This window comes from Echinicola soli, from assembly GCF_006575665.1.
Lineage (GTDB): Bacteria > Bacteroidota > Bacteroidia > Cytophagales > Cyclobacteriaceae > Echinicola > Echinicola soli.
In genome coordinates, this window is sequence record NZ_CP041253.1 from 2,086,002 (window position 1) to 2,140,000 (window position 53,999).

Here is a 53,999-nt window from a genome sequence, read left to right on the forward strand (position 1 = left end):
AAGAAGGGAGAAGCAAGTGATATTCCCCTGAAGGCTGGTATTTTCTTTAATTTTTCCACATTTTTGTTAGTAAATAGTGCGCTGACTACCTTTGGGTTAAATAATTCATTGATAAACATTTGGAGGCTTTTATAAAAAAGGATAACTTTGTGCCTCCATTTGAAAAAGCGACATTTAATATAAATAGGGATTACCATGAAAAAAGACATTCATCCAAACTACAGAGAGGTTGTTTTCTATGACACTTCCAGTGAATATAAGTTCCTTACCAAATCTACGATCGAAACTGACGAGACGATCACCTGGGAAGATGGAAACGAATATCCTCTTTATAAAGTGGAAGTGAGCTCTAACTCTCACCCTTTCTACACCGGTAAGAAAATGCTTCTTGATACCGCCGGTCGTGTGGAGAAATTCAACAGAAGATACAAAAAGAAATAATTCATTTCTTTGTAGTGAAAGCAACTTTAAAAAGTCTCTTGGAAATTGTATTCCAAGAGACTTTTCTATTTTTGTAGCATGGAGCAAGTTACACTATTTGATGACCCTGCTTATAGAGGGTCGTTGTTACCGTTTACTTTTACACGTCCAGTAGCTGAGATCAGGGTGGGCATCTTGAAGATCCGTGAGAAATGGGAGAAATATCTGGATGCTACAGCCGGTTTTATGACACTGGATTACCTACAGGAAAAATTTCCTCCATTAGCGAATAGTAGGTGGTTCATCAATGGAGGGCTCTGTCCTGACCATGGAGTGGTCACAGCCATCAAAACCTTGGAAAAGGGGCAGTGTCTCTATAAAGACAGCGTTCTACTGGCGGCCTTTCCAGAAGATCCTTCTTCCTTCAGTATTGATACTGCCAAAGAAAAGGGGGCGGTTAAGTCTTATGAGGGTGAAATCACCCTGGTCCACCGTAATTGGCACATATTTCAATTTAATGCCCTGGAGCTGCGGAAGGATTTTGTCCTGCTCACCACTAATCGCACTTCAGTGGGGATCAATGATCCCCATACGATCGCTTACCATCCAGAGATGATTTTTGTGGAGGAAGGGGCGAATATCAAGGCAGCAGTGCTCAATGCTGAAGATGGTCCAATTTATATAGGCAAAAATGCCGAGGTGCAAGAGGGGGCGTTGATCAGAGGGCCTTTTGCATTGTGTGAGGGGTCGACCGTGAACATGGGCGCAAAAATGCGCGGGGACAGCACCATTGGTCCATTCTCCAAAGTAGGAGGTGAAGTGTCCAATTCCGTGATTTTTGGTTATAGCAACAAAGGGCATGACGGCTTTATCGGCAATACGGTGATAGGGGAATGGTGCAATTTCGGCGCTGATACCAATATTTCCAACCTGAAAAACAATTACGCTCCTGTCAAGGTATGGGATTATACCAAAGGCAATTTTGTCAATACTGGATTGCAGTTTTGTGGCCTAATGATGGGGGATCATTCGAAGACCGGTATCAATACCATGTTTAACACCGGTACAGTGGTGGGCGTAGGTGCCAATGTGTTTGGTGCTGGTTTTCCAAGGACGTTTATCCCGTCCTTTTCATGGGGAGGAGAGGACAGAAGTACTTTTCAGATGGATAAATTTGAGGAGACTGCAAGGAAAGTGATGGAGAGAAGGGGGGTGGCATTTGACCAAAAAGAAAAATCCGTTTTGGATAAAGTGTTTGATTTGACCAAAGCATATCGCATTTGGGATAAAGAAGTATAAGCAAAATCGCTAGCAATGTTATTTTCGTCCATACCAGGCTTACAGGAGACCAAGGAGCGCCTCATTCAGGCCATTAACAATAATCACCTCGCCCATGCGCTGTTGTTCCATGGTCCAGAGGGAGCTGCCAATCTTAAGATGGCGTTGGCCCTGGCGACTTATGTAAACTGTGAAGATAAAGGTGCAGAAGATGCCTGTGGAGTTTGTAGCTCGTGCCAAAAAATGGCAAAACTCGTCCATCCGGACCTAAGTTTTACTTTTCCGGTTCCGGGAAGCCTGATCAAGGAAGACGATGATAAAAACAGGAAGGTGGACATTTTGGCACCATGGAGGGAGTTTGTGCTCACAAGGCCTTACAGCAGCCTTCAAGATTGGATTTATCATAATGGTTTTGAAAAGAAGCAGTTGAACATATCTAAGGCCGCGGCCAAGCAAATCATCCAGACGGTATCATTAAAGTCCTTCGAAGGGGGCTACAAGACTATTTTGGTGTGGATGCCAGAGCTTATGCATACTTCGGCCGCCAATGCGCTGCTGAAAGTATTGGAAGAGCCGCCAGAGAAGACCCTTTTTCTCATGGTAGCCCACCAGCCCGAGCAGCTGCTGACCACTATTCTTTCCCGTACCCAAAAGGTTCTTGTCAGGGCTTTTTCCGATGAAGAAGTCAAGGAGCATTTGATCAACGAGGGCCTTTGTTCCCGTGAGGGAGCCCTACAGGTGGCGCCACTTGCCAATGGCAATATGAGGGAGGCCTATCGGTTGGTAGACCAAGTAATCGATGAAAATACGGCAAAATTTAGGGATTGGATGAGAATTTGCTTTACATTGGATATCAATAGTATTATGTCACTGGCGGAAGGTTTTCAAGGGGCTGACAAGGAAGGGCAAAAAGCGTTGTTCCTTACCGGCCTCAATATCCTCAGAGAGAGTCTGCTAAAGAGAAGCCAGCTGGAAGAGCTGATGAGGACAGCACCTGCTGACAGGGAGTTTGTGGAAAATTTCAGCCTTAAAGCTCTGACAGAGGAAAAAATCCTCAACATCTACCGATTATTAAATACCGCGCATTACCATTTAGAAAGAAACGCCAACGCCAAAATATTGTTTGCAGACCTTTCTTTTGACATGGCCAAAGTACTTCGCAAAAAAGAAACCGCATGAAAAAGCATGTTATCGGTCGAAGAGAAAAGATCAGCCTGCCTGATTGGGGGCTGGTTATGATTTCTGCAAAAGTGGATACAGGTGCCTATACCAACTCGATCCACTGTGAGTGGGTGGAGGAAAAAGAGGTGGAAGGAGCACGTGTCCTGGAGTTTAAGGTTTTGTCACCCAAACATCGGCTTTATACTGGAAAGGTAATCCGCACCAAGAGGTACACACAGAAGAAGGTGAAAAATTCCTTTGGGAATGCGGAACTCAGGTACAAGGTCACCACCAAGGTGCTGATGTTTGATGAGGTTTCTGACGTGGAATTTACGCTATCAGACCGATCAAAAATGAGAAATGCCCTACTGCTCGGCAGGAAGATGCTCCGTGGCAGATTTATAGTAGATGTAGACCAAACAAACTTATCCAAAAAATATAAAGTAGCTAAGTAATGAGAATAGCCGTACTTTCCCGAAATCCAAACCTATACTCTACACGCAGATTACGTGAAGCGATCGTCGCCGCAGGTCACGAAGCGCTTATCATTGACCATTCTCTTTGTGATCTGGTGATTGAGCAGGAAGGGCCTTCCATCTTTTACAGGGGTGAAAAATTGTCCAATATCGATGCGATCATTCCGAGAATTGGCGCGTCTGTGACATTTTATGGAACGGCGGTGGTCCGCCAGTTTGAGCTGATGGGCGTCATATCTGCCGTGGAGTCACAGGCCATTGTCCGGAGCAGGGATAAGTTACGTAGCTTACAAATTCTCTCCCGCGAAGGATTGGGGATGCCCAAAACGGCTTTTACGAATTTTTCCAAGGGAGGAGAAAAACAACTCATCGATCAAGTAGGCGGAGCCCCATTGATCATAAAGCTGCTGGAAGGCACGCAGGGATTGGGGGTGGTACTTGCCGAAACACGCAAAGCGGGCCAGTCTGTAATCGAAGCCTTCCACGGGCTCAAGGCGCGGATCATCGTACAGGAATTTATCAAAGAAGCCAAGGGAGCCGATATCAGGGCCTTTATAGTGAACGGCAAAGTAGTGGGAGCCATGAAGCGCCAAGGGGAAGAAGGAGAATTCCGCTCTAACCTGCACCGCGGAGGCAAGGCCACTGTTATAAAGCTGTCGGCTTTAGAACGGAAAGCTGCATTGGGCGCTGCCAAGGCCCTTGGGCTAGCCGTGGCCGGAGTGGATATGCTACAGTCTTCGCGAGGCCCTTTGATCCTGGAGGTGAACAGTTCTCCGGGATTGGAAGGTATCGAGAAGGCTACAGGAGTAAATATTGCAGGCAAAATCATTCAATACATTGAAGAAACTGCCAATAAAAAATTATCGAAAAGAAAAATCAAAGATTAATGCAGCCTATACGAATAGGAACACGGGGCAGTAAGCTAGCCCTTTTTCAGGCACATCATATTGCCGACCTTTTACAGGCCCAGGGCCTAGAAACAGAAATCGTTACCATCACTACCAAAGGGGACAAGATACTGGATGTGGCGATCTCCAAAATCGGCAGCAAAGGGGTGTTTACCGAAGAACTAGAGGAGCAGCTTGCCAGTGGAGATGTGGACATTGCCGTTCATAGTGCCAAGGATATGCCTTCCTCATTGCCGGATGGTTTTGAACTCATTTCCTTTACCAAGCGGGAAAAAGTAAATGACATTATTTTGAGCCATCGCGAAGATATTGACTACAAAAATCCAGAAAAACCCTTGCTTTTGGGGACCTCTTCTACCCGAAGGGTGGCTACGCTCAAACACTATTATCCTCACATCAAAACCGTGGAGGTGCGGGGAAATCTACAGACACGCATTCAAAAGATGGAATCAGGAGCCTGTGATGCCTTACTCCTGGCCTATGCCGGTGCGCACAGGATGGGGTATGATGACCTGATCCGCCATGAGCTTTCATTGGATGAATTCACCCCTGCTGTGGGGCAGGGGAGCATTGCTGTGGAAGCCTGCGATAGATTGGATATTGAGCTTAGAAAGCAGATCGTGGCTGCGACCCATCACACGGAAACTGGGTATCGCCTGCGTGCAGAAAGAAGCTTTTTGAAGATCTTGGAAGGGGGATGTAGTATTCCTGTGTTTTGTCTTGCTACCTATAGATCAGGACAGGTAGAAATGACAGGTGGAGTGGTTAGTCTGGATGGCAAAGAACGCATCCAGCATCAGGTTTCCGGTCCTGCCGAGGAGGCTGAAATGGTAGGGAGAAACTTGGCGGAAAAGGTGATCCAGTCAGGGGGAGATCGCATTTTGAAAGAGATTAAACAGCAACTTAACACGTAATATGAAAGTACATTTCTTCGGACTGGCCTTATTGCTGTCCTTGCTGATTTCCTGTTCATCCCAAAAGGATTCACTCATTAAAATCCATACCAGGCACGGAGATATCTATGCGATTCTTTATGATGAAACGCCAAAGCATAAGGAAAACTTTATCAAACTTGCTGAATCCGGGCGGTTTGACAGCACGGAATTTCACCGTGTCATCGATAACTTCATGATCCAAGGTGGCGATGTCTTTACGAAGGAAGGACTGCCAGAGTCAGCGTGGTATACGATCCCTGCGGAACTTGATAAAGGCTATCTCCATGAGAAAGGAGCTATTGCTGCTGCTCGTCAATCCGATAATGTCAATCCGGAAAAGCGATCCAGTGGATGTCAGTTTTATATTGTGGAAGGAAGAACATACACCGAGGAAGAGCTGACCACGGATGTCAAGAAACTCCAAAGACAGTTTATGAAATTTATTTCCCTTGAAAGTCAGCGCACACTTGCTGAACAGTATGCTAAGCTGTATGAGGAAGGGAAGTATGAAGAGATGACCAAGCTGATGCTGTCTAAGAAAGAGGAAATGGAGGACTTTTTGCACGTCAATTTGTCAAAAAAAATGGATGATGCGTCCAAAGAGACTTTTACAACTGTCGGCGGGACACCGCACTTGGATGAAGGAGGATATACGGTTTTTGGGAAGGTGATCAGGGGAATGGATGTGGTGGAGAAAATCGCTACAGAAAAGACAGCAGCTATGGACAGACCTGTAGATCCCGTGTATATTACCGTGGAAGTGGAAGAAGTACCTAAGAAGAAAATAACAAAAGAATATGGCTTTGAATACCCAGAAGATAAATAAACCGAGCCTGTTGATTACCGGCGCAAACGGCTTGTTGGGTCAAAAGCTGGTGAAGCGTTTGCTCGAAAAAGGAACTTTCAATGTGATCGCTACAGGCAGAGGAACCTGTAGATTACCCAGTGAATGGGAAGGGTTTACCTATGCTTCCATGGATATCACCAATAAGGAAAATGTCCTGGATGTTTTTCAGAAGTATACACCTGAAGTGGTGATCCATGGTGCCGCCATGACCAATGTCGATGAATGCGAGACTTCCCAAGAAGCTTGTTATCAGCAGAATGTTGCGGCGGTTGGGAATATCATTGTAGCGTCAGAGAAATGCAGTAGCTTCCTGGTTCATGTGTCCACCGATTTTATCTTTGATGGTGAGGAGGGACCATATTCTGAAGATGCAGTTCCTCGTCCTGTCAACTATTATGGAGAGACCAAGCTGCAAGCAGAGGCGTTGATTCAGCAATCATCCTTAAATTGGGGGATTGCCCGGACAGTGCTGGTTTATGGAATTTCCCATGATATGAGTCGATCCAATATTGTGCTTTGGGTCAAAAAGTCCCTTGAGGACGGAAAAGAACTTCAGCTGGTAGATGATCAGCTGCGGACGCCTACGCTGGCGGAGGACTTGGCGGAGGGCTGTATTCTAATGGCCGAGCAAAGAGCAAAGGGTGTTTTTAACATTTCTGGAGACGAACTGCTGACGCCGTATGATATGGCTGTTCAGACAGCCGAATTCTTTAAATTGGACAAAACCAAGATCAATAAAACGGACTCAAGTGCTTTTCGCCAGACCGCAAAAAGACCCATGAAAACGGGGTTTATCGTTCAAAAAGCTAAAGATCAGTTGAATTTTAAACCAAAAAGTTTTACAGAAGGAATTGAAATTCTAGCAAAACAGCTTAATTTAGCCAATTGAAAAAAAGAACATTCATCAGAATAAATCCAATTTTGCCTCTTTACCTTATGGCTTATATCCCCAATATCAATTGTTTCCTTTGTAATAAAGGCTGCGTTCCCAACGAGGGAAGGTGGAGTTCAGCGTTATAACGCGCGCTCCCAATAGAAGGATGTAGGAGTATACAAGTCAGGTAACCAGTGGTGTTGGGAGATTAAGGTGAGGTTCGTGTGTTAAAGGGCTTTAGTATACCAATCAAATATAAACGTATCATGTATAGAAAACTTCTATCCTTCTTAATTTTTCTTTTCCCTATGTCGCTTCTTGCACAAGAGGCCGCTCCAACTGAAGAATTGAGTTTTGGACAAAGAATAGACCGGTCTTTCCAGCCTTTTGCAGATGCTTGGGAGGGCTTAGTACTATATCCAATTCCTATAGCTGGATATGACATTCCGATTGTGTTGATCTTGCTTGTTTCCGGAGCTACATTTTTTACAGTTTACTTTGGTGTACCGGGTATCACCAAAATGCGGCTTTCCATCAATACAGTACGGGGAAAATACGATGACTTAGAAAGAAACTATAGAGATCCGGAAAATCCCGATGTGATCCCAGATGAGGCCAAAGGCGGTGAAGTGAGTCACTTTCAAGCTTTGGCTACGGCTGTTTCCGGAACAGTAGGCTTGGGGAATATCGCCGGGGTGGCCGTTGCCATTGCCTTGGGTGGTCCAGGTGCTACTTTTTGGATGATCATTTGCGGTTTGTTGGGGATGAGTACAAAATTCGTGGAATGTACCCTTGGGGTAAAGTACCGCGATATAGAAGATGACGGTACCGTGCACGGTGGGCCGATGTACTACTTGTCACGTGGCTTGGGCCATGACTTAAAGAAAGGCCGTCTTGGCCAGTTTTTGGGAGGGCTTTTTGCCGTGCTGTGTGTGGGGGCTTCGTTTGGAGGAGGGAATGCTTTCCAGTCTAATCAAGCGTCCTCTCAGCTCGCTAACCTGTTAGACATTAATTTCCAAACCAATGGTTTCTGGATAGGGGTAGTCTTAGCGATTTTAGTGGCTGTGGTAATTATCGGAGGAATAAAGAGAATTGCGACCATTACAGAGAAGGTGGTGCCGTTCATGGCAGCCATTTATGTGCTGGCATCATTGGTCATCCTGGGCGCGCACTATGATTATGTGGACGATGCCATTGGGCTGATCATCGATGGTGCATTTACGCCGATGGCAGGTTTAGGCGGTATGCTAGGCGTGCTGATCGTAGGATTCCAAAGGGCGGCATTTTCCAATGAAGCGGGCGCGGGTTCTGCAGCGATTGCCCACGCAGCGGTGAAGACCAAATTCCCTGCAAGCGAAGGAGTGGTGGCCTTATTGGAGCCATTGATCGATACGGTGGTCGTATGTACCATGACTGCTTTGGTGATTATTTTCTTTAATATTGACGGAGGATTGAATAATGTAGAAAGTATTTTTAACTACGGAGGAGATGGAAGTGGCAATGTGGTCCTCAAAGAATCCGGGGCTTCTCTAGGAGGTGTCGAATTGACCACCATGGCTTATGATTCTGTTATTCCCCATTTCTCTTATGTGCTGACTGTGGCCATCATTTTGTTTGCATTCTCCACAATGATATCTTGGTCTTACTACGGCCTCCAGTCCTGGAAGTATCTGTTTGGAAGAAGTAAAGCGGCTGATTTGACCTATAAATTGCTTTTTATTGCGTTTATTATCATTGGCGCTTCCACGACCCTAAATGCAGTGGTGAAATTCTCTGATGCCATGATCCTTGCTTTGGTCTTTCCTAATATGATTGGGCTGTTCTTCTTGTTTCCTAAAGTAAAACTTGAGCTTAAAAGATATTTGACTGCCATAAAAACACAAAAATAAGAGCTTTGTCCACCATTAAAAGGAAGTCTTTCCTGTTGGCAAGGTATTTGAATTTATAATTCACATTAAGTAAGTGTTTATTTAAATCGTAACTGAGTAATGAAAAAAATTTGGATATTGGTCATCGTCCTGGTAGGCTTGGGGACAGCTGCCAAAGCGCAGGAATTTAGTATAGGGCCTAAGTTGGGGATTTCCCAAGGGAATATTAAAGTAGATGGAGACGGGTATGAAAGTGGTAGCGAGAAATTGGGCTATCATGTAGGTGCTTTTGTGAGAATGGGCGGGAATTCGCTTTACCTTCAGCCAGAGGTGTTATACGTAAACACGGGAGGGGAAATCAAGGAAACCCAGGGATCAGAGGATAAGACTTATGAAGCATCTTTTAACCGCTTTGATGTGCCTATTATGGTAGGATTTAAAATTGGAGAGGTGTTCAGAGTCCAAGGTGGGCCAGTGGCCAGTTTCTTACTCAATTCAAAATTCAAAGATAATATCGCTCCGGATCCTGAACCAGAGTATAAAAATGCTACTGTGGGCTACCAGGCAGGGATAGGATTTGATATTGCCAATATGATCATTGACTTAAAATATGAGGGGTCGCTGAGTAATCAGGCAGAAAGTATTGCCGGGTTTGATACAGATCAGCGGCAAAATCAGCTTATCGTCTCCTTGGGGCTTCGGCTATTTTAACCCGATGCTAAAAATCACCACAAGGCGGCTCTATCGGAGCCGCCTATTTTTTTGTCGGTTTTTAAGGGATTGGGGGACAAACGGCAAGCAGAATCCAATTTATCGGAACGCAGATAACGCTGATTGGATAGGTTTTTGCTGGTTCTATTTTTTAAATTGGAAAAGCCAAGGAAAGAAAAAAATGCTGGTTTTAACCGACGTCACCTTTCCAGGTTCTATGACTTCACGCTAAAACCCGGTCCATGCAGATTAGAGGATTGTTCCAATAATTAACAGGGACATGGATTCTTAAAAAAAAGCATAACGAAAGTTATGCACCCGCCCTCCTTAGAAATATTGCTTGATCCGGGATCGGCTACTTGAGTTGGTCTAAGCCGGAACGGGGTTTTTCCTTGAGCTTTTTGTAGGCTGAAGGGGTCATGCCCGTGATTTTTTTGAACTGACCGGATAAATGTTGGACACTGCTGTACCCTAGTTTCCAGGCAATTTCGCTGAGCTGCAATTCTTGATTGAAAAGCAATTCTTTCGCTTTTTCTAGCTTGAGTTTGATAAAGTACTTTTCTATGGTGGAGCCTTCCTTACTGCTGAAAAGGTGACTCATTTTACTATAATCTTCACCAATTTCGTCTCCAAGGTATTTGGCTAGGCTTAAGGAAGCGGGGATTTCTTCCAGTAGCATCAGTTCGTGCAGTTTGTTTTTGATCCGCTCAATGAGGCGGCTGTCAATGTCTTGGATAAGTCCAAAGCCAAGTTTTTCCAAGTGGGTCTTCAGTTCGTTCAGCTTGGACGGTTCAAGGGGCTTTTCAAAAGTAACCTTCCCTAGAGCCACCTGCTCAAAAGGAATGTTTTTTTCCTTCAATATACTTTCCACCGCCATGATACAGCGTGGACAGACCATGTTTTTCACCAATAACTCAGACATACTCCTTTAAACTGAATTTGTTGGGTATAGGTTTGCCTTTTTGATAGTAAAAGTCCTGCATGGGGTTTTGGTTCCGAGAACGCCTGTGATGGGTTTGGGGAAATCATAAAACTTAGTGGCTGTGATGACATATTTTTAGACCATTGTTGAAGAATTGGGTGGACTGGAGTAGCTTTGTTATAACCACGCTGAAAGATTATGGCCAAAAAAATGGTTTTTGACAGAAAGGGACTGAGCGATAGTGATCTGTTACTATTTTATGAGAAGCTGCTTATGCCTCGAAAGATTGAAGAAAAAATGCTTCTCTTACTTCGGCAGGGCAAGATCTCCAAATGGTTTAGTGGATGGGGACAAGAAGCCATTTCCACCGCCGCTGTCATGGCCATGAAGGAGGATGAGTTTTTGCTGCCGATGCACCGGAATCTTGGTATTTTTACTGGCAGGGATGTTCCGTTAGACCGGTTGTTTGCACAGTTTCAGGGTAAGTATTCGGGTTATACCAAGGGACGTGACCGTTCTTTCCATTTTGGATCGATAGATCATCATATCGTAGGAATGATCTCCCATTTGGGTCCGCAGCTAGCGGTGGCCGATGGGATCGCACTGGCCAGTAAACTGGGAGCAGAAGATAAAGCAACGTTAGTGTTTACCGGTGATGGCGCTACTTCTGAGGGCGACTTTCACGAGGCACTAAACGTGGCGTCGGTTTGGCAGCTTCCAGTGATTTTTGTCGTCGAACATAATGGTTACGGACTTTCTACTCCCAATGAGGAACAATTTCGTTTCAAACAGTTTATCGAAAAAGGTGCGGGTTACGGTATGGACGCAGTAAAAGTGGATGGGAATAATGTGCTGGAGCTGTATCATGAGTTGTCTCGAATCGTCGAGGACATCCGGGCACATCCAAGACCATTTTTGGTGGAGGCCATGACTTATCGAATGCGAGGGCATGAGGAATCTTCAGGAACCAAGTATGTGCCAAAGGCTTATTTTGAAGCGGGAAGTAAATGTGATCCTGTGAGCAATTATGAAGGCTATTTGCTGGAGATTGGAGCGCTTAGCAAGGATACCAAAAAGGCCATTGAGAAAAGGATTGCTGAGCAGATAGAGACTGGGCTGGCAGCAGCTTTTTCATCAGCATTTCCTGTGGCGGGAAAGGGGGAGGAGCTGGATGTGTATTGTCCTTTTGAGGTAACTCCCCGAGCACCAGGTGCTTCCGGTACAGCCAGGAAACGATTAGTGGATGCCATTAGTGACGCTTTACAGATGAGTATGCGGAAGTTCCCGAACTTGGTGCTGATGGGGCAGGATATTGGAGCTTATGGTGGGGCATTTAAAGTAACAGAGGGATTTTTGGATGAGTTTGGTGCAGATCGGGTGCGCAATACGCCGCTTTGTGAAAGTGCAATTGTCGGCGTGGCTTTGGGACTTTCCTTAAAAGGCTATAAGGCAATGGTGGAAATGCAGTTTGCGGATTTTGTGAGTTGTGGCTTTAACCAGATCGTGAATAATCTCGCCAAAATCCATTATCGATGGGGACAGCATGCAGACGTGGTCATCAGGATGCCTACCGGAGCTGGTGTAGGTGCAGGGCCCTTTCATTCACAGTCAAACGAGGCATGGTTTTTCCATACACCAGGGCTGAAGGTGATTTATCCATCTTCCCCTCATGATGCCAAGGGGTTGCTTGCAGCAGCCATCGAAGACCCCAATCCTTGTTTGTTTTTTGAGCATAAGGCACTTTATCGATCCATTACAGAACAGGTGCCGGATGATTATTACACCCTGGAAATAGGTAAGGCCAATTTGGTGAAAGAAGGGTCTCAATTGACTGTGGTGACCTATGGAATGGGAGTGCACTGGGCGAAGAAGGTGATCGAAGAAAATGAAATCAGCGCAGATTTATTGGATTTGCGCACGCTGCTGCCCTGGGATAAGGAATGTGTGGCGCATTCCGTGAAGAAGACCAATAAGGTGATCGTCCTTCATGAAGATTGCCTGACCGGTGGCATTGGGGCGGAAATTGCCGCCTGGATCAGTGAGCACTGCTTTGAGTGGTTGGATGCGCCTGTTATGCGTGAGGGAAGCCAGGATACTCCAGTGCCTTTTGCGGCTAGCTTGGAAGCGAATTTTCTGCCTGAACAGCGCTTTAGGGAGAAGCTATTGGCATTGCTGAGGTATTGATGGGGTCATTGGATGACGTTGACCTGATCCCCTACGTTAATCACTCCTTTTTCCAATGTGATCAGATTTTGACCGAAAAGCACTTTTTTTTCGCTCAGCCGATATTTGGAAAGTGTTTTTAAGGGTTCTTTGCCTTTTATGCCTGTCTGTTGGTCCACCGTGGTCATGACACAACGTGCGCAGGGCTTAGTCCGTTTAAATTTACACTTTCCGATTTGGAGTAGCTCCCATCCATCTTCTTCAAATGCCTCGCATCCACTGATGACGATGTTGGGGCGAAAACGCTCCATGGGGACAGGCTCTTCCAGGCGCTCGTTAAGATCGTCGAGGGAAGCCTGGCTGATCAGGAGATAAGGCATGGCGTCTGCAAAGCTGACGGTTTCGTCGTTGACTGCGTATTTTTTTTTGATCGATCGGGAAGTGTTTTCTGGCATAAAGACCAAGTGGCAGGAAGTGGCCAGTATATCTGAGAACCATTGGTCCACTTGGGGGTTTACTATTTGTCCTGATACCACATCATCCCAGACTTTTACTTCCATAAAACGATCCGTTTCAGGAGCGAAGGGGATGCTGATCTTTTGGTGTGGATGGAGTTTGTGCTGGACCTCTAGGCCTTTATCGGTAAGGTTTACCTGAAGAAGGGCCATGGTATGCAGAGCGCGCTGGGTCATAAAGGTACCGGAATCATCTACTAACATCCATCTTCTGTCCCACTTCAAGCCTTTTATAAATACTTGAGATGTTTCCAAACGGGTTCCGCCAAGGGATTTGATGGGGTAAATGTAAATGTCCTGTACTTTCATATCGAGGTTTTAATTCCCAATTTAAGATTTTGTCCCGAAAAATCATGGAAAGAATGTGTTCTGTTGGCGTGGTGGATTCTTTTGGTTTGGCATGTGTAATGTTGTTTTCGGAAAGTGATTCTTCCTTCCACTCAGAAATAAAGAAAGAAACGATCATCCCAATGAGAAGTACAAGTAACCATCTTAATCGTTCATTTCGCCGTGAAGGATTCATGCCAGCATAGATTTTTAATGTTCTTAATCGTGAGCAGCCATTCCAATATAAAAGTGCTTAGACCAACTGACTGCTAACAGTCGAAAGTCTTGCTGCTCTAAATTAATAGATGCACCTTGAGGTGAAATGGTTGCATGAATTACTTCAGAATCAGTCTTTTTTTAAAATAAATGTGATCAAAAGGCGGTAGAAAGGGATGAGTTGATGAGGGAAGAGGGGGCAAGTGTGAACCTTGTCCCGTCTAAGCCAAAAGAGAAGTATGGTTGGGAAGTAAGCCGTGTCCGGTGGGCAGTGTCATGGGAGATGATTTAAAAAGGTGACAAGGATGCATGAATCCAGGGCCGGCTTGACAGAATTACTACCTGAAGGTAGTGGGATTTGTCATATTTGCTGCCAATCTGACACAGGGAAAGCGGAAAATCGGCTTGGCACATGACTTGTTAATTAAGTTTTTGAGCAATCAAGCGAATTAAGAAAACAAGAAATAAATTAAGAAATAAAATTAGTTATGGGAAAAATTATTGGTATAGACTTGGGAACCACTAACTCCTGCGTAGCCGTGATGGAGGGTAACGAGCCGGTGGTTATCCAAAACAGTGAGGGAAGAAGAACCACTCCTTCTATTGTGGCATTTTTGGACAATGGAAACGGAGAGAGAAAAGTGGGTGATCCAGCCAAAAGACAAGCTATCACCAACCCAGCCAATACCATTTCTTCTGTGAAGCGGTTCATGGGTAAAAAATTCTCTGAGGTTTCGGATGAGAAAAAACATGCGTCCTATAAGGTAGAGCAAGGTGCTAACGATACGGTAGCCGTAAAAATTGGTGACAGAAGTTATACTCCTCAGGAGCTTTCTGCGATGATCCTTCAGAAAATGAAGTCCACCGCAGAGGATTTCTTGGGCCAAGAAGTAACGGAAGCCGTGATTACTGTACCCGCTTATTTTAACGATGCAGAACGTCAGGCCACTAAGGAAGCTGGCCAAGTAGCTGGCTTGGATGTGAAACGTATCATTAACGAGCCTACCGCTGCGGCCTTGGCTTATGGTATGGATAAAAAAGACCAGGATATGAAGATCGCTGTGTATGACCTTGGTGGGGGTACATTCGATATTTCAATCCTTGAGCTGGGCGATGGCGTATTTGAGGTGAAGTCTACCAACGGTGATGTACACCTGGGCGGTGACGACTTTGACCAAGTGATCATCAACTGGCTGGCAGAGGAGTTCAAGAGCGAAGAGAATATCGATCTGAAGCAAGATCCGATGGCCCTTCAGCGTTTGAAAGAAGCTGCTGAGAAAGCTAAAATCGAACTTTCGAGTTCTTCTTCTACAGAGATTAACCTGCCTTATATCACTGCTACACAGACAGGGCCTAAGCACTTGGTGAGAAACCTTACCAAAGCGAAATTTGAGCAGCTGTCTGAGGATTTGGTGAAAAGATCCATGGAGCCTTGTAAGAAAGCATTGTCTGATGCCGGACTGTCAGCTTCTGAGATCGATGAGGTGATTTTGGTAGGTGGATCTACCCGTATTCCTAAAATTCAGGAAGAAGTAGAGAAGTTCTTTGGCAAGAAACCGTCCAAAGGCGTGAACCCTGACGAGGTGGTTGCGATTGGTGCAGCGATTCAAGGTGGTGTGTTGACCGGTGAGGTGAAAGACGTATTGTTGTTGGATGTGACGCCACTTTCCTTGGGTATTGAAACCATGGGCGGCGTGTCAACAAAACTGATCGAAGCAAACACCACGATCCCTTCCAAGAAGTCAGAAGTGTTCTCTACTGCTGCGGATAACCAGCCGGCCGTGGACATCCACGTGCTTCAGGGAGAGCGTCCATTGGCCAAGGACAACCGAAGCATCGGTAGGTTCCAGTTGGCGGACATCCCGCCGGCCCAGAGAGGAGTTCCTCAAATCGAGGTGACCTTTGATATTGATGCCAACGGTATCCTGCATGTGTCTGCTAAAGACAAAGGAACTGGCAAAGAACAGAAAATCAAGATCGAGGCTTCTTCCGGCCTTTCAGACGATGAAATCGAAAGAATGAAAAAAGAAGCTGAAGCCAATGCTGCTTCAGATAAAGAGGAGAAAGAGAAAATCGAGAAGCTTAACCAAGCGGATAGCCTGATCTTCCAGACGGAGAAGCAATTGAAGGAATTCGGTGACAAGTTGTCTGATGGCAATAAAACCAATATCAATGGTGCATTGGAGAAGCTGAAATCGGCTCACCAGGCCCAGGATCTGGCAGCCATCACTCCTGCTATCGAAGAGCTGAACAAAGCTTGGGAAGCAGCATCTACCGAGATGTACAATGCGACGCAAGGCGCTGCTGGTGCTGAAGGTGCCGCTGATGCAGGAGCTGGTGCATCAGCTGATGCTGGAGCCGAATCAGGTGACGGTGTCTCTGATGTAGACTACGAAGAAGTAAACGAAGAAGACAAGAAATAACATTCTTCGGGATTCATAAAACAAAAGCATCTCGAGCAATCGAGATGCTTTTTGTGTATCAGCCCAAATCTGCTTGAGCTTTTGCAGGATGGCAGTATGGTTTTAAGGACAACAGAAAAGGTGAAAACAATGCGTTTGACAGAGGATAATAAACTGAAAAAACTGGTGGTCGTAGGTGACCGTGTACTGGTTAAGCTCAAAAAGGCAAGTGAAAAAACTTCCAGTGGGCTTTACCTGCCGCCAGGAGTCCAAGAGAAAGAAAAAGTACAGCAGGGGTATATCATGAAAGCCGGCCCTGGCTATCCAATCCCCATGCATGTGGAGGAAGATGAGCCATGGAAAGAAAAGGATGAAAATGTCCGTTATGTGCCTTTGCAGGCAAAGGAAGGGGATCTGGCTATTTTTCTACTTACAGGAGCACATGAGGTAATCTATGAAGGCGAGAAATTCTATATTGTTTCCCAAAATGCCATTTTGATGCTGGAAAGGGAAGAGGAACTTTGAGGAAAGTAGCAAGATAGAGGGAAGAGTAAAGAAGAAAGACAAAGTATCAAGTAATGAGATATGAGTATTGAGTTCTTTGTGCATTGCCTAGATACAAAAAAGGCTTGGTTCAGATTCTATATCTGGCCCAAGCCTTTTTTGTATTTATACCTTATCGGTTAGTCATTTTTCCATTGTTTCACCCGACTGGGTTTGTTTTTCGTAGAGTTCGGCATAAACACCTTTTTTGGCCATTAATGCTTCATGTGAACCCTCTTCCACTAATTCTCCATCGTCCAATACGATGATTTTGTCGGCCAGTTTGGCAGATGATACCCTGTGGGAAATGATGATGGATGTCCTGCCTACCATGATGTCTTTGAGTGCGTTTAGAATGACATTTTCCGTTTTGGTGTCCACGGCAGAGAGGCAGTCGTCAAGCAATAAGATGGAAGGGTCCTTGGCAATGGCCCTTGCGATGGAAACCCGCTGTTTCTGTCCGCCGCTGAGTGTGATACCTCGTTCCCCCAGCCGTGTTTCAAATCCTGCGGGGAAGTCCATAATGTTTTGGTACACATCAGCATCTTTGGCCGCCTGCTCCACTATTTCCTGTGGAATAGTGTCCAGTCCAAAGCCAATATTATTGGAAATACTATCGCTAAAAAGGAAGACATCCTGCGGTACATATCCGATGTTTTTGCGGAGATGGGAAATATCGTAAGCCTTTATGGGATGGTCGTCTACGATGATCTCGCCTGATGCGGGGTCGTACATCCTCATCAAGAGATTGGCGATGGTGGATTTTCCTGAGCCTGTAGTGCCGATAATGGCCAGTGATTCTCCCGATTGGATGGAGAAAGAAACGTTTTCCAAGGCTTTTATTCCCGAATCAGGATATTCAAAGGAAACATCTTTGAAGATTACCGTTCCCTGGATATTGTCGGTAAGCTGCTCATTACTGATGATGGTGTTTTTCTCATCTAGAAATTCATTGATCCTGGTTTGTGAGGCAGCGGCTCTCTGCACGATGCTCGTGATCCATCCTAGAGAGGTTACTGGCCAAGTCAGCATATTGACATACAGGATAAATTCAGCGATAACCCCATAGCCAATAGTGCCTTCGATCACCTGATTGCCGCCTACATAAACGGTGATGATAGTGCTGATTCCCACCAATCCCATGATCAACGGAAAAAACAGGGACTGGACTTTGGTGAGGCTGATGGATTTTTCTTTGTAATCTTCACTTGCTGCAGCAAAATTCTGGCTGCTGTCTTCTTCCCTTACAAATGCTTTGAGCACACGGATGCCAGAAAATGATTCCTGAACAAAGGTGCTTAGTCCGCTTAAGCTGCGTTGGATTTTTTCAGAGCGCTCATTGATCATGTTATTGACAATGTATATGCTTACAGAAAGCACAGGAAGCGGCAGCAATGAGTAAATGGTCAGAGGAACATTGACTGTGAGCATATAGCCAATGACCAGTGGGAAGAGTACAAGTAGGTTGATGCCGTACATCAATGCAGGACCAAAATACATCCGGACCCGGCTTACGTCTTCGGTGATCCTGGCCATTAGGTCCCCGGTGCTGTTTTTTCTGTAAAAACTTAACGGTAACTGCTGGTAATGCGCAAAGATCTCATTTTTTAGGTCATACTCGATCAATCGGGACATTACGATGATCGTCTGCCTGATCAGAAAGAGGAAGAATCCCCGCAAGAAAGCCATTGCCAGAATCAGTATGCCAAAAACGAAAATAAAATCAAGGAAAGCTGAACGGATACTGTCCGTGCCTGCTCCTTGCTCAAACATCTGGTAAAAGCTGAAGCTTTCCACCACATAATCAATGGATACCCGCACCAGTTGAGCGGGAATCATGACGAAAATATTCGAAATGATCGTAAAGAGTATCCCCAAAAGGAGATATCCTTTATATTTATAGAGGTATTTATTCAGTCTCCAAAGTGAGCTCACGAAATAAAAATTTTTAAATAGTTAGTTTTGTTTTATAATAGTCTTTTTGTTAGCTTTATATAAGGATTCTTTAGAATTAAATTCTAAAGCGTTACCTTTGTGGCAAGACTTACCCAAATATAACACAATCTAAACGTCAAAGTTCAAATGATAGAGGTTAAAACAGAGGAAAAAGTAAAAGAAGCATCCATATATGGACAGATCACTTCTTTAGGACATGAGCAATTGGTCATCTGCTATGATGAACCGACAGGCTTGAAAGCCATTATTGGTGTTCATAACACAGTACTGGGGCCTGCTTTGGGCGGAACCAGGATGTGGAATTATACTTCCGAACAGGAAGCCATTACTGATGTGTTACGTCTTTCAAGGGGGATGACCTTTAAAGCTGCCATTTCCGGCTTGAATATCGGGGGTGGAAAAGCGGTTATTATCGGTGATCCAAAGCTAAAGAATGAGGCATTTCTTCGAAGGTTTGGACGGTTTGTAGAGAGTCTTGGAGGCAGGTATATTACCGCTGAAGATGTAAACATGAAGACCAGGGACATGGAATATATCGCCATGGAGACTTCCCATGTTACCGGCCTTCCAGAAATCCATGGTGGCGGTGGAGATCCTTCTCCTGTTACCGCGTACGGTGCCTATCTGGGAATGAAGGCAGCTGCCAAAAAGGCGTTTGGAAATGATGCACTGAGCGGCAAAAAAGTGGCTGTTCAGGGGATCGGACAGGTCGGAAGACACTTGATAGACCACTTGGTGAAGGAAGGTGCGGATATTTATGTCACTGATATTTTCGAGGACAGGCTGAAAGAAGTGGCCGAAGCTACGGGTGCCACTGTGGTGGCTCCTGATGAAATCTATGACGTAAACATGGATATTTATGCCCCTTGTGCGCTTGGTGCTACTGTGAATGATCAAACAATAGATCGATTAAAGTGTTCAGTGATTGCTGGAGCGGCAAACAACCAGCTGGAAGATGAGCAAAAGCACGGCAAGTTGTTATTGGACAGAGGTGTCGTGTATGCTCCCGACTTCCTGATCAATGCCGGCGGACTGATCAATGTTTATGCAGAGTACCTTGGTGGGTACAACAGGGAGGCGGCCTACCAGCAGGCTGAAAAGATCTATGACACTTGTCTGGCGATTCTCAGTAAGTCAGAGAAAGAAAGTATTCCTGCGCAGCAAGCGGCGATCGAGCTGGCTTGGAACAGGATTCAAAGCATTGGGAAAGTGAAGTCGTCTTATTGAGTTAAATGTCAATATCTTTCAGGGAGATGTGAATTGAGCTCTGACCGTCAAAAGGTCCCGTAGTGATAATGCGGGACCTCTTTTTGGTGTGATATGACGCAGGTTTCTGGTTCTGTCCTTATTTTGTTACCAATACCATGATCAGATTATCCCAATTGAGATAAAATCAGGTTCTACCGGAAAACTAACGTCACTTTATCAATTTATAGAACAAGCGGGTCATCCGTATGTACGCCGGAAACTTTTGAGTAGAAGAGCCCCGGCCAAGGGAAAGTCGTACTTGTTGATAAACCTACCGTATTATGCGGGAACGAGATTGCCGCGTATATCTAATATTTTTATATCCAACTTTTAATCAAAATGCAATGGAACATAAATTCCGTGCATTTGGTTTTTTTATTTAATAACTTTGCGAGTAAATGTACAGAAGGGGGGCAACTTAATGGCCTCACTGATAAACCAAATCAAAATTACGTTCTTTATATTCAGGTAATGTTAAATAGAAGAATTCTCAGAGTAAAGGCTTTCCAAAGTTTGTATGCTTACGAGCAGAGCAAGGCTTCCAATCTCAACCTAGCCAAGGATTATGTTAGAGAGGCTTTTCAGCCAGATCTGAACAGTATGGAAGTGCAGGACAAAGGTCAGCTACGGAAGGATGCCGAAGAAACCATCACCCTCTTTTCCAAAAACCTGAACAATAAAGCGTTGATCGCTTCTGGAGATTATGCCACTAAGGTCAAATCAGAAGCCATCAAGGCCATTAATCTCTACCATCAGAAAAACCAAAAGGACTTGGATTTTCTCCGTAATAACATGGTGGATGCGGCCGAGAGTATTCCAGAGCTATACCTTACGGCCATCCAGATGCTTATTGGGTTTAGTGAGCATGTCCGGCGGGAATATGGACGTAAGCGAAAGCTTAACCAAGAGCAAGTTTCGTCCGTAAGCGGAGAGCTAAACCTTGCCAATAATAAGGTGATAAGCTTCTTGAAAGAGGCTCCGGACTTTACTACCGCCAGTATTCGCCAGCAGGCAGATGTGGCAGATATGGAGCTGGAGATCCAAGAGTGGTATCGTGAGTATGTAAAACCTTGGGAGCGCTACCAAGCGTATATGCAGCTAAGCGAGCCGACATTGGAAGAGGATTTGGATATATTGATGGACCTGACCAAGAAGATTCTTTTCAAAACCGACGCGATTCTTAGCAGTTTTTCAGAAAAGGACCTTAGCTGGACAGAAAATAAGGCGGTGGTGAGAAGTTTGGCAATCAAAGTACTGAAAAATGTACTGGAAGTAGAAAATAAGGAAGATTACAGTCTTCCCGAAATTGCCATAAACTGGGAAGAGGATAAGGAATTTTTTCAAAATATCTTTAACTTGACCATTGAAAGTGACGAGGCAAATAGGAAGTTGATAGCGGAAAAGACCAAAAACTGGGATATTGAGCGAATTGCCTCTACGGATAAGATTATTATTTCAATGGCGGTCACAGAGATGTTATTTTTCCCAAGTATCCCTGTGAAAGTAACCATCAATGAGTATATTGATATTTCAAAAACGTACAGTACGCCTAAAAGTAAGCAATTTGTCAACGGTTTACTGGATGTGTTAGCCAAAGAGCTAACCGATCAGGGGAAAATCCGTAAAAGTGGCAGAGGGCTTTTGGACAACAAATAAACATTATTTAACTATGAGCAAACAGAGTAATTCGATTTTGGCTTTCGTACTCGGTGCTGGTGTGGGTGCTGCATTCGGGGTTTTATTTGCACCTGATTCAGGTAACAATACTAGGGATAAGCTGTCCTATCAGCTGTCAAAATATAAGGCAGAACTGGAAGATATTATCCAAGACCTGATGAAAGGAAAGGACCTCCCGCTGAATGAAGCTAAATCAGAGGGGAAAAAAGTGATTACCGACGCGAAAAATAAAGCAGAAAACCTGCTGACAGATGTCAATAAGCTTATTGACCAGATCAATAAAGAAAATAACTAACCGTTTTAAGTTATGAAATATTCATTCTTACCTGCAATTCTACTTGCAGGTTCTCTTTTTGTTGGTGGATGTGATAGCAAAAACAAAGAGAAAATAGAAGAGTTGGAGCAGAAGATCGCCCAGCTGGAGCAAAGCCAAACCGCCCAGCCTAAGCAGCCTTCCAATGTACAGAGTGTAGCCAAAATAGACCCGTCTACCTTGGGCAAGTTTAAATTTGATGATATGCAATTTGACTTTGGTGCTATTGACCAGGGCAAAGTAGTGGAGCATACATTTACCTTTACCAATGACGGTCAGTCTCCACTGATTATCTCTAATGTACAGGCATCATGTGGGTGTACTACGCCCGATTGGAGCAAAAAGCCTGTCAAGCCCGGGGAAGAGGGCCATGTGAAGGTGAGGTTTAATTCTGCCAATAAATCAGGTGCACAAAGCCCTACGGTGACGATCACTGCCAATACCTCTCCAAGCATCACCAAGCTTAAACTAAAAGGAACCGTAAACACAAACAATACCGCCAGTAATGTAGCTGGGCCAGTGAAAAAGTAGCCATGACCAATACAATTTTATTACAAGCGCAAGGAGCCGGAGGCAGCGGCATTATGGGACAAGTATTCCTTTTTGGAGGAATTATCCTGATCATGTATTTCTTTATGATCAGACCTCAGCAAAAGAAACAAAAAGACGCCAAGAACTTTATAGAGTCCATTAAAAAAGGAGACCAAGTGGTGACCATTGGCGGTATTCACGGAAAAGTGTATGCCATAGAAGGGGAAACTGTCCTGATTGAGCTGGACAAGGGCTTGAAAATAAAAGTAGAAAAATCAGCCGTGTCAGCGGAATTTTCCAAAAAATCCAGTGGTACTAAATAAGTCGGGGTCTTGAACAGATTTCAAAAATACTTCGGTAAGTTAAAGAAAAATAAAACTTCTGATATCAAAGTGGTGGTCCTCTGTGTTATAGCGGCCACCACTTTTTGGGTTTTAAATGCCCTCAATAAAGATAATTATGTAACGGTGGTCGATTTCCCGATCGCCTTTCAGTATAATTCGGAGGAGTATATGGCCATCGAAGAGCTTCCCTCCGAAATCCGAATCGAAATCAATGGTAACGGCTGGGATCTTTTTAGGAAGTATTTCAATTTTAATGTGACGCCATTTAATATAGAATTGACCAATCCTGATGAAAGGGACTATTTGCTTTCTTCGGAGTACCGACGAAATTTAGGGGAAATACTAGAGCCAACCAATTTGGTGTCTATCTTGACGGACAGTCTGAAATTTGACTTTGATAAAATTGTCGAGCATCAAACCGAAATTGCCCTGGATACCGCAGGGATGGCCTTGGCACCTCATCACCAGTTTGAGGGAGACATTGCTTGGGATCCTGTGAATGTGATGTTGAAGGGGGCAGAGAGCAAAGTGGAGGAATTGGGAAGAGAATTGATGCTCACCCTTGATGAAAAAGAGATAGGGGATGATTTTGACCAATATGTGCCCATAGTACTTCCTGAGCGATACACGTCTTTTGTAAGTGTCGAGCCGAAAACAATCCATGTTCAGTTTGACGTTGTAGCTTTTTTGGAAGGGAATAAACGTTTAAAGCTGAGAAAGGTCAATTTCCCTGAAAATGTAAGCCTCGATAATGACCTTAATTCTGTATTGATGAGTTATCGTGTGGACGAAAGAGAAGTGGAGTCGTTGAGGGAATTGGAGTTAGAGGCGGTCATAGATTACAGGAAAAGGAATAGTGACGATAGTACCGTAGTCCTGGAAGTGAAAGAAATGCCTGATTATATCAATTCAGTAGAGATAGAACCAAATACATTCAAATTAATATATGCAAAGCCCTAGGCCCATATTGGTAGGGATTACAGGGGGGATTGGTGCAGGGAAAAGCACCGCCGCCAAGATTTTTCAAACACTTGGCATTCCCGTGTATTATGCAGATGATCGTGCAAAATGGCTCATGGCCAATTCCGAAGAGCTCGTAAGGCAAATCAGGGCCCAATTTGGCAAGGAGTCCTACTTTGAAGATGGAAGGCTGAACAGGGAATTTCTAGCAGACAAAGTGTTTTCAGATCAGGAACAGACCAAACTGATCAACGGGCTGGTACACCCGGCAGTGAAGAGAGATTTTGAAGCTTGGGCTGCCGTGCAAGATACCCCGTATGTGTTAAAGGAAGCGGCGTTGCTCTTTGAAACAGGGGCTTATAAGGACCTGGATCAAGTGATCAATGTTTTTGCCCCGGTGGATTTACGGATTTCACGTGTGCTGGCAAGGGATTCCCATCGATCAAAGGGCCAGGTTGAAGCCATCATGGAGCGGCAAATGTCGGATTCCCAAAAAAATAAATTAGCTGATTTTACCCTTTCCAATAAGGAAAATCAACTGCTGATTCCCCAGGTATTGGAGATTCATAAGGCTTTGTCGAAGAAGGATTAAGGGAATGGTAGCATGAAAGAGGGTAGTCTACTATATGTCCAAGTTAATCTGGTCAAGATAGAATTTCATACGGGTATGATCTTGGTTTAGAAAATCAATTTTATCGATCTTGTCAAGTTTGTGGTTATAGAAAACCTCGATGTATTCATTTTCGAGAAGATATAAATTCACCTTGTGCGCATAGTATCTGATCCCTACTACAAAAGTGCCTTCTGTATATAGCTTGTGGATCTTTTTGTGCAAAGGTAGTTTTTTGAAGTCTTCTCTAATCATCTTGTATTCAGTCTTTTGGAGCAGGTGCTCAGCAAGAAGCTATAAATCTATAAACCTATTGTTTGAAGTTCAAGTTTCAGGGAAGGATTATTTATTTTCATTTTTCGGGAAATCCCATGGAGTGCAAAGTTGCATCATGTCTTATACTTAATTATAATTGAGAAAATTTGAAGATATTCATGAGCAAGTATTTCGTCCAACGCCCAAGCACCACACTGATTTTTATCTGCTCGCTAATGGCAGCGGTAGTTTTCAGTTCCTGCTCAGCATCCAAGAAGGCTTACCGAAAAAATGTCAGCACGGTAATCCAAACCGCCAAATCATACAGAGGGACTCCTTACCGTTATGGGGGTACCACGCGTTCGGGGATGGACTGTTCGGCCCTGCTCTACCTTTCCTTTCAGCGTGTCGGTATCCAGCTTCCCAGAAGCTCCTCCGCACAAAGTAAAGTCGGTAAGAAAGTTTCAAAACGAAAGCTGGAAAAAGGGGACGTGGTGTTTTTTGCTACCGGGAGGCGTAAAAATAAGGTGACGCATGCCGGAATAGTGACCGATAAGGGGAGGCGAGGGATTCAGTTTATTCATTCTTCCTCGTCACTAGGGGTGACAGAGGATAATCTGTCCTCTGGTTACTGGAAGCCAAGGTTTGTCAGGGCAAGAAGGTATTTATAAATACTGCAGGATAGGAAGGACCTTTTTTGGGAGAAAACGCCTGTTTCTAGTTGCCTGAGCTATGGATTTGCTGTTGGAGCGGTTGTTTGTTAATTTGTAGGGGTGTCGGGAGAAAGAAAATGAGAATAAAGTGGATTAATTTTTAAAACATCCTTTGGTATTAATCTTTATTAGTTAATTTTGCAGTCGAATAATAGTAATGCATTAATTCCTTTTACATTAATACACAAAAATGGCGAATACTGGTAAGATAACTCAGGTGATTGGCCCCGTCGTAGATATCTCTTTCGAAGGGGGGAAGTTACCGAATATCCTGGACGCACTCGAAATCACTAAGGAGAACGGTCAAAAAGTAGTATTGGAGGTTCAGCAGCACTTAGGGGAAGATCGTGTAAGAACGATCGCTATGGATTCTTCCGAAGGCTTGAGAAGAGGCTTGGAAGTGATCGACTTAGGAGCTCCTATCTCTGTACCCACAGGGGAAGGCATCAAGGGCCGGCTTTTCAATGTAGTAGGTGAGCCTATCGACGGCCTTCCTGCTGTAGAGTCGACTACCAAGCTTCCTATCCACAGACAAGCTCCTAAATTTGAAGACCTTTCTACTTCCACCGAAGTGCTTTACACAGGTATTAAAGTTATCGACTTGATCGAGCCTTATGCAAAAGGTGGTAAAATTGGTCTTTTTGGTGGTGCCGGTGTAGGTAAAACCGTATTGATCCAAGAGCTGATCAACAACATCGCCAAAGCTTACTCCGGTCTTTCTGTATTTGCCGGTGTAGGTGAAAGAACCCGTGAAGGAAATGACCTTCTTAGAGAGATGATCGAATCTGGTATCGTTACTTACGGTGATGACTTCGTAGAATCTCTTGAAAAAGAAGGAGGATGGGATCTTTCTAAAGTAGACGTAGAAAAACTGAAGGAGTCCAAAGCTACCTTTGTGTTTGGTCAGATGAATGAGCCTCCAGGTGCCCGTGCACGTGTGGCTTTGACTGGTCTTACACTTGCCGAATATTATCGTGATGGTGAAGGCGATGGTGCTGGTAAGGATATCCTTTTCTTTATTGACAATATTTTCAGATTTACCCAAGCGGGTTCCGAGGTGTCCGCACTTCTCGGGCGTATGCCATCTGCGGTAGGTTACCAGCCGACATTGGCAACAGAAATGGGAGCCATGCAAGAGCGAATCACCTCTACCAAGAACGGCTCCATTACTTCCGTACAGGCCGTTTATGTACCTGCGGATGACTTGACTGACCCTGCTCCAGCAACTACTTTTGCCCACTTGGATGCAACAACAGTACTTTCCCGTAAAATTGCCGAGCTAGGTATTTACCCTGCAGTGGATCCGTTGGACTCGACTTCCAGAATCTTGGAGCCGGGTATTCTTGGTGATGAACACTACGGATGTGCTACACGCGTAAAAGAATTGCTGCAGCGTTATAAAGAACTTCAGGATATTATCGCCATCCTTGGTATGGAAGAGCTTTCTGAAGACGATAAGCTTGTGGTACACAGAGCAAGAAGGGTACAGCGTTTCTTGTCCCAGCCATTCCACGTAGCCGAGCAATTTACCGGTTTGAAAGGGGTGTTGGTAGATATCAAAGATACCATCAAAGGATTTAACATGATCATGGACGGTGAGCTTGATCATCTTCCTGAAGCGGCATTTAACTTGGTAGGTGACATCAACGATGCCATCGCTAAGGGTGAGAAAATGCTTGCTGAAGTTAAATAATTATTCCCTCTGAGTTTTTAGAGGTATAAATCACAGGAAATGAGCACATTCGTCAGCTTTTTCCTGTGATTTTTTAACACCAAACCAATGGTAGACATGCATTTAGAAATCATAACACCGGACAAAAAGGTATTTCAAGGAGAGGTTTCAGAAGCTACATTCCCTGGAGCTTCAGGTGCTTTCCAAGTGTTGAAAAACCACGCTCCTGTAGTATCTGCGCTGGCAAAAGGAACAGTCTCTTATACTACTAATGACGGCAAGCAGTCCTTAGAAGTGGATGGAGGCGTAGTGGAAGTGAGAGAAAATGAAATCGTCCTGCTCGCTGAAAAGGTGCTGGATTGATCCCAAGATGAATGATATGAATGAGAGCGAACCCGAAATGGTTCGCTTTTTTGGTTTTTAGGCAAGAATAAAGCTAAGTAAATATAGATCAGGGATCAAGCGAAAAATTTAAGGGCATGAATCCCTTTATTTTAATAGGATTTCTTTTTTGTTTTTTTTGCCACAAAGATGCTAAGACCCTAAGCTGTTTGTTTTCCATGAAATTTGGAATCCGCCTACAAAACACTTCGTGTCTTGGCGACTTCGTGGCGACATACCAAATGAATATAAATCTTCTCCCGCCCCCAGAAATATTGCTTGATCCGATTTATGCTGATTTTTTTATACCGGAGCACGCATTACTATTGCTACATTAAAGAGAAATATGCTTACCAAAACCACCTGGAAATCTCTCATCTTCCAGAAATATTGCTTGGTCCTCAAAATGTGTTAAAAAGGAGGCAAGCGAAAAAGTTGAGGGCATGAATCCCTTTATTTTAAAAGGATTTCTTTTTTGCTTTTTTGCCACAAAGATTCTAAGACCCAAAGCTGTTTGTTTTCCATGAAATTTGGAACCTGCCTACAAAACAATTCGTGTCTTGGCGACTTCGTGGCGACATACCAAATGAATATAAATCTTCTCCCGCCCCCATAAATATTGCTTGGTCCTAGATCAGTTGAAAGCTACTTTAATGAGAAAATTGCTTTCTTTCTCAGATTTGATTTCATGTTCCAACGGACTTCCTTTCAGGAGAAGGTATTCCAATATAACCCATCCTTGTAACACACCTACGAAGGTCTTGTTCTTAGCATCGAACGCTTGAAAAGGAGGAAGTACCGTTTTGAAGCGCTGGGTATCTGCCAAGGAATGGGCAGAAGTAATTACCTTCTGCTTATGTTTATCATAAAGTGTCAGGAATGACTTGTGCTTTTTGTCAAAGGATGAGAACAAGATTAAATTCTGTGATTCATACCATTGGCCACTAAAGCCTGCATAGCCCTCATAGGCCTTATTTCTTTCTTGGAAAGGAATATTTAGATCATTTAGAATGTTAATGTGTGGAAGGATGACTTCTTCTTCATAGTTCTCGGGGAGAGGATTGGGTTGATAGTTTAATTTGTACCGCTTAGTGAGTTGTTGATTGGGCAATATATTGTAAATGTATGGATTGAAATTTTGATAAAAACGAACCGTGTCTTTTACTTTCCAAAACGGCGTCCATGGGTTGGTGATTAGCGCTCTGTTTAATTCATCAGGGTAAGTGAGCGCGGTAGCTATAAGTTTAAATTCCCTGTTTAGAAATCCAACCTTATAGCTTTTCCCTTCGAATGGGCCGTTATATCCACTGTATCCTTTGTAGGCCACATATCCTCCGTCCGTTAATGGGATAATATTGTCAAAGAGGATTGATGGAGGCGTTTTATAGGTGCTATCTGGTTCATATTCCTCGTTATAAACCACGACTTTTTTAAGGGAATAATCATAAACTTCCAAAGTGGCCGTGTTATTAAACCAGCAGTCATTTACCTGATTGATTTCCAATGGCCCACTGCCTAGATCAATAAGACTTTTGATAAAATTGCCTTTTTTGTCGTAAAGGAAAATCTGATCCGTGTCATGTTTGTCCACAATAACATAGTGATGGGGACTGACCAGTACTTTGTTCACCATTCCCAAATATTGTCCTTCGTGTTCTTCAAGCCGGGTAATCGTAAAACTCTTGATCCAATTGGAAATGTCTGCAGTGTCTTTTACTTCATCGGTGTTTATAATAATATTTTCGAGACCGCCTTCTTTGAGTTTCACTTGTTTTTCTGTGCATGAAAATATCAAAAAAGCCACGATGGTGACCAAAGATGTGAGGAGCTGATTAAAAATCATATCGGTTTATGTTGTCGTTAGGATCCTAAAATAAGAAATGTGCCTGCTGCCAGGGATGCTCCTAGAAGAGGCCCCAATATCGGTACCCAGCTGTAGGACCAGTCACTACTTCCTTTTCCTTTGATAGGGAGAAGTTGGTGGGCGATTCTGGGGCCGAGGTCTCTGGCAGGATTGATGGCATAACCGGTGGTGCCGCCCAGGGCCAGGCCGATTACCCATACCAATAGTGCAACTGGCAATGCTCCCAAAGCACCGAGCCCAATGGGGGTATTGTTGAGATCTTCGAGGTTAGCACCAGTGGAGTAGAGAATTACTAAAATCAATACAAAAGTGCCTACGACCTCTGAAAGGAAGTTTGAGGAAAAGTTTCGAATGGCTGGTGCAGTCGCAAACGGTGCAAATTTCAGGCCTGGGTCATCGGTGATGTCAAAGTGATCTCTATACATTAGCCAAGCAATAGCAGCACCAAAACCGGCTCCCAATACCTGGGCCAAGACATAGCCAGGAACCAAACTCCAATCAAACAGCCCTGCGATAGCCAAACCAACGCTTACGGCGGGATTGATGTGAGCACCACTGTGGGGGCCTGCCACTACTACGCCGATAAATACTCCCAGCGCCCAAGCAGTGGTAATGACGATCCAGCCGCTATCGCTTCCTTTGGTTTGTTTTAGGACCACATTGGCCACGACACCTGAGCCCATAAGCAGGAGTAAGGCGGTGCCTATAAATTCAGCAATATAGATATTCATCTAGTTCAATATTAAATGTCATGAAAGTTACAAGGTCTTGAGGAGGTCCTGTCATGTTAGGATTCTATGAGCCAAAAAAACTATTCTCTAATCTACATATCTTATTCTTCTACCCAGTCCTTGCTCCTTTCGACGGCTTTGTGCCAAAAGTGGAGCAGTTCATCGATTACTTTTCGGTCTGATTGAGGAGAGAACGAAGCCTCTTCTGCCCATAATTGCTGGAGTTCGTTTTGGTCTTTCCAGTAGCCTACGGCCAGGCCCGCAAGGAAAGCAGCTCCCAAAGCGGTTGTTTCCGTGATTTGGGGACGTTTTACTTCACTCCTTAGGAGGTCGGCTTGAAATTGCATGAGAAAGTTATTGGCAGAAGCTCCTCCATCCACACGCATTTCTTTGGTTTTGGCACCGGCATCTTTTTCCATGGCTGCCAATACGTCGAAGACTTGAAAAGCAATGGCTTCCAAAGCCGCCCTTGCAAAATGGGCCTGGGTAGTGCCTCTGGTGATGCCAAAAAAGGCTCCACGGGCGTCCTGATCCCAATAGGGGGCACCTAAGCCGGTGAGGGCCGGGACAAAATATACTCCTCCATTGTCCTCAACGCTGGTGGCCAGGGATTCGCTTTGTTCGGCTTCTTCAAAGATAGAAAGTCCATCCCTGAGCCATTGGATCGCTGCTCCACCAATAAACACACTGCCTTCCAGCGCATACTGGATTTTTCCGTTTATTTCCCAGGCAATGGTTGTCAGCAATTGATTTTTTGATTTTACCGGTTTTTCGCCGGTATTCATGACCATAAAGCAGCCGGTGCCGTAGGTCGTCTTGGCCATTCCTGGCTGCGTACAGAGTTGGCCGAAAAGTGCTGCCTGCTGATCACCGGCGATACCTCCAATGGGGATTTTTGCTGAAAAAACATCTCCTGCAGTGGTGCAGTACACTTCACTACTGGATTTTACTTCCGGTAAAATGGACGCCGGAATATCAAATAATTCCAAGAGCTCTTCATCCCATTGCTTTTCATGAATATTGAAGAGCATTGTACGGCTGGCATTGGTGATGTCGGTGAGGTGCTGTTGGCCATTGGTGAGCTTCCATACCAACCAGCTGTCCACTGTACCGAAGCAGATTTCTCCTTTTTCCGCTTTTCCCCTGGCTCCTTCTACATTGTCCAGGATCCATTTGATTTTGGTGGCCGAAAAGTACGCATCAATGATCAATCCTGTTTTATTGTTGATCATATCACTGTGCCCATTACGTTTCAAGGTGTTGCAGTAAGCTGCGGTACGTCTGTCCTGCCAGACGATGGCGCGATGTAGGGGTTTTCCTGTTTTACGGTCCCAGAGGATGGTCGTCTCCCGTTGGTTGGTAATGCCAATTCCTGCAATTTGGGAAGGTTCTATTTCTGCTTTTGCAATGGCTTCCAATATTACAGCTGCTTGTGAAGTCCATATTTCTTTGGCATCATGCTCCACCCATCCAGCTTTAGGGAAGTGTTGTTTGAAGTCTTTCTGGGCAATGGCCACGGATTGCCCTCTCTGGTCAAAAAGAATGGCCCTTGAACTGGTGGTGCCTTGGTCCAGGGCCATGATGAATTGTTTATTTTGGGTCATTATTTTAGGTTTTGATCAAATACTTTTCAGCAATTTTATTGAAAGCAACGATTTCGCTTTCTATCCATTTTTTGTCTTTTTTAAGTTCTTCTGCCATTAGCGAAGCCACCATAGGAGCCATGGTCGTCGCGGCCGCAGCATCCAGGAAAAGTATGCGTATTCTTCTAGCTAAGAAGTCTTCCACATGCATGGCCATTTCTTCCCGTACCGCCCAAATGACCTCCCCGGCCACATAAGGGTAGTTGGGGTGCAAAAGCTTGGCATATGGAGGATTGTCCTTTATTAGTTGAAGGATTTTTACGGCGTCGGTGCCGTACAGTTTCCAGTGCTTGTCGTCCAGGGAGGGATCACCATAGCCGTGAAATTTGATCTCCCAGGAATGGCTTTCTTTGATTTCTTCCCCTGTAAGACGAGGGAAATGGTCTACGGTATCTTCTCCCATTTTTCGGAATGTCGTCCACTTTCCCCCGGTCAGTGTGGTCAAGCCCGAGTCCGAAATGATTACTTTATGGTTTCTCGATATTTCCTTTGTTTTTACACTTTCGCCCTGAGGTGCCGCCAGGGGGCGTAGTCCTGCATAAACGGTCAATACATCTTTTCTAGTTGGCTTTTTGCTGAGGTATTGTCCTGCATTGTCTAGAATGAAATTGATTTCCCGGGAAAGTGCTTCAGGTTCCATTTTGGTCTTGGCACGGATGGTGTCAGTGGTGCCCACTACCAATTTTCCCTGCCAAGGTACTGCAAATAACACCCTGCCATCAGAGGTTTTGGGGATCATAAGCGCATCCTGACCACCGAGAAAGTGCTGCGGCAATACAAGGTGTACTCCTTGGCTTGGCTGGATCATCCTAGGAGCCCCTTTCTGATCCATCTGTAGGATTTTATCGGCAAATACTCCTGTGGCATTTACCACCATTTTGGCCTTTACATTATACGTCTTCTGATGGATGGCATCCCTTACCTTTACACCATTTACAATCCCCGCACTGTCTTTGGTTAGGCTGGTCACTTTCATGTAGTTGAGGATACATCCTCCCATATCATCACAGGTTTGAGCTACAGAAACGGCCAATCGGGCATCATCAAACTCTCCGTCATGGTATACAACACCTCCAAGCAGCCCTTCAGTCTTAATTTGTGGCAAACGCCTTTTGGTCTCTTTTTTTGAAATATAGCTGGAATCTCCAAGGCTGAGCCAGCCGGACATCCAGTCGTAAAGTTTCAGCCCTATGCTGTAGTAATATTTGGTGGCATGGCTGTAAATAGGAATGATAAATGGCTGGGTGTAGGCCAGGTGAGGTGCATTTTTCAAAATCCTCCCCCGCTCACGGAGTGCTTCCCATACCAGAAGGATGTCGCCCTGTGCCAAGTACCTCACCCCTCCATGAACCAATTTGGTGCTTTTACTGGAGGTGCCCTTTGCAAAATCCGCTCTTTCGAAAAGTGCCACGCTCAGCCCCCTCGATAGTGCATCGAGCGCGACTCCCAGCCCCGAAGCTCCGCCTCCAATAATAACAATGTCCCAAAGTTGATTTTTTGCTAAAGGGCGGAGATTATTGGCTCTGTTCATAGGGTTTTAGGATGGGTTAAAAGTGTAACTCACATAATTTAGGAAAAATCATAGCTATAAGCCAGTACAAGTAAAGAATTTTGATTGTACGTTTTTGATAAAGAGGTTTTTACTTACGGGTCGTACAGAAATCACGTAATTGATTTTTCTTGCTACTGATTGGTAGGTTGAAATGAGGACATTTTGCTGTGGGAATTCGTAGGCGGTGGATTTGGCAAAGAGGAACAGGTCGGTGCGGTTTTTTCTAAGGGAAAGTTTTGACTCTTACTCCCAGGTGCTGTAATTTTTCTTGGGCTCATCTTTGATTTTGCCCCCTCCAAATTGAATCCCCAAGCCTATGCTGAAAAAATCACTAATGTTTTTTCCAGTGATATGGTACGTCACATTCATCCGGAATTTTCCTGTGACGACCCCTAATCTTGGAGCAAAGCCAAAATTCACTTCATTTCCTACTTGGTTAAAAATTGTGCCATCTTCAGAATCTACTATTTCATAATCGCTTCTACGGTACATTCCTGCCATCATCCCTACAAATGGTCGTGTATTTTCTTTTCCAAAGAGATATTCGCCTGTTAAGGAAAGGTTGGAGATGGCCTGCGCTCTATAGGTGGCCTCCTGGTGGTTAAATAGTGATTCTCCCTCACCTAGGATATTGCTTCCGAGCTGAAGCCCCACATTTAGGTGGTCATTAATACCATAACGCGGCTCTACAAAAAAACCTCCACCGACGGTGAGTTCTGCCTGGGTTGGGAATGTTAGGTTAATACTGACATCTACTTTAAATGGCTTGTATAATCGACCAGTGCCTCCTGAAGATTGGGCGATGGAGGCTAGGGGACATAGGGCTAAGAAAGCAATGATCAGTGTAATATATTTCATTCAATATGTATTTCAATAGTACTTTAATTCTATCATATCCAACGGATATACGATATGATTACGTGCTGATGATGTTAATAATTTCGAAATATAACACTTTTATTTCCAGAGAGGTGCAGCTTTGATTTAAAAAAATGTAATGGTTGAATGATGTCATCTTTACTAAATCAAAAAAGCCTGACATTTGCCAGGCTTTTTTGTATTGAATCAGTTAAATTTTAGCTTCCACACATTTCACAATCATCAGGGTTGTCCAAGGAACAAGCGATTGCATCTTGACTGTTGGCTTTGTTGGCCTCTCCCGCTTGGACAGCGGCCTCTTGTGCGTCTTTTAAGCCGGCTTTGTCTACGGTAAACTGGATGGCACTTGTTGCTGCTTTGGAGCGCAGGTAATACATGCCGGTTTTTAGTCCTTTTTTCCAAGCGTAGAAGTGCATGGAGGTCAGCTTCCCAAAGTTCGGCTCTTGCATAAATATGTTCATGCTTTGGGACTGACAGATATATGCACCCCGGTCAGCAGCCATGTTGATCACTACTTTCTGGGAAATTTCCCATACGGTCTTATAGAGATCTTTGATGTTTTGAGGCACTTCAGGCATATCCTGAACAGAACCATTGGCAGCGATAAGCCTGTTTTTCATGGAGTCGTTCCAAAGTCCCAGGCGGATCAGGTCTTTCATCAGGTGTTTGTTTACCACGATGAATTCACCAGAAAGTGTTCTTCTGGTATAGATGTTTGAAGTATATGGCTCGAAACATTCGTTGTTTCCAAGGATCTGGGAAGTCGATGCTGTTGGCATCGGAGCTACCAGTAAAGAGTTTCTGACTCCGAATTTAGCTACTCTTTCTTTCAGATCAGCCCAATCCCATCTGCCAGATTTAGGGTTTACTCCCCAAAGGTCAAACTGAAACAGGCCCTGGGATACTGGAGAGCCTTCATAGGTCTCATATGTACCGTGTATTTTGGCGAGCTCCATTGATGTTTCCATCGATGCATAATAGATGGTCTCAAAGATGTCTTCGTTTAGGCCAGCGGCTTCTTCGCTGTCAAATGGCATTCTGAGCATGATGAAGGCATCTGCCAATCCTTGTACACCGATGCCGATCGGGCGGTGTCTGAAATTGGACTTTTCCGCCTCTTTTACGGGGTAATAATTGATGTCAATTACCCTGTTAAGGTTTCTTGTGACCACTTTGGTGATCTCATAGAGTTTTTGGTGATCAAATGACCTTTTACCTTGGCTGTCTGTTTTGATAAATTTGGGCAGTGCGATGGAAGCCAGGTTACACACGGCGACTTCATCTGGAGAAGTGTATTCCATGATCTCGGTACACAAGTTGGATGACTTGATCGTACCGAGATTTTTTTGGTTGGATTTTCCGTTTGCTGCATCCTTATATAGCATGTAAGGGGTGCCTGTTTCGATCTGGGATTCCAGCACCTCAAACCAAAGTTCCTGTGCTTTTACGGTTTCCCGGGCACGGCCTTCCTTTTCATATTTTTCATATAATTTCTCAAACTCCTCCCCATAGCAATCAGAAAGCCCAGGGGCTTCATTTGGACAGAAGAGTGACCAGTCCTCATTGGCTTCGACCCTTTTCATAAAGAGGTCCGATATCCAGAGCGCATAGAAAAGGTCACGTGCCCTTAATTCTTCTTTTCCGTGGTTTTTCTTTAGTTCGAGGAAATCCTTAATGTCAGCATGCCAGGGCTCCAGGTAGATCGCAAAGCTTCCTTTTCGCTTTCCGCCTCCTTGATCCACATAACGGGCCGTCATGTCAAAGTTTCTTAACATCGGAACGATACCGTTAGAAACGCCATTTGTACCACGGATATAGGAACCTTTGGCGCGTACATCGTGAATAGAAAGCCCGATTCCTCCGGCTGATTGAGAGATTTTGGCGCATTGTTTTAAGGTATCGTAGATGCCGTCAATGCTGTCGTCCTTCATTGTAAGTAGGAAGCACGAAGAAAGCTGCGGTTTAGGTGTTCCGGCATTGAACAAGGTTGGCGTAGCGTGGGTAAACCACTTTTCAGACAGCAAATGGTACGTTTCGATGGCAGCATCCAGGTCTTCTTTATGGATGCCGATGGCCACCCGCATCAGCATGTGTTGAGGGCGTTCTACGACTTTGTCATCCAGCTTGATGAGGTAACTTCTCTCCAAGGTTTTGAAACCAAAGAAGTCATAGTTAAAGTCTCTGCTATAATCAATAATCTCGTCAAGGCGAGCGGCATGTTTTTTAACGATTCCGTACACGTCCGGCGCGATAAGCGCGGCATTGTCTCCTGTTTTTGGATTGACATACGTGTAAAGCCTTTTCATGGTATTTGAAAAAGACTGGCTGGTCGTCTTGTGCAAATTGGATATGGCGATACGTGCTGCGAGGATCGCGTAATCCGGATGCTTTACGGTCATGGATGCACAGACTTCTGCAGCCAAGCTGTCCAGTGCTGAAGTGGTCACGCCATCGTACAGTCCATCTATTACCTTTTTGGCTACTTCGATCGGTTGGATGTACCGGGAGTCCAGCCCATCACAGAGGTTTTCTATTCTCGTGGTGATCTTGTCGAACCTTACCGATTCTCTTCTGCCATCTCTTTTTATTACTAACATGCTAACGTGGAGTTTAAGGTTGGGATAAGTAAATTAGAAGTCCTCTTCTACAGAAAACTTAGCTGAATCAGAAGCATCTTTGCCTTTCATGACCCCAGCTTTTTGATAATCGCCAACCCGCTTCTCGAAGAAGTTGGTCTTGCCCTGAAGAGAGATCATGTCCATAAAATCAAATGGATTGGTGCTGTTCCAAACTTTTTCACAACCCAATTCCAATAGAAGCCTGTCGGCTACAAATTCAATATATTGACACATCAAATCAGCATTCATCCCGATAAGCCTTACAGGAAGGGCATCAGTGACAAATTCCTTTTCGATGGTTACGGCATCTTGGATAATTTTAGAAACGGTCTCTTTTGGTAGAGGATTGACGATGTGCTGTGTGTACAGGTGACATGCAAAATCACAGTGCAGGCCTTCATCCCTTGAAATGAGTTCGTTTGAGAATGTCAGGCCTGGCATTAAGCCACGCTTCTTCAGCCAGAAGATAGAGCAGAAAGACCCAGAGAAGAAAATACCTTCAACTGCGGCAAAGGCAATCAGCCTTTCCTGGAAGTCCCCTTCGTCAATCCATCGCAATGCCCAGTCTGCTTTTTTCTTTACACAGTCTAAATGCTCGATGGCATTGAACAGGCGGTCTCTTTCTTTTGCGTCTTTAATATAGGTGTCGATCAGAAGACTGTATGTTTCTGAGTGGATATTTTCCATGGCTATTTGGAAGCCATAGAAGAACTTAGCTTCTGTATACTGCACTTCAGCTACGAAATGTTCTGCCAAGTTTTCGTTTACAATACCATCACTGGCTGCAAAAAATGCTAAAACGTGAGAAATAAAGTGACGTTCATCATCACTTAAGTTTTTCCAATCTTTCATGTCCTGGCCCAGGTCGATCTCTTCCGCAGTCCAAAAACTAGCCTCTGCTTTTTTGTAAAATTCCCAAATGTCATCATGCTGAATTGGAAACAATACAAATCTACTGTTATCTCCTTGTTCTAATATGGGTTCGGTCTTTTGCATTAGTCGGTCAGTTTTATATTAATTGCCATCAATTTATTTCATTCACAATATCAAGTGAAAGGCTCCCGTAAATGTTCTTTTGTTCCTCAAAAAATGCCTGGTAGAAAGCAGTTTTTAGCAGAGCCGCAGAACAAATATCACCAAGAATTTTTAAAAATAAAACCATAGATAGGGGTTCGATCCTTATTTTTGACTAAAAGTCAAATTAGTGATAAAATCTTATATATCAAGGTGTAATGTATGTTAATTTAAAGTTACCATTCTATTAAAACGTCATTTAAGGGGCATTTGGGTGGGGTGGAAAAAAAGTAAAAAAAATATCACAAACTTAAATTCAAGCATTTTTTGACTTACAGTCAATAGTAGTGTGGTTTTGTAATTTACTGTAAGTCAGATTGTTGTTTTGTTTTTTTATTTGAAAATAAACAACTGTTTGATTTTCAAATCCTAAACAAAAGCAAGTAATTAGTGAGGAATTTTTAATTGATAATTTCAATGAATCTATCGGAGCCCATGGCCTATGAGAGACAAGGTACTTTCGTTAATACCGCTAATTTAAATCAAGAAGTTTGAAGGCTATTTTCCTTTTTGCTAAAAAGAAGTTAAAATAGATACTGTTTTGATTTATCTAATTAGAAGAGGTGTATTTTTGGCGATTGGCAAGGTGGCTTGTTAAGCAAGTAGTCCTCAGCTTTTTAATGTTTTTGCATAAATCTATGGAGGAAGTTTTTTAATTGTTAAAATCCTGCTTATATTTGCACCTCAATTTTGATAAAAAGTTCTTAGTATGTACGCAATAGTTAACATAGCTGGAAAGCAGTTCAAAGTAACTAAAGATCAATATGTCTATGCACCAAAGTTGCAAGGCGATGTTGACGCTTCCGTTGAGTTCGATGAGGTATTGTTGGCAGATGACAACGGTACGGTATCGGTAGGTGCCCCTTTATTATCGGGTGCCAAGGTGACAGGAAAAATTCTTGATCACGTGAAAGGTGACAAAGTAATCGTTTTCAAAAAGAAAAGAAGAAAAGGTTACAAAAAGAAAAATGGTCACAGACAAGAGTTTACTAAATTACTTATTGAAAACATTGCACTATAAGTTTAATCTTATAGCCTAAAACATTAAAGATTATGGCTCACAAGAAAGGTGTCGGTAGTTCTAAAAACGGTAGAGAATCCCACAGTAAACGACTTGGTGTTAAAAAGTTTGGTGGTGAATCTGTAATTGCCGGTAATATTATCGTAAGACAAAGAGGAACCAAGCATCACCCAGGATTGAACGTGAAAGTTGGCAAAGACCATACTTTGTTCGCTGTGACTGATGGGAAAGTAGAATTTAAGAGAAAGCACGATGGTAAATCTTATGTAAGCGTAGTGCCTGCTGAAGCGTAAGATATTATACCCATACAAAAACTAAAAAGCCGTCCTTACTGAAGGGCGGCTTTTTTTGTTTAATGAGTAGCTAAAACATTGGGTTTTGTGGGGCAAGCGGAAAAATTGGGGCCATGAATCTCTATATTTTAATATGGTTTCTTTTTCGTTTTTTTTTGCCACAAAGACGCGAAGGCACAAAGGGGGTTGATAGGGGTTTTTCGTGCAATTGGCGTCTTTTATTTACAAATAACTTAGTGGCTTGCTTTTTTTTGCTACAATGGCTATAAGCCCCAAAGCTGTTTGTTTTCCATGAAATTTGGAATCCTACTACAAAACACGTCGTGTCCTGGCGACTTCGTGGCGACATACCAAATGAATGGAAACCTTATCAAACCATATTTCCGGGGAAATGTCTTTAGGTTAACCAAATAGGAACAATAGGACTATACTTTCCCAGTCGAACTTTGCTGCACACCTTATGCTTTAGGTGATGACCACTTGAATTGTATTTCCCCCCAAACTTTTCCACTTGATCCTGTAAACCTTACCCCGCCCACAGAAATATTACTTAATCGATTTTTGTCTGTGCCCATAGGTGATTTTTGCCTGTTCCTTCGGATGGTTTGACCCAGTATGCTTTGATATTGTTTCATGGTACCAATTTTATTTATTTAATTAAATTATTTCGTTTTCGCGTATAATCCTGTTTGATGTTATTATTGTGTTTTTTGAAACATATAAAATGATCTTTGTGTGATTTTCAAGAAGGTAAGCAGGGTGATGGTGTGTTTTACCGGTAATAGGTCTTTTTTATTTTGTTTTAGAATGGGCTATATTATTCGTTGTTTAACGTGAGTCATGAATGAAAACGATTTTTCCAGCTACTATAATCAACCAAACCACTGAGTATTATCAGAGCAAAATATCTGTTAGGTCAAAGGTTATTTACCTTAGTGTAATGGCTGTCCTGACCGGAATTTTGGCAAGCCTTCCATTTATTTATGTGGATGTATCTGTCAGTGCCAGGGGGAGGTTCCAGACTTCATTGGGAAGGAATGAGATCCATGCTCCTGTTTCCGGGCGGGTTTCTTCGATTAGCATCGTCGAAAATGAATCTGTCGGGAAGGGCCAGGTATTGGCAGAGATCAAATCTGATCAGGTTGACTTGGAGATCGATGGCGTGGACAGCCGGAAGGCCTTGGTCCAGAATTTCATTAGCGATTTAAGAAAGATGATGAAACTCAGCCCAAATCGCATAGATGAATTTGTGGGGAGGACATTGGTCACGAAGTACTATCAGGCGGCCTTTTTTGAATACGTATCGGGTGTCCAACAGCTGCAGACGGTATTGGAAAAGGAAAAGCGGGATCTTAAGCGGGCCAAGGTGCTTTTTGACAGTAAGGCGATCTCAGCGGTGGAGTATGATGAGTACCGGTCGAAGTTCGAACAATCATTGGCCAACCTGGATATCTATCACAGCAAAAAAATATCCTCATGGGAGCAGGAATTGCGCGATTATCAAAATGAGTGGGATGAACTCTCCAATAACAAAAAGCGGTTACGCGACAGGCTGCACCAGTATACGATCATGGCCGGGGTATCAGGAACGATTATCAATTTTGAAAATATCAAGACAGGGGACTTCGTCTTTGCCAACCAGAAGATCGCTGAGATATCACCTGACAGTACCCTGAAGGCCGTAGCCTTTTTGGATCCTGCTGATATTGCCTTTGTCCAGCCTGGACAACCCGTCAATCTGCAAGTGGATGCCTATAATTATAACCAATGGGGATTGCTCGAGGGAACTGTGGAAGAGATTTCGAAGGATATTAATATGATCAGTGAAAACCAAGTGGCCTTTCGCGTGGTATGTAACCTGAACCAAGAGGCGCTCTATCTTAAAAATGGCGTCAAAGGAGATGTGAAAAGGGGCATGACCTTTAATGGCCGCTTCCTTGTGGCAAGACGCTCATTGTATCAGTTATTGTATGACAAAGTGGACAATTGGCTTAACCCTGCCATGTAAAACGATTGAGAAGGTATATTCATGAGTATAAAAATCAAACAACGGGATATTACGGATTGTGGAGCGGCATGTTTGGCATCAATCGCCAGTAATTATAAGCTGAAGATACCTATATCCAAAATCCGCCAATTGGCCTCTACCGACCAAAAAGGCACCAATGTGCTTGGTTTGATAGAAGCTGCGGGGAAATTGGGGTTTTCTACCAAAGGTGTTCGAGGGAGTTTTGAAAGTCTTTTCCAGGTGCCAAAACCGGCGATTGCCCATGTGGTACTGAATAAGACGCTCCATCATTATGTGGTGATCTATCATGTGAACAAGCGGTATGTGAAAGTCATGGATCCGGCAGAGGGCAGGATGAAGAAGTTTACCCATGATGAATTTAAGGAGATTTGGTCCGGGGTCTTGGTGCTATTGATGCCCAATGAGGAATTCAGGGCCATGAACGAGACGGTCTCTGTGGCCAAGCGTTTTTGGTTCCTGATCAGCCCGCATAAAAGTGTAATGCTACAGGCTGTTTTTGGGGCGGGCATTTATACTATCCTGGGCTTGTCCACTTCCATTTATGTCCAGAAAATCATCGACAATGTCTTTATCAGCCGCAATACTAATTTATTGAATCTGATGAGTGTGGTGATGATATTGCTGCTGCTATTCCAGGTTTTTATCGGAGTATACAAGTCGGTTTTTGTGATCAAGACAGGGCAAAAGATCGATGCCCGATTGATTTTGGGCTATTATAAACATTTGCTCTCTTTGCCACAACGTTTTTTTGATACCATGAGAGTGGGAGAGATCATTTCCAGGATCAATGATGCCGTAAAGATCAGAGCATTTATCAACGATGTATCGATCAGTTTGGTGGTAAATGTTTTTATTGTGTTTTTTTCCTTTGCACTGATGTTTACCTTTTATTGGAAATTGGCCCTGATCATGCTGATGATTGTTCCACTTTACCTGGTGGTCTATCTTATCACCAACCAATTGAACAGGAGGGTGGAGCGGAAGCTGATGGAAAACACTGCTGAGCTGGAGTCGCAGTTGGTGGAATCAATTCATTCAGTGGGGACCATTAAGCAGTTTGGAGCTGAGGACTATGCCAATATCAAAACAGAGGGCAAATTCATCAATATGCTGGGTTCCATCTATCAATCAGGAATGAACAATGTGTTTTCCAGTAATTCCTCTGAATTCATTTCCCGGCTATTTACGATTCTTTTGCTGTGGATAGGGGCCGGCTACGTTCTGGAGAATGAGATTACCCCTGGAGAGCTGCTGTCTTTTTATGCCTTGATAGGATACCTTACGGGGCCATTGGTGGGGATAATTGGGATGAACAAAACCATGCAGAATGCGGTGATAGCAGCCGATAGGCTGTTTGAGATTATGGATTTGGAAGTGGAGGAGAGGAAAGAGAAGTTTGAGATCGAAAGGGATGCCATTGGGGATATTAGCTTCAATAATGTTGTTTTTCGCTATGGCTCCAGGGCCAAAGTATTTGATGGCCTTAACCTTACCTTTCAAAAGGGGAAAGTTACGGGCGTCGTGGGCGAGAGCGGATCCGGGAAGTCTACCTTGGCATCGCTCCTCCAGCATTTGTATTCGCTAGAGTCTGGACAGATCAAGATAGGTATCCATGATATTTCGTATATTGAGCACAGGTGTCTACGGCGATTGGTAGGGGTGGTGCCACAGCAGGTTGATCTATTTGCCGGAAACCTGATCGATAATATCGCATTGGGAGATCATCAGCCGGACATTCAGAAAATTGTGGGGATTTGCCATGAATTGGGAATGATGGAATTTATAGAGGGACTGCCAAATGGCTTAGCGACCTTTCTGGGAGAGAATGGAGCATCTCTTTCCGGTGGACAAAAACAACGGGTGGCCATTGCGCGGGCCTTGTACCGTGACCCAGAGATTATCGTCATGGACGAGGCCAATGCATCTCTGGATCCGAAATCCGAAGAATACGTCCAAAGGGTGATCAGGACTTTGGTCAAAAAAGGAAAGACGGTTGTTTTTATTACGCATAGACTGGCAGCGGTAAGGGATTTTGATCGTATTTTAGTGTTGGATAAAGGGTCGCTTGTCGAACAGGGTGAGCATCACGATTTGTTTGCTCAGGAAGGAGTTTACTATCAAATGCTTCAAAAGCAGACTTTTGTTTTGGATTAATCACTGACAACTTATGAATTTTATCAAGCATATTGAACGTCTCCAGCTCATTAATAAATTGGTGAGAGAAGAAAAAACAGGTTCTCCCGAAGAGTTGTCTACTCGCTTGGGAATAAGCAGAAGGCAACTATATAATCATTTGGAAAGTCTTAAGGATATGGGACTAGAAGTTGCGTTTTCCAGGAAAATAAATAGCTTCCATTATGTGGATGAAAAACACCTGGAGATGACATTCACCTTAAAGGTGATCGGCCCTGAAGAAACGGAAAATATCTATGGGGGAACATACATTCCGATTATTCCAGAATGGCTGCCTGAATGGGAATGGTTAAATGAAGCAGGTTGATGTTTTTTTGGTAGCGCGGGTTCTGTGTTAATAGGTGATGTACAGGTATTCGCTAAAGAATCCTGTAGACCTGAATATGAATTTTATTTTTTGGATGTGAATAGCTGTTTTTTGTGGATCAATTCACCAGTTTAAGGATTTATACCCCATTTTGTCTGTATTTTTTTGTCCTGATAATCAGTTAAGTAGATTAAAAACACTCTCCGTGCAAGTTTTGTGCACGCATTCAAGGTACCTTTATTATATCGAAAGCGGGTAAGGATAAAATAAGTACTTATGTTTAACGTTGATCGATATTTAAGTGCATTATGCTTTTGATATGATGCGATTTGAGTAAAGTGAAACTACCGCAAAAGATGCAGTCATTTATGATATAAGCACCTGTTTTTGATCGGGAGGTGATGATAACAGAGGTAAGTTGCATCTTTTATGAAATAAATAATGTTCTTGGCACTGATATTGAAGTGCTTTGGATACATAGATTAAAGACAATATTTTTTTAATTACTATGTTGGTGATTTTTTAGTTCTCGTGTTGATTAACGTCAGAAGGGATACATGTGTGGTGTATCCCTTTCTTTTTACCATAAAGGCTCTAAGACCCATTTCTCTTTAATTTAGCAATAGGAATGCGTGCTCCGTTATAAAAAAGATCAGCGCAAATCTTATTAATCAGCGTCATCTGCGCGCTATCCAAAAGCGAAGCTACATAGCCCCCGCTTTTCCGCTTGATCCGAAACCTTACCCCGCCTCCTGAAATATGGCTTGATCCCTTAATCTCTGAAAACCGTTAACGCTAATCTTTTACTGGCTTGAGGTCAAAAACCCTTTTTATTGGTAACTATATTCCGGTTTTGTGCGGAGTGCGTATATTTAAGTAACCAATAATTTGCTAGTTTATCTTATTAAAAATACATTTATAGCGGTCTTCTTGGATTGAGTGGTTGTTAAAAACGGTGGTAGAGAACATCAATAAGGAGACGCTATTTAGGTTGATTTCCTTGTATTGTCCAGGGTTTTATTACTTGGATGATATTTGTGTTCTTGTTGTAAGGATTGCCATTCTGGGAGAAATTGAAAGGTGATCGATATGTTCACCAGGATAATCAGATAATTTTTAAAATGATTTAATACAAACTATTTAAGATTCTAAAAGCTCACAATATATAAATACCCAAGTATGAGAAAAGTCTGTTTTTTAATAATGACCATAACCAGTATGCTGGTTGTTCCGGTCATTGCACAAAATGAAATTGAATTTCAGGAGTTTAACCTGGATAATGGTTTGCATGTGATCATGCATAAAGACAACACGACGCCGATCGTGGTGACGTCTGTTCTGTATCATGTAGGTTCTAAAAATGAAGATCCAGAAAGGACGGGATTTGCCCATTTTTTTGAGCACTTGTTGTTTGAAGGAAGTGAACACATCGGTAGAGGGGAGTACATGAAAAAGATCCAGTCTGAAGGCGGAACACTGAATGCGTATACGAGTAATGACATTACTTATTACTATGAGACGCTTCCTTCCAATAAACTGGAATTGGCCCTTTATATGGAGAGTGAGCGCATGCTTCATGCCAAAATAGACCAAGTGGGAGTGGACACGCAGCGGGAAGTAGTGAAGGAAGAAAAAAGGCAGCGGTACGATAACCAGCCATATGGTACCATCCTTCCAGAGACCCTGAAGCGCGCTTACACCAAACACCCTTACCAATGGGCGCCTATTGGCTCCTTGGATCACCTTAATGCGGCGACGCTGGACGAGTTTATGGGTTTCTACAACGAATTTTATGTGCCCAACAACGCGACATTGACCATCGCCGGTGATATTGACTATGACCAGACCAAAGAATGGGTAGAGAAATATTTCTCGGAAATTCCCAAGGGCAAAGCGGATATCTATCGTCCCAATATTACGGAACCTGCCAAGACAGAAGAGATCAGGGATATTATCTACGACAATATCCAAATCCCGGCAGTGATTCAGGCGTATAATTTGCCTCCAAAAAACGATCCTGATTCTTATGCGATGGACATGCTGTCCACTTACCTTACTGGCGGAAAATCATCCCTGATGACGAAGGAATTGGTGGATAAGCAGCAAAAGGCCTTGGCCGTGGCTGCCATTCCTCTTGATTTGGAAGATGGAGGGATCTTTATCATGTATGGCATCACTAATATGGGAGTCCAGGCAGAGGAGTTAGAGACCGAAATTGATAAATTGATCAAGCAGGTACAAGAAGAAGGTGTTTCAGAAAGGGACTTTGAGAAGCTGCAAAATATTATTGAAAATAATGTGGTGAGCAGTAACAGTACCATGTCGGGAATTGCCCAAAGCCTGTCACAGTCCTATGTGTTTTTTGGAGAAACGGGACATATTAACGAGGTGTTGGAAAAATACAGAGCGGTATCCCGAGAGGATTTGAAGCGTGTGGCCAATAAGTACCTTACCCTAGACGGCAGGGTGGTGCTCTATTACTTGCCAAAATCATCACAGCCTCAAGATTGATTTTTAACATGAACGTGGACAAACTTATGAAAAAGAGCATTTTATATTTAATTCTTTGCATGGCAATCACTACGTTGGGCCATGCGCAAGTTGATAGAAGTAATTATCCAGTGGCTGGACCGGCCCCTAAGATAGAGCTGAAAGATCCTGATACCTTTACATTGGACAATGGCCTGAAGGTGTTCGTGGTAGAGAACCATAAACTGCCAAGGGTGGCTTTTTCCTTAGTAATTGACAGGGATCCGATTTTGGAAAAAGAAAAGGCTGGCATGACCGGATTTGTAGGTGAAATGTTGATGGCAGGAACCACTAACAGGACCAAAGACCAACTGGATGAAGAAGTGGACTTTATTGGGGCTTCGCTGAGTGCAGGTTCTACTTCCTTGTATGGTTCCTCACTAAAGGAGCATCAGGGGAAGATTCTCGATTTGATGGCAGATGTGCTGTTTCATCCATCCTTTCCTGAGGAAGAATTGGATAAACTGAAAAAACAATCCCTTACAGGCTTGGCAGCGTCCAAAGATGAACCAGATGCCATTTCTTCAAGATTAGTAGGTAAATTAGTTTATGGTAAAGATCACCCATATGGTGAAATCAGGACGGAGGAATCCATAGAGGCCATTGGCTTGGAAGATATCAAAACGTACTATGAGACTTACTTTAAGCCAAACATAGCCTATTTGGCCATAGTAGGTGATATTGACAGAGAAGAAGCAGAAAAGGTGGTGAAGGAACACTTTGGAAGTTGGGAAAAAGGTCAAGTTCCTGAGATGAACTATCCTGTACCCTCTCCTCCAGAGCAGAATGAAGTGGCTTTGGTAGACAGGTCGGCATCCGTTCAATCGGTCATAGATATAGCCTATCCGCTTGAAATGAACTTAAAGAGTGATGATTATCTTGATACGCGCGTGCTGAACTATATCCTTGGAGGCGGGTCTTCTTCCAGACTGTTCACGAATCTTCGTGAGGATAAGGGGTATACCTATGGGGCCTATTCCAGGATTGGGACAGATGAATTGGTGGCCAGTTTTTCTGCAGGAGCTTCTGTAAGAACGGAAGTGACAGATTCTGCTTTGGTGGAAATGATTTATGAGGTTAACCACATGGTGGATGAGGGAGTGACCTCCGAAGAGCTAGAGGCAGCCAAGGCAAATCTCAGCGGAAGTTTTGGCAGGTCGCTGGAAAGTCCTTCGACACTGGCCAGTTTTGCGATAAACATCGAACGTTACGGCTTGCCAGAGGACTTCTATAAGACCTACTTACAGCGGCTTAGTGCACTTACAGTGGATGATATCAATGCCGCGGCGCGCAAGTATATCAAGCCTGAGAATATGTACATTACGATTGTGGGAAATGGTACTGACATTAAAGATAAGCTAGACCAGTTTGGCCCAGTTAGCCTTTATGACAATTGGGGCGATCCGGCCAAGGAGATAGAGATGACCGATACCGACATGACCGCCGAGAAGGTCGTGGCCAATTACATCCAGGCTATTGGAGGGGAAGAAGCAGTCAAAGCCATCAAAACAGCAAAAGTGAAAGTCCAAGCCGAAGTACAAGGTCAAGTGATCGAAATGACAATGGCTTACGATGATCCAGGCATGCGATTTAGCCAAAAGGTAGGTATGATGGGAAATACCGTTTCCAATACGGTGCTTGAAGAGGGAAAAGGTACCGTATCAGCCATGGGGCAAAATAAGGAGCTTACAGATGAACAGTACGAAGAGGCAAAAATGAACATGTTCATCTTTCCTGAAGTGCATTTTGAGGAGTTGATGTATACCCTGGAGCTGGATGGAGTAAAAGATATCGAGGGGCAAACTGCCTATAAAGTGATCGTTTCTAATCCTACTGGTGCTAAGAGTGTGAACTATTATAGTGTCGAAACTGGTTTGAAACTAAAGAGTGAAAATGAAAAGACCGGTGAAATCACCTATTCTGAATACCAAGAGCATGATGGCGTGAAATATGCCATGGAGATGGTCGTTAAATCTCCTATGATCCCTGCTCCTTTAAATACCAAGGTAGAATCACTTGAGTTTAATGCTGTGTTGGCAGACGAAGATTTTAAATAAAAAACAACTATGAAAAAGGCAATGATTGCATTGGTGGCATCACTGATGATGAATGGAGTGAATGTCCAGGCCAATGAAGCCGTGGAGAAAAAAAAGAACTTGATCGTAACCCAAGAGGTGACGGTACAGCAGGTAGTGGACAAATACATCAAAGCCGCCGGTGGTATCGATAAGGTAAAAGCGATCAAGAATATGGAAATGAACATGGAAACAGAAATCCAAGGAATGACCCTTGTGATCAAAGCCGTGACTGACCAGGAACATAATCGTCTGCTGAACCTTACAAAGATGAACGGTAATCAAGTGGCCAAGACTGTTATCAAGGATAATAAAGGAAAAGTGGTGAGTATGGGACAAGAGCAGGATCTAACAGAAGATCAGTTAAACTCCATGAAAAGTCAGACCTTTGTGTTTCCTGAACTGTTTTATGAGGAATTGGGATATGAAGTTTCTTATGGAGGAACGGAAGATGTGGAAGGAGAAGCAGCGTATAAGCTACTGCTTAAGGATGCCAGTGGTGTGGAGACTTCTGAATTTTATAGCGTGGAATCTGGTCTAAAGTTGAAGACGGAATCAGAAGCAGCCGGTACGGTAAGTTATAAGGATTATATGGAAGTAGACGGAATTATGGTACCATCGAAAATGGTGATCGCCAATGCGATGATGCCCGCACCGATGGAAGCCAAAATAACTTCGGTGGTGTTTAACCAAGCGTTAGATAGCGGACTTTTTGAGTTTTAATATGGCTCTCGTCCCAAAACAAAAAAAGGATGCTCCTGTTATCGGGGGCATCCTTTTTTTGTTGGTATAATGAAGTGTTACCAGTTTGGGTGGTTTTTCATCCAGTGGTCCAAGGAGAATTTTCCTGATCCATAGATCATAAATACCACCAATAAAATCAACACAGTCAAGGACAGTTCAAACTCTAAGTTGTTAGATACGGAAAGAAATCCTTGGTTAATATTGATAAAGAGGACTGCGCCCAGTAAAATTGGGATTTGGAATATAATTGCAAAGCGCGTCAATAAACCTACAGCAATCATAAAACCTCCCACCAAATGTGCAAAGGCTACATAATGTGCCAATGCCAGGTTAAAAAACTGGAGGTCACTGTTGCTCATCATTTCCATCAAGGCACTTGTATTGGCGATAAACATGATGCCCTTGTACAAGATAAATAAACCCAGCGCCATTCTAATGAAATCTATCCACTTAGGATGGTGGGTGTCTGCCCATAGTTCGATTTTTGAAATAGTTTCCATGTCATTTGGGTTTTATTTTGTATTAATATACAAATAAAATAAGTTATTTATTTGATTTTCATGGTTTTAAATGACTATTGAAAAGAACGCTATTTCATCCAGCCTACTCGTTTGGGATTTGATTCTCCAGCGATCAGAAGATACTCGAGGTAGTAATTGGTCGTGGATGCAGGTAATTGCTGATTTATTTTTCTGGCAAAGCGATCGATCTCCAGTTGCAGCCCTTCATTTTCTAGTAGAAGTGTTTGGGAGAAGTTTTTACCATTGATGGTGGTTATTTTGTCTCCCTGCATTAGAAGTTGATAAGCAGGACTTTCGGGATGGATTTTTGAAACCGTGCCATCAGGAAGGGTCTGTATGCCCCAATTGGCAGCAAGGAGTTGTGTGTGTGGCATCGTTTTGATGCTGATATTGACCGTCTCGAGTTGCTCACAAAGGAGGGGGAAAATGTCATCGGTTCCTGTGATGTATTTTTCGAAAAACTTATTGACGTATACATCATTTCCTGCAAGTTCTGTGATAATCAGCATGAAGTCTTGCAGGGTGTATCCCTTATTGGATTTGCCGAATCTTTGCCACATTAATTTCATGACTTCATGTAAACTGCTTCCTTGATCCATCAATATGAGGTCCAATATGGTGGAGATTAGAGAGCCACGGTTATAAATACTTACTTTCTTCTCTGGAATCCCTGCCTTATAGCCGTCCAGCCACAGGTCCCAGCTAGAGGCAGTGATGGATTGGTTTTGCCAGCCATAAGATCCAAGCTCCCGGTTAAGTTGCTTTTGCATATTGGCCAGGAAAGCCTCTAAGCTGAAATATCCTGATTTCAACAAGAAAATATCCCCCATGTATGTGGTCACTCCTTCCGCAACGATGCCTGAATCGAAATACACCTCTTTGGAAAAATCATACGGTAGCAGTGCTTTTGGCCGGATGCGGCAGACATTCCAAAAGTGATAAAGTTCATGGCAGCTTACTCCAAAGAATTCGTCCATTTCTGTTTTTTCTTTCAAAGCGCTGGCAGGGCCAAAGGTGATTACGGTAGAAAACCGGTGTTCTACCCCGTGGTAATGCTTGTAGGGGAGAAGCTGAAAGAGGAAGTGATAATCATCCGCAGGAAATTCACCAAATGTAGCGATTTGCTTTTTGGTGAATGCCTCGAACTGATTGATGAGTTGAGGGATGTCGAAATGGATTTCGCCTTGAAACCATAGGTGGAAGTTACTGCCTTTTACCTGATAGCTGTAGTGGGTCAGGCTTGGTGAAGCAATAAGCGGACTGTCTACGAGGTGTTGGTAATTAGCCGCTTGGTAAAGGTTATCTCCTTCTTTTGGCAATGCCGTGGCCACTTCAAAATCATCCGGAAGTTTGAGTTGGACACTAATAGGTTCGTCTTCCATCCCCTTTATTTCAAAGCAACAATTGATAAAATTAAGATAGAGCTGCTCGTCATCAGACCAGCTCCCGCCAGCGTCCATTTGAGAAGCGTGAAATTCATAAAACACACTATAGCGTCCAGCTTGGGTGGATTTTAATGTCCATAAGTCTTTGGTGAGCTTATGCCATTGGATGGGATCAGCACGGTGCTTTACAGAAAACCCCCTGATTTTCTGAGCGTAATTTGTGATTTCGTACCGGCCAGGTCTCCACGAAGGGAGCTGTAGGAAGTAGGTGGTGTCACTTTCACACTGAAAGGAAAGTTCGATTTGTACAAATTGATTGACAGGATTATTTCGATATATCAGGTATTCCATTTACATTTGTGCTTTGCAGTAAACAAAAGTAAGCCACTGATTTGTAAATAAAAAAAAACGTGGCTATCTTTGCAGTCCTTTTCAGGGTATACTGAAAACAGGGACACAAAAAAGCGGAAAAAATTAAAAACATAAATCGGTAAAAGAAGCAGGTGGTGATTAAGTGTTCAGTCCCGCTGAATATTCTGTAGCCGATATAAAATTAAAACGATCATGAAAAGAACATTTCAACCTTCTCGCAGAAAAAGAAGAAACAAGCACGGTTTTAGGGAAAGAATGGCGTCACCTAACGGCAGAAGGGTGATCAAAGCAAGAAGATCAAAAGGTAGACATAAATTGTCCGTATCTTCTGAGAAAACGCTTAAGAAGTAATTTGTTCGTTCCTTGATGCCTTATCACTATGGACTATAGGCTGCCAAAGAAGGAAAGATTACATTCTAAAAAGTTAATAAAGGAACTTTTTGATAAAGGTTCCTCTTTTTTTTTATATCCTTTCAAGGTCATTTACCTGCCTTTGGATGGGGACGTAGAAACCAATCAGGTACTTTTTTCTGTTTCCAAAAGGAAAATCCGAAAGGCCGTTCATAGGAATTACCTCAAAAGGAGGATGAAGGAGGCCTATCGACTCAATAAATCCATCCTTATAAATGGTGAAAACAACAAAAAATTAATAGCTTTCGTATATGTAGCACCCGGGCTGGAAGAATTTCACAAGATCCAGTCAAAGGTTCAGAAAGTATTAAATCGACTTGCAGATAGGCAAGAAGCAAACCGTAAAGATGATGAAGAAAAGAAGTAGCATAGTCGCCATTTTTTTGGTGTTGATAGTTGGAGGAGGGATGTTGGTTTCCTTTAAGGAAAAAAATGATAAACTTTTTTTAATTGCCAAGAACCTTGACATCTTCGCTTCTCTTATCAGGGAACTAGACTCCTACTATGTTGATGAAATAAAACCCGAGGAGTTGGTGACAGTCGGTATCAATGCAATGCTAGAAAAGCTGGACCCATACACGACTTATATTCCAGAAGAAGAATCGGAGGATTTTAGGACTATGACTACTGGTGAGTATGGCGGAGTAGGTGCCATGATCGGTAATAGGCTTGGGAAGAACATGATTCTAATGCCTTATAAAAACTTTCCTGCTGAATCTTCAGGGCTTAGGATTGGTGATGAGCTCCTTCAAGTGGATTCCGTAAATGTGGTCGACCTAATGACTTCTGATATTTCCGAAATGCTAAAAGGTCCCGCCAATACTCCTGTGGAGGTAGTAGTGAAGAGAGGAGTAGACACCCTGTCCTTTGATATTACGCGGAAGAAGATCGTAATCAATAACGTACCGTATTACGGGATGGTAAATGATAGCATTGGTTATATTAAGCTTACGGATTTCACGACTAATGCTGGAGATGATGTGAGAAAAGCGCTTGTGGATTTAAAGGATCGTGGAGCTGATCGGTTGATATTGGATCTCAGGGATAATCCAGGAGGTATCCTGAAGGAGGCGGTGGATATTGTAAGTCTGTTTATTCCAAAAGGTAAAGAGGTGGTAAGTACTATTGGGAAGCTCGATAATGTAAATGCTGAATATAAAACCAATCGTTCACCAGTGGATAAGCATATCCCACTGGCCATTTTGGTCAATGAGCGATCAGCGTCTGCATCAGAAATTGTTTCTGGGGCCCTACAAGATTATGACAGGGCAGTGCTGGTAGGAAGAAAGACGTTTGGAAAGGGCTTGGTACAAAGCACCATTCCTCTTTCCTATAATGCGCAGGTCAAGGTGACTACTGCCAAGTATTATATCCCTAGTGGTCGATGTATCCAAGAAATAGACTATAGCAAGCGAGGAGAGGATGGTAAGGCTGTATCCGTGGCCGATTCTCTACGACATGAATTCAAGACGAAGAATGGGCGTACCGTTTGGGATGGAGAAGGAATTATGCCGGATGAGGAAGTGGACCCAAGAACCTATGCGCCTATTACCTATAGTTTGGTAGCCAGAAGTCTTGTTTTTGAGTTTGTAAATGAATTTTATTACAAACATGACAGCATTTCTTCTCCGCGGGCATTTGATGTGGATGATGAGCTTTACCAGAAATTCGTCAGTTGGTTAGAAGGGAAGGAGTATGATTATGTGACCAGGGTCGAGAAAACAATCGAAGATCTGGAAGAATATGCTAAAGAGGAGAAGTATTTTGAAGAAATACAGAGTGAGATTGATTCTTTAAAGAAAAGTGTAAGCCATAATAAGGAGCAGGATTTGGTGACCTTTGAGGGGGAGATAAAAGAAGCGCTCAAGGACGAAATAGTATCCAGGTATTATTATGAAGGAGGAGTGGTTGAGGCTTCTCTTGATCAAGATAGAGAAATTGCCAAGGCGGTAGAGATTCTATCTAACGAAGGACAATACCATCAGATGCTTCAGCCAGCAATGGCAAAAAAATAATTGTCTTGTCATGAATTTAAGCTCCTCTTCGTATTCTTTAAGGATGTGGGGAGGAGTTTTTGAGTTTTGATCACATTACCACTACCTTCATAATGGTACTAAGTTTTAGGTTGTACAAATGATGCTGCAATGAGTTTGATTTTATCGATAGAAACCGCCGTTTCGGTATGTTCAGTGGCGCTGCATGAGGAGAAAGGCCTGGTGGGCTTATTAGAGCTCCATCAGGAAAATGTACATGCCCAAAAGCTTATGCCTGCGATCAAGAGCCTCTTGGATCGGGCGGGTTTGGAAAGTGGTGATTTAAGTGCAGTAGCAGTTTCAGAAGGACCGGGATCATATACTGGACTTAGGATCGGGGTTTCGACTGCAAAGGGGATTTCCTTTGCTCATCAGATACCACTGATAGCTGTTGGTACCTTAGATGCCTTGGCTTTTCAAGTGGTTGATATGGTTGAGCCTGGATCGTTTGTGGTTCCCATGATAGATGCCAGGAGAATGGAGGTGTATAGTAAGGTGT

The 53,999-nt window shown here is 43.5% G+C and carries 48 protein-coding genes (1 of these 48 only partly in view); 35 read left to right on the top strand and 13 right to left on the bottom strand.

The features are described 5' to 3' along the window. Positions 1–195: 195 nt before the first annotated feature. The 10 genes from FKX85_RS08430 (at position 196) to FKX85_RS08475 (ending at position 9,478) form a co-directional block, all read left to right on the top strand. On the top strand, positions 196–441 hold the full coding sequence (locus tag FKX85_RS08430; RefSeq protein ID WP_015265566.1) for a type B 50S ribosomal protein L31: 246 nt from the start codon (positions 196–198) through the stop codon (positions 439–441). Positions 442–519: 78 nt separating this feature from the next. Then, complete coding sequence (locus FKX85_RS08435) at positions 520–1,719, top strand: GlmU family protein (protein WP_141614315.1); 1,200 nt, start codon at positions 520–522, stop codon at positions 1,717–1,719. Between the two features lie 15 nt (positions 1,720–1,734). Next, the gene (locus FKX85_RS08440) at positions 1,735–2,877 is read left to right on the top strand and encodes a DNA polymerase III subunit (RefSeq protein ID WP_141614316.1); all 1,143 of its coding nucleotides are present in this window, start codon (positions 1,735–1,737) and stop codon (positions 2,875–2,877) included. Continuing rightward, positions 2,874–3,314 (top strand): ATP-dependent zinc protease family protein, encoded by a 441-nt coding sequence (locus tag FKX85_RS08445; RefSeq protein WP_141614317.1) that lies wholly within the window; start codon positions 2,874–2,876, stop codon positions 3,312–3,314. The genes FKX85_RS08440 and FKX85_RS08445 overlap by 4 nt, the downstream gene beginning before the upstream one ends. Continuing rightward, positions 3,314–4,222: a 30S ribosomal protein S6--L-glutamate ligase gene (gene rimK / locus FKX85_RS08450; protein ID WP_141614318.1), complete on the top strand. Its 909-nt coding sequence runs from the start codon at positions 3,314–3,316 to the stop codon at positions 4,220–4,222. The genes FKX85_RS08445 and rimK overlap by 1 nt, the downstream gene beginning before the upstream one ends. Then, on the top strand, positions 4,222–5,157 hold the full coding sequence (gene hemC / locus FKX85_RS08455) for a hydroxymethylbilane synthase (RefSeq protein ID WP_141614319.1): 936 nt from the start codon (positions 4,222–4,224) through the stop codon (positions 5,155–5,157). The genes rimK and hemC overlap by 1 nt, the downstream gene beginning before the upstream one ends. Position 5,158: 1 nt before the next feature. Continuing rightward, entirely contained in the window at positions 5,159–6,004 is an 846-nt protein-coding gene (locus FKX85_RS08460) for a peptidylprolyl isomerase (RefSeq protein ID WP_141614320.1), read from the top strand. Further along, on the top strand, positions 5,976–6,914 hold the full coding sequence (locus tag FKX85_RS08465; RefSeq protein ID WP_168196236.1) for an SDR family oxidoreductase: 939 nt from the start codon (positions 5,976–5,978) through the stop codon (positions 6,912–6,914). Before FKX85_RS08460 ends, FKX85_RS08465 begins: the two co-directional genes overlap by 29 nt. A 293-nt stretch (positions 6,915–7,207) precedes the next feature. Continuing rightward, positions 7,208–8,788: an alanine/glycine:cation symporter family protein gene (locus FKX85_RS08470; RefSeq protein WP_229239805.1), complete on the top strand. Its 1,581-nt coding sequence runs from the start codon at positions 7,208–7,210 to the stop codon at positions 8,786–8,788. A 99-nt stretch (positions 8,789–8,887) separates the two neighbouring features. Then, the gene (locus FKX85_RS08475) at positions 8,888–9,478 is read left to right on the top strand and encodes a porin family protein (protein ID WP_141614322.1); all 591 of its coding nucleotides are present in this window, start codon (positions 8,888–8,890) and stop codon (positions 9,476–9,478) included. Positions 9,479–9,833: 355 nt separating this feature from the next. Here the strand turns inward: FKX85_RS08475 and FKX85_RS08480 are convergent, their stop codons facing one another. After that, positions 9,834–10,400, bottom strand: coding sequence for a helix-turn-helix domain-containing protein (locus tag FKX85_RS08480; protein WP_141614323.1), 567 nt, complete (start codon positions 10,398–10,400; stop codon positions 9,834–9,836). Between the two features lie 198 nt (positions 10,401–10,598). Between FKX85_RS08480 and FKX85_RS08485 the strand changes: the two genes are divergently transcribed. Continuing rightward, a complete protein-coding gene (locus FKX85_RS08485; RefSeq protein ID WP_141614324.1) occupies positions 10,599–12,584 on the top strand; it encodes an alpha-ketoacid dehydrogenase subunit alpha/beta in 1,986 nt (661 codons plus the stop codon). Positions 12,585–12,589: 5 nt separating this feature from the next. Here the strand turns inward: FKX85_RS08485 and FKX85_RS08490 are convergent, their stop codons facing one another. Beyond that, positions 12,590–13,387, bottom strand: a complete 798-nt coding sequence (locus FKX85_RS08490; protein ID WP_141614325.1) for an MOSC domain-containing protein — start codon at positions 13,385–13,387, stop codon at positions 12,590–12,592. 722 nt (positions 13,388–14,109) lie between these two features. On the opposite strand from FKX85_RS08490, the gene dnaK reads away from it, so the two are divergent. Beyond that, the gene (dnaK, locus tag FKX85_RS08495; protein ID WP_141614326.1) at positions 14,110–16,044 is read left to right on the top strand and encodes a molecular chaperone DnaK; all 1,935 of its coding nucleotides are present in this window, start codon (positions 14,110–14,112) and stop codon (positions 16,042–16,044) included. 129 nt (positions 16,045–16,173) lie between these two features. Beyond that, complete coding sequence (locus tag FKX85_RS08500; RefSeq protein WP_141614327.1) at positions 16,174–16,548, top strand: co-chaperone GroES; 375 nt, start codon at positions 16,174–16,176, stop codon at positions 16,546–16,548. Positions 16,549–16,710: 162 nt separating this feature from the next. Here the strand turns inward: FKX85_RS08500 and FKX85_RS08505 are convergent, their stop codons facing one another. Continuing rightward, positions 16,711–18,501, bottom strand: coding sequence for an ABC transporter ATP-binding protein (locus FKX85_RS08505; RefSeq protein ID WP_141614328.1), 1,791 nt, complete (start codon positions 18,499–18,501; stop codon positions 16,711–16,713). A gap of 147 nt (positions 18,502–18,648) precedes the next feature. Between FKX85_RS08505 and FKX85_RS08510 the strand changes: the two genes are divergently transcribed. From FKX85_RS08510 to coaE, 7 genes are all read left to right on the top strand, one after another. Beyond that, complete coding sequence (locus FKX85_RS08510) at positions 18,649–19,749, top strand: Glu/Leu/Phe/Val family dehydrogenase (RefSeq protein WP_141614329.1); 1,101 nt, start codon at positions 18,649–18,651, stop codon at positions 19,747–19,749. Positions 19,750–20,241: 492 nt separating this feature from the next. Beyond that, a complete protein-coding gene (gene nusB, locus FKX85_RS08515; RefSeq protein WP_141614330.1) occupies positions 20,242–21,426 on the top strand; it encodes a transcription antitermination factor NusB in 1,185 nt (394 codons plus the stop codon). Between the two features lie 13 nt (positions 21,427–21,439). Beyond that, the gene (locus FKX85_RS08520) at positions 21,440–21,742 is read left to right on the top strand and encodes a YtxH domain-containing protein (RefSeq protein WP_141614331.1); all 303 of its coding nucleotides are present in this window, start codon (positions 21,440–21,442) and stop codon (positions 21,740–21,742) included. Between the two features lie 12 nt (positions 21,743–21,754). Beyond that, positions 21,755–22,291 (top strand): DUF1573 domain-containing protein, encoded by a 537-nt coding sequence (locus FKX85_RS08525; protein WP_141614332.1) that lies wholly within the window; start codon positions 21,755–21,757, stop codon positions 22,289–22,291. A 2-nt stretch (positions 22,292–22,293) separates the two neighbouring features. Beyond that, on the top strand, positions 22,294–22,614 hold the full coding sequence (gene yajC, locus FKX85_RS08530) for a preprotein translocase subunit YajC (protein ID WP_015265587.1): 321 nt from the start codon (positions 22,294–22,296) through the stop codon (positions 22,612–22,614). Positions 22,615–22,623: 9 nt separating this feature from the next. Continuing rightward, complete coding sequence (locus FKX85_RS08535; protein WP_141614333.1) at positions 22,624–23,595, top strand: YbbR-like domain-containing protein; 972 nt, start codon at positions 22,624–22,626, stop codon at positions 23,593–23,595. Then, a complete protein-coding gene (gene coaE / locus FKX85_RS08540) occupies positions 23,582–24,187 on the top strand; it encodes a dephospho-CoA kinase (protein WP_141614334.1) in 606 nt (201 codons plus the stop codon). The genes FKX85_RS08535 and coaE overlap by 14 nt, the downstream gene beginning before the upstream one ends. A gap of 30 nt (positions 24,188–24,217) precedes the next feature. Here the strand turns inward: coaE and FKX85_RS08545 are convergent, their stop codons facing one another. Beyond that, entirely contained in the window at positions 24,218–24,460 is a 243-nt protein-coding gene (locus FKX85_RS08545; protein ID WP_141614335.1) for a hypothetical protein, read from the bottom strand. Between the two features lie 179 nt (positions 24,461–24,639). Between FKX85_RS08545 and FKX85_RS08550 the strand changes: the two genes are divergently transcribed. The 3 genes from FKX85_RS08550 to atpC all read left to right on the top strand — a co-directional run bounded on the left by FKX85_RS08550 (position 24,640) and on the right by atpC (position 27,208). Then, a complete protein-coding gene (locus tag FKX85_RS08550) occupies positions 24,640–25,131 on the top strand; it encodes a C40 family peptidase (RefSeq protein WP_141614336.1) in 492 nt (163 codons plus the stop codon). Between the two features lie 232 nt (positions 25,132–25,363). After that, the gene (gene atpD, locus FKX85_RS08555; RefSeq protein ID WP_141614337.1) at positions 25,364–26,866 is read left to right on the top strand and encodes a F0F1 ATP synthase subunit beta; all 1,503 of its coding nucleotides are present in this window, start codon (positions 25,364–25,366) and stop codon (positions 26,864–26,866) included. 96 nt (positions 26,867–26,962) lie between these two features. Next, positions 26,963–27,208: an ATP synthase F1 subunit epsilon gene (gene atpC, locus FKX85_RS08560; protein ID WP_041739649.1), complete on the top strand. Its 246-nt coding sequence runs from the start codon at positions 26,963–26,965 to the stop codon at positions 27,206–27,208. A 652-nt stretch (positions 27,209–27,860) separates the two neighbouring features. Here atpC and FKX85_RS08565 read toward each other — a convergent pair. The 7 genes from FKX85_RS08565 to FKX85_RS08595 all read right to left on the bottom strand — a co-directional run bounded on the left by FKX85_RS08565 (position 27,861) and on the right by FKX85_RS08595 (position 37,509). After that, on the bottom strand, positions 27,861–29,069 hold the full coding sequence (locus tag FKX85_RS08565) for a 6-bladed beta-propeller (RefSeq protein ID WP_141614338.1): 1,209 nt from the start codon (positions 29,067–29,069) through the stop codon (positions 27,861–27,863). Positions 29,070–29,086: 17 nt separating this feature from the next. After that, positions 29,087–29,821 (bottom strand): MIP/aquaporin family protein, encoded by a 735-nt coding sequence (locus tag FKX85_RS08570; protein WP_141614339.1) that lies wholly within the window; start codon positions 29,819–29,821, stop codon positions 29,087–29,089. A 101-nt stretch (positions 29,822–29,922) separates the two neighbouring features. Further along, positions 29,923–31,425, bottom strand: a complete 1,503-nt coding sequence (gene glpK, locus FKX85_RS08575) for a glycerol kinase GlpK (protein ID WP_141614340.1) — start codon at positions 31,423–31,425, stop codon at positions 29,923–29,925. A 4-nt stretch (positions 31,426–31,429) separates the two neighbouring features. Next, positions 31,430–32,995 carry a glycerol-3-phosphate dehydrogenase/oxidase gene (locus tag FKX85_RS08580; protein ID WP_141614341.1) on the bottom strand — a complete coding sequence of 522 codons (1,566 nt, stop codon included), beginning with the start codon at positions 32,993–32,995 and terminating at the stop codon, positions 31,430–31,432. 264 nt (positions 32,996–33,259) lie between these two features. After that, complete coding sequence (locus tag FKX85_RS08585; RefSeq protein WP_141614342.1) at positions 33,260–33,874, bottom strand: hypothetical protein; 615 nt, start codon at positions 33,872–33,874, stop codon at positions 33,260–33,262. 218 nt (positions 33,875–34,092) lie between these two features. After that, positions 34,093–36,492: a ribonucleoside-diphosphate reductase subunit alpha gene (locus FKX85_RS08590; RefSeq protein WP_141614343.1), complete on the bottom strand. Its 2,400-nt coding sequence runs from the start codon at positions 36,490–36,492 to the stop codon at positions 34,093–34,095. Between the two features lie 33 nt (positions 36,493–36,525). Then, the gene (locus FKX85_RS08595; protein ID WP_141614344.1) at positions 36,526–37,509 is read right to left on the bottom strand and encodes a ribonucleotide-diphosphate reductase subunit beta; all 984 of its coding nucleotides are present in this window, start codon (positions 37,507–37,509) and stop codon (positions 36,526–36,528) included. Between the two features lie 787 nt (positions 37,510–38,296). On the opposite strand from FKX85_RS08595, the gene rplU reads away from it, so the two are divergent. From rplU to FKX85_RS08635, 8 genes are all read left to right on the top strand, one after another. Beyond that, positions 38,297–38,608 carry a 50S ribosomal protein L21 gene (gene rplU / locus FKX85_RS08600; RefSeq protein WP_141614345.1) on the top strand — a complete coding sequence of 104 codons (312 nt, stop codon included), beginning with the start codon at positions 38,297–38,299 and terminating at the stop codon, positions 38,606–38,608. Between the two features lie 32 nt (positions 38,609–38,640). Continuing rightward, positions 38,641–38,901, top strand: coding sequence for a 50S ribosomal protein L27 (gene rpmA / locus FKX85_RS08605; protein ID WP_141614346.1), 261 nt, complete (start codon positions 38,641–38,643; stop codon positions 38,899–38,901). Positions 38,902–39,745: 844 nt separating this feature from the next. Beyond that, a complete protein-coding gene (locus tag FKX85_RS08610; protein ID WP_141614347.1) occupies positions 39,746–40,909 on the top strand; it encodes an HlyD family secretion protein in 1,164 nt (387 codons plus the stop codon). Positions 40,910–40,930: 21 nt separating this feature from the next. Beyond that, positions 40,931–43,084, top strand: a complete 2,154-nt coding sequence (locus FKX85_RS08615) for a peptidase domain-containing ABC transporter (RefSeq protein ID WP_141614348.1) — start codon at positions 40,931–40,933, stop codon at positions 43,082–43,084. A 13-nt stretch (positions 43,085–43,097) separates the two neighbouring features. Beyond that, the gene (locus FKX85_RS08620) at positions 43,098–43,430 is read left to right on the top strand and encodes a helix-turn-helix domain-containing protein (protein ID WP_141614349.1); all 333 of its coding nucleotides are present in this window, start codon (positions 43,098–43,100) and stop codon (positions 43,428–43,430) included. A 1,179-nt stretch (positions 43,431–44,609) separates the two neighbouring features. Then, on the top strand, positions 44,610–45,941 hold the full coding sequence (locus FKX85_RS08625; RefSeq protein ID WP_141614350.1) for a M16 family metallopeptidase: 1,332 nt from the start codon (positions 44,610–44,612) through the stop codon (positions 45,939–45,941). 59 nt (positions 45,942–46,000) lie between these two features. Beyond that, positions 46,001–48,016 carry a M16 family metallopeptidase gene (locus FKX85_RS08630; protein WP_229239806.1) on the top strand — a complete coding sequence of 672 codons (2,016 nt, stop codon included), beginning with the start codon at positions 46,001–46,003 and terminating at the stop codon, positions 48,014–48,016. Positions 48,017–48,025: 9 nt separating this feature from the next. Beyond that, positions 48,026–48,757 carry a LolA-like protein gene (locus FKX85_RS08635; RefSeq protein ID WP_229239807.1) on the top strand — a complete coding sequence of 244 codons (732 nt, stop codon included), beginning with the start codon at positions 48,026–48,028 and terminating at the stop codon, positions 48,755–48,757. A 77-nt stretch (positions 48,758–48,834) separates the two neighbouring features. On the opposite strand, the gene FKX85_RS08640 is transcribed toward FKX85_RS08635, so the two are convergent. Further along, complete coding sequence (locus tag FKX85_RS08640) at positions 48,835–49,278, bottom strand: DoxX family protein (RefSeq protein ID WP_141614352.1); 444 nt, start codon at positions 49,276–49,278, stop codon at positions 48,835–48,837. An 89-nt stretch (positions 49,279–49,367) separates the two neighbouring features. After that, on the bottom strand, positions 49,368–51,035 hold the full coding sequence (locus FKX85_RS08645; RefSeq protein WP_141614353.1) for a M61 family metallopeptidase: 1,668 nt from the start codon (positions 51,033–51,035) through the stop codon (positions 49,368–49,370). A 213-nt stretch (positions 51,036–51,248) separates the two neighbouring features. Here FKX85_RS08645 and rpmH point away from each other — a divergent pair, with 213 nt between their 5' ends. From rpmH to tsaB, 4 genes are all read left to right on the top strand, one after another. Continuing rightward, positions 51,249–51,407, top strand: a complete 159-nt coding sequence (gene rpmH / locus FKX85_RS08650; RefSeq protein ID WP_112784688.1) for a 50S ribosomal protein L34 — start codon at positions 51,249–51,251, stop codon at positions 51,405–51,407. Between the two features lie 28 nt (positions 51,408–51,435). Next, positions 51,436–51,834, top strand: a complete 399-nt coding sequence (locus FKX85_RS08655; RefSeq protein ID WP_141614354.1) for a ribonuclease P protein component — start codon at positions 51,436–51,438, stop codon at positions 51,832–51,834. Continuing rightward, positions 51,815–53,482 (top strand): S41 family peptidase, encoded by a 1,668-nt coding sequence (locus tag FKX85_RS08660; RefSeq protein WP_168196237.1) that lies wholly within the window; start codon positions 51,815–51,817, stop codon positions 53,480–53,482. The genes FKX85_RS08655 and FKX85_RS08660 overlap by 20 nt, the downstream gene beginning before the upstream one ends. 129 nt (positions 53,483–53,611) lie before the next feature. Then, a protein-coding gene (tsaB, locus tag FKX85_RS08665) for a tRNA (adenosine(37)-N6)-threonylcarbamoyltransferase complex dimerization subunit type 1 TsaB (RefSeq protein ID WP_141614355.1) crosses the window boundary here: on the top strand, positions 53,612–53,999 show its 5' portion. Its footprint extends 302 nt past the window's final position; only the first 388 of its 690 coding nucleotides appear in the window; its start codon is at positions 53,612–53,614; its stop codon lies off the right edge, out of view.

Bases quoted from the DNA above. Each gene is read 5' to 3' on its own strand.
- FKX85_RS08545 (WP_141614335.1), bottom strand. From the start codon at position 24,460: ATGATTAGAGAAGACTTCAAAAAACTACCTTTGCACAAAAAGATCCAC.
- FKX85_RS08440 (WP_141614316.1), top strand. From the start codon at position 1,735: ATGTTATTTTCGTCCATACCAGGCTTACAGGAGACCAAGGAGCGCCTC.
- FKX85_RS08660 (WP_168196237.1), top strand. From the start codon at position 51,815: ATGATGAAGAAAAGAAGTAGCATAGTCGCCATTTTTTTGGTGTTGATA.
- FKX85_RS08445 (WP_141614317.1), top strand. From the start codon at position 2,874: ATGAAAAAGCATGTTATCGGTCGAAGAGAAAAGATCAGCCTGCCTGAT.
- FKX85_RS08625 (WP_141614350.1), top strand. From the start codon at position 44,610: ATGAGAAAAGTCTGTTTTTTAATAATGACCATAACCAGTATGCTGGTT.
- hemC (WP_141614319.1), top strand. From the start codon at position 4,222: ATGCAGCCTATACGAATAGGAACACGGGGCAGTAAGCTAGCCCTTTTT.
- FKX85_RS08570 (WP_141614339.1), bottom strand. From the start codon at position 29,821: ATGAATATCTATATTGCTGAATTTATAGGCACCGCCTTACTCCTGCTT.
- FKX85_RS08475 (WP_141614322.1), top strand. From the start codon at position 8,888: ATGAAAAAAATTTGGATATTGGTCATCGTCCTGGTAGGCTTGGGGACA.
- FKX85_RS08525 (WP_141614332.1), top strand. From the start codon at position 21,755: ATGAAATATTCATTCTTACCTGCAATTCTACTTGCAGGTTCTCTTTTT.
- FKX85_RS08550 (WP_141614336.1), top strand. From the start codon at position 24,640: ATGAGCAAGTATTTCGTCCAACGCCCAAGCACCACACTGATTTTTATC.
- FKX85_RS08430 (WP_015265566.1), top strand. From the start codon at position 196: ATGAAAAAAGACATTCATCCAAACTACAGAGAGGTTGTTTTCTATGAC.
- nusB (WP_141614330.1), top strand. From the start codon at position 20,242: ATGTTAAATAGAAGAATTCTCAGAGTAAAGGCTTTCCAAAGTTTGTAT.
- FKX85_RS08635 (WP_229239807.1), top strand. From the start codon at position 48,026: ATGAAAAAGGCAATGATTGCATTGGTGGCATCACTGATGATGAATGGA.
- atpD (WP_141614337.1), top strand. From the start codon at position 25,364: ATGGCGAATACTGGTAAGATAACTCAGGTGATTGGCCCCGTCGTAGAT.
- atpC (WP_041739649.1), top strand. From the start codon at position 26,963: ATGCATTTAGAAATCATAACACCGGACAAAAAGGTATTTCAAGGAGAG.
- FKX85_RS08465 (WP_168196236.1), top strand. From the start codon at position 5,976: ATGGCTTTGAATACCCAGAAGATAAATAAACCGAGCCTGTTGATTACC.
- dnaK (WP_141614326.1), top strand. From the start codon at position 14,110: ATGGGAAAAATTATTGGTATAGACTTGGGAACCACTAACTCCTGCGTA.
- FKX85_RS08435 (WP_141614315.1), top strand. From the start codon at position 520: ATGGAGCAAGTTACACTATTTGATGACCCTGCTTATAGAGGGTCGTTG.
- FKX85_RS08595 (WP_141614344.1), bottom strand. From the start codon at position 37,509: ATGCAAAAGACCGAACCCATATTAGAACAAGGAGATAACAGTAGATTT.
- FKX85_RS08520 (WP_141614331.1), top strand. From the start codon at position 21,440: ATGAGCAAACAGAGTAATTCGATTTTGGCTTTCGTACTCGGTGCTGGT.
- FKX85_RS08580 (WP_141614341.1), bottom strand. From the start codon at position 32,995: ATGAACAGAGCCAATAATCTCCGCCCTTTAGCAAAAAATCAACTTTGG.
- FKX85_RS08470 (WP_229239805.1), top strand. From the start codon at position 7,208: ATGTCGCTTCTTGCACAAGAGGCCGCTCCAACTGAAGAATTGAGTTTT.
- FKX85_RS08610 (WP_141614347.1), top strand. From the start codon at position 39,746: ATGAAAACGATTTTTCCAGCTACTATAATCAACCAAACCACTGAGTAT.
- FKX85_RS08645 (WP_141614353.1), bottom strand. From the start codon at position 51,035: ATGGAATACCTGATATATCGAAATAATCCTGTCAATCAATTTGTACAA.
- FKX85_RS08480 (WP_141614323.1), bottom strand. From the start codon at position 10,400: ATGTCTGAGTTATTGGTGAAAAACATGGTCTGTCCACGCTGTATCATG.
- coaE (WP_141614334.1), top strand. From the start codon at position 23,582: ATGCAAAGCCCTAGGCCCATATTGGTAGGGATTACAGGGGGGATTGGT.
- FKX85_RS08460 (WP_141614320.1), top strand. From the start codon at position 5,159: ATGAAAGTACATTTCTTCGGACTGGCCTTATTGCTGTCCTTGCTGATT.
- FKX85_RS08485 (WP_141614324.1), top strand. From the start codon at position 10,599: ATGGCCAAAAAAATGGTTTTTGACAGAAAGGGACTGAGCGATAGTGAT.
- yajC (WP_015265587.1), top strand. From the start codon at position 22,294: ATGACCAATACAATTTTATTACAAGCGCAAGGAGCCGGAGGCAGCGGC.
- FKX85_RS08500 (WP_141614327.1), top strand. From the start codon at position 16,174: ATGCGTTTGACAGAGGATAATAAACTGAAAAAACTGGTGGTCGTAGGT.
- FKX85_RS08565 (WP_141614338.1), bottom strand. From the start codon at position 29,069: ATGATTTTTAATCAGCTCCTCACATCTTTGGTCACCATCGTGGCTTTT.
- FKX85_RS08630 (WP_229239806.1), top strand. From the start codon at position 46,001: ATGGCAATCACTACGTTGGGCCATGCGCAAGTTGATAGAAGTAATTAT.
- glpK (WP_141614340.1), bottom strand. From the start codon at position 31,425: ATGACCCAAAATAAACAATTCATCATGGCCCTGGACCAAGGCACCACC.
- FKX85_RS08620 (WP_141614349.1), top strand. From the start codon at position 43,098: ATGAATTTTATCAAGCATATTGAACGTCTCCAGCTCATTAATAAATTG.
- rplU (WP_141614345.1), top strand. From the start codon at position 38,297: ATGTACGCAATAGTTAACATAGCTGGAAAGCAGTTCAAAGTAACTAAA.
- rimK (WP_141614318.1), top strand. From the start codon at position 3,314: ATGAGAATAGCCGTACTTTCCCGAAATCCAAACCTATACTCTACACGC.
- FKX85_RS08490 (WP_141614325.1), bottom strand. From the start codon at position 13,387: ATGAAAGTACAGGACATTTACATTTACCCCATCAAATCCCTTGGCGGA.
- rpmH (WP_112784688.1), top strand. From the start codon at position 51,249: ATGAAAAGAACATTTCAACCTTCTCGCAGAAAAAGAAGAAACAAGCAC.
- FKX85_RS08590 (WP_141614343.1), bottom strand. From the start codon at position 36,492: ATGTTAGTAATAAAAAGAGATGGCAGAAGAGAATCGGTAAGGTTCGAC.
- FKX85_RS08655 (WP_141614354.1), top strand. From the start codon at position 51,436: ATGGACTATAGGCTGCCAAAGAAGGAAAGATTACATTCTAAAAAGTTA.
- FKX85_RS08510 (WP_141614329.1), top strand. From the start codon at position 18,649: ATGATAGAGGTTAAAACAGAGGAAAAAGTAAAAGAAGCATCCATATAT.
- FKX85_RS08615 (WP_141614348.1), top strand. From the start codon at position 40,931: ATGAGTATAAAAATCAAACAACGGGATATTACGGATTGTGGAGCGGCA.
- rpmA (WP_141614346.1), top strand. From the start codon at position 38,641: ATGGCTCACAAGAAAGGTGTCGGTAGTTCTAAAAACGGTAGAGAATCC.
- FKX85_RS08640 (WP_141614352.1), bottom strand. From the start codon at position 49,278: ATGGAAACTATTTCAAAAATCGAACTATGGGCAGACACCCACCATCCT.
- FKX85_RS08585 (WP_141614342.1), bottom strand. From the start codon at position 33,874: ATGAAATATATTACACTGATCATTGCTTTCTTAGCCCTATGTCCCCTA.